Consider the following 55,997-nt stretch of genomic DNA (forward strand, 5'->3'; position numbering starts at 1 on the left):
TCTTCGCCGCCGCCACGACCGGCGCCACCAACCTGGTGGCGATCGTGGTCTGCCGGGACATGGCCGCCTTCTACCGTTACCTGACCGAGCGGGTGAGCGGCCTGGACGGGGTGGACCGGGTCGAGTCGGCGCCGCTGCTCCGGCACGTCAAACAACTCGGCTCGGTGACCGGCGTGTTGTGAATCGGTACCGAGTGTGAACTTCCCGTTACGGTTTCCCGGGACAGGCCACCGATCAGGGCGCGGATACGTCCATGATCTGTGAGGGGCCGGAACGCCGGACGGGCACGGGACGCGGTTCGCGTCCCGCTCGATGACCGCCGGCGAGTCGCCGGGCCTGGTTCGGGTGTGGCGGCGGCACCGGTTCGGGCCGCCGCCCCTCCGCTCCACGCGCTCAGGAACACTCCGGCACGCTCATCGGCGACCACCCCGGCGGGCCGGGACCTCGGCGGTCTTGTAGGTGACCAGTGGGAGCGTGCTGACGACCGGAGTGGCCAGACCGTGTGTGACCAGGTCGCCGATCACCTGCTCGATGCGCTTGTAGGCGGTCGGCGCCTCCTCGAACAGGAGCTGCCGGTCGCCGCAGACCACGAGCGAGCCCACCGCCGTACGCCGCAGCTCCTCGATCGTGTGTTTGGCCTTTCCCCGGCGCAGCGCGTCGGCCCGGGACATCTTGCGGCCGGCGCCGTGGGCGACCGACCAGCCGGCCTCGGGTGCGGCGTGCCCGGCGACCAGGAACGAGGGGGTGCCGCGGGTGCCGGCGATCAGCACGTCCCGGCCGTCGCCCGGTGCCGCGCCCTTGCGGTGCAGGTAGGCGCCGTCGCGGACCTCGACCGAGTTGTGGCAGACGTCGGTGACCGGCTCGCTCAGTTCGGCGCCGAGGGCGTCGGCGACCCGTTCGGCCATCAGGCGCCGGTTGAGGTGGCCCCAGCGGACCGCCTCGTCGTGGGCGGCCAGGTAGGCCGCCGGGTCGGCGGCCGGGCCCGCGCCGTGCACCGAGGTGTGGGCGCGCAGGATCCGCTCGCCGAGGCCGCGGGATCCACTGTGCACGATGAGGACCAGGTCACCGGCGGTCAGGCCGAGCCGTGCGGCGTGGGCGGCGTCGAGTGTCTCGTCGACCTTGGCGAGTTCGACGAAGTGGTTGCCGCGGCCGACGGTGCCGAGCTGGTCGAGGTAGCCGGCCGGGATGTCGAGGCCGTCCAGGTCGGCCGGGTCGAGGGGCTGGTCCAGGTCGGGGAAGCGGGCGGCGAGGCGTTCCGGGACGGCTTTACGGATCCGGATCGGGAAGACGGCGATGCCGCAGCCGATGTCCGAGCCGACCAGGAACGGGTAGAGGACGGTGGAGAGCATGGCGGCGCCGATCGGGGCGCCCTTACCGGGGTGCAGGTCGGGCATTCCGGCGACGCGGATCATGCCGGCGAGGGCGGCGACCTGATGGCACTGGTCGACGGCGCCGGTCTCGATCCAGCTGCCGGGTACGGCGAAGATCGTGACGGTGGCAGAGCTCTGCTGAGACAAGATCAGCTCTTCTTTCGAAAGATCGCATGACGGAGGGCACGCCGGCGGAGTCCGCGGGCGGGTTTGTCGGGGGGATCACCTCAGTACGTCATGCCGATCACCTTCGCCGACGCTCCGCCGGGCCGCAACCGGATTAACGGCAGATGATCAACGGCAACAGCCGCGACATACCACCGAAACAGGGACCGGATCGGGATTACCTCGGTTGTTACTCACGGGTTAACTTATCGACATCCGTGAATGACTAGGAGCCCCACCACCACCAGGGAGTTCCCCATGCCCGTTCCCACTCGCCGCCGCAAAGCCTCACTACTGACAGTGCTGTGCGCCGCGGCCGCCGCCGTCCTGGCGACCCCGGCGGCACCCGCCGTCGCGGCCAACCCGTACGAGCGCGGTCCCGCCCCCACCAACGCCAGCATCGAAGCGTCCCGCGGCACGTTCGCGGTCGCCTCGGTCACCGTCGCCCGGGCCAGCGTGTCCACATTCGGCGGCGGCACCATCTACTACCCGACCGACACCAGCGTCGGCACGTACGGCGCGATCGCCATCTCCCCCGGTTTCACCGCGTCCCAGTCCAGCATCGCCTGGCTCGGCCCGCGCATCGCCTCCCAGGGTTTCGTGGTCATCACCATCGACACCCGGAGCACCCTCGACCAGCCGGACAGCCGCGGCACCCAGCTGCTGGGCGCGCTGGACTACCTGACCGCAACCAGCTCGGTGCGCACCCGCATCGACGCCACCCGCCTCGGCGTGATGGGCCACTCGATGGGCGGCGGCGGCAGCCTCGCCGCGGCCCGCACCCGCCCGGCCCTGCAGGCCGCCGTCCCGATGACACCGTGGCACGGCACCAAGAGCTGGACCACGGTCCGGGTCCCCACCCTGATCATCGGCGCGGAGAACGACACGGTCGCCCCGGTGTCCTCCCACGCCGAACCGTTCTACACCAGCCTGACGGCCGCCCCGGAGAAGGCTTACCTCGAAGTCAACAACGCCACCCACTCGGCCCCGACCGAGGGCGGCAACGTGACCGTCGCCAAGTACGCCCTGTCCTGGCTGAAGCGCTTCATCGACGACGACACCCGGTACGACCAGTTCCTGTGCCCGGCCCCGAGCGGCTCCACCATCCAGGAATACCGGGCCACCTGCCCGCACACCTGATCCACCACACCAGACGGGGCCCGGCAGTCGCCGCCGGGCCCCGTCCCCTACTCCCCCGGAACCCGATAACAGGGCGACGACAGCAGCGAAAGCACGGCTTCCTCCTGGCCACTGGTGATCGCCGCCGAACACTCCTCCCCCGCGGCGGCGCGCAACTCACCGCCACCGCCCCGGGGGCGCCCGGTTCACCAGAGCGTCGGCGGGCCCTCCGGCTCCAGCGACGGCGGTGTGGGCAGCGGCTCCAGGGCCGGCACGAGCGCCCGCACCTCGTCGTGGAACCGCCGGCAGAGTGCGGGGGCGTCGGCGTTGTCCGGGGTGTGCACGAAGAACGTCGGCGACCGGCCTTCGCGCAGCCATCCGGCGACGATCGGCACCCAGCGCTGCCAGCCTTCGACGGTCCGGCCGGTGTCGTCGCGCCCCAGGTAGCGGATGATCGGCCGGTCGGTGAGAGCGGTGGTCCGCAACGGCATCCGGGGCTTCTTCAGCCACGCCTCGCGTTCGGCGTCGCTGGTCGGCGGGGTGCGGAAGAATTCCGTGGTGTCGAACGGAACCCATTCCGCCCGATGCTCGGCAAGCGTTTCGGTCAATGCGTGCGGATCGCGGAAGAAGGCTGGATCGCGGACTTCCACCGCGTACCGGAAAGGGGTCGGCAGGCCGCGCAGGAACCGGGAGAGAACCGGGAGATCGCCGGGTCCGAAGGAGCCCGGCAGTTGAATCCACAGGGCGTGGACGCGATCATCGAGCGGCTCGATCGCCCGAAAGAACTCCGACAGGACCGAAATATCGGACAACTGTCGTACGTGGGTGGCCTCGCGCGGCAGTTTCAGCACGAACCGGAAGTCCGGCGACGTCTGCTCGGCCCAGTTCGACACCGTTTCGCGGGTCGGCGTCGCATAGAACGTCGTATTCCCCTCGACGGCGTCGCACCAGCCGGAATAGGACCTCAGCCGTTCCGACGACCCGATGAACCGGCCCTGCCACGACTTAAGACTCCACATCGCACATCCGACGTGCAGCCGCATCACACTCTCCAGTCCGAATTCGCTCAGCGCCGCACAGTACCCGACGACGCCCGCGCCACCAGCGCCGGCACGAATGTCGCCTGTTCGTGGACGTGTTCCGGATTGGTGGCCTCGTCGAGGACGAGACGGGCCGCCGTACGCCCCAATTCCTGCCTCGGCTGACGCACCGAAGTGAGCGGAACCGCCGCCGCCGCCGCGAAATCGATGTCGTCGAATCCGACGATCGCCAGGTCGTCCGGAACCCGCAGTCCCGCGGTGACCGCGTGCTGCAACAGGCCGAGAGCGAGCAGGTCGTTGGCGCAGAACGCGGCCGTCGGCCGGCGCCGGGTGGGCAGCCCCGCCAGCCGCTCCCCCGCCGATCGCCCCTCACTGACGGTGAGCGCCTCGGTCGGCAGGTGGATCAGGTCCTCCTCGGGCATGCCGAACTCGGCCCACACGGCCCGCGCACCCTGGAGCCGCTCCCGAACCTGCCCGATGCTGGGCGGCCCACCGACAAACGCGACCCGCCGGTGTCCGCGATCGATCAGATGCTCGACGGCGATGCGCCCACCGAGCACGTCGTCGACGGCGACCGAACAGTGCCCGCCGTCCTGGCTGAGCCGGTCGACCATGACAAACGGGATGCCACGCTGACCGATCTCGGCGATGTGCGCGGCGTCCGGGTCGACCGGGGTGATCAGGATGCCCTGAACGCGCTGCTGGACGAGCCGGTCGATGTGCTTGGCCTCGCGGTCCGAACGCCCGCTGCTGTTGCACACGAACAGTGACAGGTCGGCGTCCTCAGCGGCGGTCTCGATGCCTTCGGCGACGTCGTGGAAGAACGGGTTGCCACCGTCGAGCATCACGTACGCCAGCGCCCGGCTGGTGCCCGCCCGCAACTGCCGGGCCGACTCGTTGCGCACGAACCCGAGGTCGGCCATGGCCCGCTCGACCCGTTCCCGGGTGGCGGTGCTGACCACGGCGGGCCGATTGAGGACATTGGAGACGGTGCCGAGCGAGACCCCCGCGGCCGCGGCGACGTCCTTGACCGATGGTGCCCGCCCGTTGCGCGGCTGGAGTCTCAACCTGGGCCTTCCTGACCTCTGGGTCTACGGTTTGCCCCCAGAGTTAAGCACCATCCTTGAAACATTTCAATCCCGCCCGTGTCCACCCGGGCGACTCACCGTGCATCCCACCACATCCCGTCCCCGGCCCGGCTCCCCGGCCCCACGAATCACCCGTTCCACCGACCGAACCAGCACCCCGAAGATCAACCCCTTTCTCTGGTACGACCGGCCCCTCTCCGCCGAATCCACGACATCCCGAATCACAGCGCGAGGCCTCCGGAACTCCGGCCCGACCCGCGACCGCCGGGCCGAATGCGATGGCCACCGGCCCCGGTCATCGCTATCCCCGTAGCCGCCTCCCGGTCATTGTTCCCCGATTCCGACGTTGTGCAGCATCAGCCCGATCACGTCCAGATCAGAGGGAACATCGGCGAGAAGAATCGCGGCGTTCTCCTCAGGCTGAGCGATCTCCGCATCCTGACGTCCACACAACCGCAGCAGTCCCAGCACCCGAACCGCATGCTGCCCGCCACCCCCATGCAGCAGAAGAACGTCGCCACTGAGAATCGGGCCACCCACCACTCTGCCGGTGACGACCACACCACCACCCGGCCCAGTGAACGTGTCCTCGATCCGCATCGCCCCCATCACCCGAACGTAGCGCCCGACCGCGACGGTCAGGCCGTGAGGAACGAGACAACGGTCGCGACCAGGAGAACCACGGCCAGGGCCAGCCCGGCGATCTGCACCGGCGGGAGCGCAGTGGTGGCGTCGATCCGGCGAACAACCGCTCCGTCCGGCTCAGCCAGAACCTCCACAGCCCGCAGCGGAACGAGCCGCCCGGAGTTCTTACGCAGGAGCCCAGCATGACGAGCCGGAATCACTCGAACCAGGTCACCGGCGCGCAGCGAATCTCGGTCAGCATCGGTGCGCACGGAACCCCGAAACATCCGCCCAGAACCAGCACGAACGCTGCGACCGGAATCGCCCCGACCGCTTCGACCAGAATCGTCCCGGTCGCTCCGGCCGGAACCGATACGAACGGTCAGTTCCCAAACCGCGTCATGACCGCCGCCCGGACGAAGCCGCTGAGCCACGAACACCCCCGCGACCAGCACCAACGGCACCATGACCCCGGCGAGCAACAGACCGGTACGCACCTCCCCGAAGAGCCCCCGCCCGAACCAGGCGGCAATGCTGATCAGCGCAGCGACGGAGACAGCCGACAGCCCGGGCGCAGAACGGCCGGAGACCGCGGCAGCCGTGACCAGAACCGGACCAGCAACAACTCCGACATGCGAACCATCACCGGAACCCTCCTCCAGTCCGCTCCCGGTGCCGCCGTGCAAGCCGGTCCCTGAGTCACCGCTTCCTCCAGGTTCCAACGGCTCCGGATAGCGCCCACCAGAAGCCGATCGCCCGGACGAGGACACCCCACCCGAGGTCGACGTCCGATGCCCCGGAGCCCCAGCGTCCGAGGACCCGGATGAACGAAGCCCCGACGACGACTCGCCACCCGGCGCCCCCGACGCACGACGCCCCGAAGACGCGCCCTCATCAGCCGAGCGACGACCACGCGCCGAATCCCCACCACCAGCCCCCGGCTGTCGGCGACCCGAAGACGGTCCACCATCAGCGGACCCGGGTGACCGGCGACTCGGCGGCAACCCGCCATCTGCGGAACCCGGTGCGCGGCGACTCGGCGGCAACCCGCCGTCGGAGGGGTCCGGTGGGCGGCGGGCCCGCGGCGAGTTGCCGTTGATTCGCGGAGGCGGACGGCGGCCCGCTGACGAAGCATCGCCGCCGTCGGCCGAGCCGCCATTGACTGGGCCACCGTTGACACGGCGCCGGGGCGGTGGCGTCTCCGACGGGTCCTGCCGTGGCGGCTGACGCCGAACCGTTCGCCCGGTGAGCAGGCGCTCCTCGTCGTAGCCGAACATCGGCGGGCCCTCAGGAGCCGAAGCCGGCGAGGCCTCCGGCCGAGACCCGGGCCGCGCCACGGAACGAGAGTCGGCAGGCGACCCCGGCCGTTCTCCGGACCGGCGCTCATCTCCGGAGTCCCCTTGCGAGCCGGCCGACCCACCCGGCTCGGCCGACGAGTCACCCGACTCGGCAAAGGAGTCCGGGCCGGGAGTTCCGGGGTGGTGTTCGCCTCGCTGGGGGTCGGAACCAGGGGATGGATCCGGTGGCAGGTCGTCGGTCATGCGATCGGCCTCGGCGTTCATGCGTCGGGAGCGGGAACGGAATCGGGCACGAGCAGGTTGGGGACCGGCTGTTAGTCCGGGACGGCCTCTACCGGAAAGGCTACCCGCAAAGGCACCGGCAAACGCCACCCACGATGGCCACCCGGCAACCCGCCAGCTGCGGCAGAACAAGACAAGGCGAGGCAGAACAGTGCCAGGCCACGCCGGGACAGCGACAGTCCCGAAGCGGCACAGCTATGGTCGGTCCTCATGAGAACGCCCACCGATAACCACCGGTACGGCACCGAATGACCCTGCTGCGCACTGCCGTACCAGCCGATCTCGAAGCCATTCTCGACGTGCAACAGGAAGGTTCGATCCGGTCCCTTTCGCACATCTTCCCGCAGGACCGGCACCCGTTCCCCCGTGCCGAACTGGCCGAACGCTGGTCCGAGGAGATCACCGACCCGGCCGTTCGCGTCCTCGTCATCCTCCGGCACGGCGAAGTCGCCGGATTCGCCGCGCTGAAGGACGATCAACTGCTTCACCTGGGTACGTCGGTGGAAAGCTGGGGTTCCGGCCTGGCCTCCGCCGCACATGCCGAGATCCTGGCACTGCTGCCGGAGAATCCCCGGCTGTGGGTGTTCACCGGCAACCATCGGGCCCGCCGCTTCTATGCCAAGCACGGCTGGGAACCGACCGGCCGAACCCGGCCGACCGCTTTCGAACCGCATCCGGAGCTGCTGGAATACCGATGGGTTCAGTCTTCGCAGGACGCCACGTAGACCACGTCCGGATCGCCGCGGCCCACCGGGACCCGGACCGTGCGTACCGGCCCCACCACTCGGTGGAGGGTGTCCGCGAAGCGGCGCTGGGCACTGGCGCTCCACACCGCCAGCACCCCGCCGGGCAGCAGATGTTCGCGGATCATCGCCAGCCCGGCCGGCCGGTAGAAGCCGGTGTCGTGGTCGACCACCGTCCAGCCGGGACCGTTGTCGACGTCCAGGCAGATCGCGTCGAACCGGTCGCTGGTGCCGGTGAACCAGGCCGCCAGGTCGGCGGTCACCACCCGCACCCGAGGATCGTCCAGGGCTCCTTCGCTGAACGGTTTCAGCACGCCCCGGTGCCAGTTCACCACCGACGGCTCGATCTCCACGACGATGATCTCGGAGGCGTCGGTGCGCACCGCCTCAGCCAGTGAGAACCCGACGCCCAGCCCGCCGATCAGCAGCCGGGGCCGCGGGTTCTCCAGGCCGGCCAGCGCCGCCCGGACCAGCACCCGCTCGGACTCCCCGGAGCGGGTGTCCGTCAAGAAGACGCCGTTGCTGATCAGCTCGAAGTGCCCGGCCCGGCCACGCAGGACCAGCTCACCACGTTCGGTGAGAACCCGCTCACTGAAGACCCGTTCAACCATGGGCGGCAGCGTACGCACCCGATGGAGTCCCGTCGATGCGCTACGGTGACCGGCTGTGACCACCGATGACGGCCTGACGGTTCCCGATCATTGCGCCCGCGCTCTGGCGAAAGCCCAGCGCACCAGCATCGATGTGGCGGGCGCTCTGGCCGTGGCGCACTCCCGGACCGGCGGAGCCGATCTCTACCTGCTGATCTACCCGGACCGTCTGGAGTTGGCCAGCCCCGGCACGATGATGGGCACCGGCGCCGGCCGCGAGCGCATCCCCCTCCCGGAGGTCACGCAGGTGACCGCCCGTGATCGTCTGTTCCGTTCATCACTGGAGATCACCACACCCACCACCACGTTCTCCTTCCCCACCGACCGTCCCACCGCCGCCTACTTGGCCGCACTGATCACGGCCCGCCGAACCGCGTCCCCCGACAACACGGCCTTGCTGGCCAACCTGGCTTCCTTGCACGCCGCGGGCCTTCTCACCGCCGAGGAGTACGCCACCAAACGCGCCGCCCTCCTCGGCGACTAGACAACTGAGCGGTGGGCTGGGGGCAGGTGGCCGGTCAGTGCCGGAAGCTGCCCACGATGGTGGTGAGATCCGAGGCCAGACGGGTCAGTTCGACGGCCGCCTGCTGGGTGGATCGTGCGCCCTCGGCGGTGGCTGTGGCGGAGTCGGCGACCCCGGAGATGGTGCCGGCCACGTCACCGCTGCTCGACGCGGCATCGGCCACCGAACGGCTCATCTCCGCGGTGGTGGCGGTCTGCTCCTCCACCGCCGAGGCGATCGTCGTGGTGTAGTCCCCGATCAGGCTGATCACCTCGGTGATCTCTACGATCGCGTGTGCCGCCGAGGCGCTGGAAGCCTGGATCGCCCCGATCCGGGCAGTGATCTCCTCGGTCGCCTTCGCGGTCTGCTGCGCCAGCTCCTTGACCTCGCCGGCCACCACCGCGAACCCTTTGCCCAGCTCGCCGGCGCGGGCCGCCTCGATGGTGGCGTTGAGGGCGAGCAGGTTCGTCTGCTCCGCGATACTCGTGATCAGGCGCACCACGTCACTGATCTCCGCGCTGGCGGTCCCGAGTTCGGCGACCTGCGCGGTGGTCCGCGCCGCCACCGCCATGCCCTGCTGAGCGACCTGCGCCGCCTGCCCGGCGTTCGACGCGATCTCGCTGATCGACGCGCTCATCTCCTCCGCACCCGCCGCGATCGTCTGCACCCCGGCGTTGACCTCCTGCGAGGAGTGCGACGCCGACTCGGCCCGCGTCGACGCGTCCGCGGCGCCGGCCTGCAACTGCGCGCTGACCGCCGACAGTTCCTCGGCCGCCGCGGACAGACCGACCGCGGTCTGCGACATCTGCCCGCCGATGATGTCCCGCAGCCGGGTCGTGGTGCTGTTGAGCGCGGCACTGAGCTGACCCACCTCGTCGCCGCTGTGCACGTCCGAGACCGCGGTCAGGTCCCCCTGTTCCACCCGGCGCAACACTGCTACGACACGCCCCAGCGGCTTGCTCACCGAGCGGGCCACGTACACCCCGACCGCCAGAGCGAGGCCCAGCCCGAGGACCAGGACGACGATCATCAGGGTCCGAGCGTTCTGATACGTGGCCTCCGCCTCGCCGGCTCCCGCCTCGGCCTGAGCGAGCTCGACGTCGGTCAACGTGTTCAACGCCTTGCTGACCTCGTCGAACGCCGGGTCGAAGCGTTCCGCCTCGGTCTCCGCGGCCTGCGCGTTCCGCTGGTCACGGCTCTGCGGCAGCAGTTCGTCGTCCGCGACCGTGTACATCGCCTCCAGCGCCGTCGCGAACTGCTCCCGAGCGGCCTGTTCCTCGGCACTACCCGCACCCGACGTGTACTGCTCCCACAACCCCTTTAGATGATCACGGAATTCGACGATCTCCGCGTCGCGTTCCCGCATCTCATCCGGATCGGTGCTGATCACATGCCGCAGGATCGTCGCCCGGATCTCGTTGACGTCCCCGTCGATCTGCGCCAGCACGCTTACCGGGAGCAGGTTGTTCTCGTAGATTCCCCCACCGACCTCGTCGACGGCGGCGATCTTCACGATCCCGACTCCGCCGACGATCACAGCGGCCGTCGCGGCGACGAACACCGCACACAACACCTTGCCCAGCACCGGCAGGCTGCCCCACAACCGCCCCCGCCGAGCCGACCCGCCGACGCCACTGGCCATCGGTTCTCCTCACCCACTCACGAGCACCCTGACGGCACCCCCTCGTGGCTCCTGTCGGCGGGAGTAAGCCACCCCTGAGGTGTCCAATCGGTGGGATTGGACACCTCAGCGCCACGTCGGACTGCCTAGACCCTTTCAGGGCCGGGGTCCGGCTGGGGCTGGTGGGATGGACCTGTTCCGGAGTTGCTGATGGACCCGGCCCCGACCTCCGCGCCGAAAGGTGTCCAGCTGCGGAGCGCCTCGATCAGGGCCTCCGGCGGGGTCGAGCGGGGACGGTCGCTGACCTGGCCGTCGCCGATCTCGACGAGGCGCCAGCGGCCGTCCTGGTGACGGGTCAGGTCGGCGGTCACGAACGGCAGGGACAGCTCACGCAGCGGACCCGCCACCGCGGACAGGTCCACGTCGGCGGGCGGCAGGTCGTCCGGAGTGTCCGGGTGGGCGGTCACGAGGCGGCATTCACCGGCGAGCCACCATGTTCGTACCTCAGCGCCCTGAAATTGCTCGTAGGCCCGCAGGACGAAACCGCCGGTGAAGTCGTCGCCCCGCAGCTCACGAAAGCGGGAGGCCACCGTCCACGCCGCCGCGGTGTCCCCGGTGTCCGGGATGTAGGCGGCCTCGTGCCAGTAGTGCTTCATCGACTTCGTCCAGTCACGCAGCACGGCCGGCCCGCCGCCCAGGGCCACGCACGCCTCCCGGAAGCCCGCCAGGTCGTCACCGGTGGTCCATGTCGTGCGCGGGGTGACGGCCGCGGCGGTGTCGTACCAGCCCGGCAGTTCATGGGCCTGCCGGTACTGCGCGGCCCCGGTGCGAAGAGCAGCGCCCCGGTCCGCCAGCGCGCCGGCCAGCTCCGCGTAGCGCTCAGCGGTGAACATCCAGCCCCGGTAGACGACGTCACCGACCCCGTCCGGTACCCGGGCCACGGCCTCCGCGGCATCGGTGAACCCGTGGTCGATCAGGACCACGTCGATCCCGGCTTCCCGGGCGGCACGAGCCTCGTCGGCAAAGTGCTCGTCGGGACGGCGGGGCCGCAGAACGTCAGCGGGAATCAGCAGCATCACCACCCGATGATCCCCGACGATCTTGAAAACCCACGACCGGTTTCCCGTACGTACGGCCACAGCCCCGTCCCGAGGTGCACAGACAAATGTTCCGTAGCACCCAGATGCGACGGGTCAGCCCACGGCGATGCGGGACCGCGGCGGCCGGGAGTGGGCGGCCGGCAGGTGCGGGCGGGCCAGCGGAGCTAGGGCGGCCAGCACGATCAGGGCGGCGAACGGCAGGAAGCTGAGATCGATGATGACCGCGGCGACGCCCGCGCCGAACAGCAGCGGACTCCAGGTGGGGACCTGGCGGGCGGCCACCAGCAGGCCGAGTGCGGTGAGCAGGCCGAGGGCGAACAGCAGTGGGCCGGCCGTCGCCAGGACGGCGGGCAGTGGGCTGATCTCATGGAGCGCGGGAGCCAGGTCTCCGGTGATCATCCAGAGGAAGCAGGCGACACCGGCGATGGTGGACGCGGCGGCCACGGTGGCGACCGGGCGGGTGCCCGGCGGGACCAGCTCGCGGACGGTGACGGAGAGCAGCCCGAACAGGACCATGCCGACGAAGAAGGCCAGGTGGCCGACGTTCCAGACCAGGCTGCCGGGGCTGGGCGAGCCGTTCAGGCCGTCGAACAACCGGATCAGGCCGTAGACCAGCAGGAGGACCGGCGCGTCGACGGCGGCGTGCCGGACGGTGGCGCTGTTCGATGGCATGCGCTGACGGTAGTTCGCGACGCCGGGGTTCCGGATCGGGTGAATCCCCTGCCGTTACCCCTAGAAATCCCGCCCGGTCGCTTACCGGCGACCATAGTCCTATCAGAATGATAGGAATGCTATGGTCTGGCGAAACATGACTACGGACCGGTGGACTCCCGGATCACCGTCGCCGAGCTGGAACGACACATGGCCGGGCTACGGCCGCCGGTGGCCGCTCGCGGGCATCTCGAACTCGACGTCGCCGACTGCCAGCCCGGCGACGGCTGGCGGGTCCCGGCCGCGGTGGCCGCGGTACTGCTGGACGACCCGCACGCAGCCGAGGAGGCCGCCGCGGCCACCGAACGGCTGGCCGGCGAACCCGCGTTGTGGGAGCGGGCGGCTCGGGACGCGCTCACCGACCCGGTGCTGGCGGCAGCCGCGCGCGACTGTTTCCTGACGGCCTACGCGGCGTTGAACCGCCAGGGCGTCTCTCGCGAGTTGCGCGACGCGGTCGCCGAGTTCACCGAGCGGTACGTCTACCGCAACCGCTGCCCCGCCGACGACGTCCTGGACCGAGCCACCGCCCAGTCCTGAGACCCACTCTCCCACCAAGACCGTTTCAGGCCGCGGAGCGCACCACACCCAGCGTGCCGACTTCGGATGTCGGGGTCAGGAACTGAGAGCCGCCGTGTTGGCTGTGGTCAGGGCGCGCGAGGGTTCCCGTACCGGCGGGAAAGGTTTTGTCAGGGTTTGATCTGCCTGGTGGGCGAACCGCTCGGCGACGGCGATGGCGGCCAGCACGGTTTCGTGGCGTTCGCCGGGCTCGACCCGGCGGGCGGCGGAGAGACGGTCGCGGAGCAGCAGCATCCGGGCGATGCAGTCGTCGAAGTGGCTGAGCATCTCGTCGTGCACGGCAAGATCCCTCCGGCGGCGGTACGAGGCGGGTGCCGTTCAGCCTAGAGATGTTCGTGGCCCCGAGGTACACCCTTCGGTAACCATCTGTTTACGGCACGTTTCCGTGAGTCTTTAAACCTTCAGGTTGACAATCTCCCGAAGCCGGGTCTACGTTGAGTTCAACCGATAAGTTGAAACGAGGGCCGATGTCCGCGGACACGATGTCGCAGGTCTTCGCCGCGCTGGCCGACCCGACACGACTCGACATGGTGACCCGGTTGTCCGGCGGCGACGCGACGGTCAACCAGCTCGCCGAGCCGTACCGGATGTCGCTCCAGGCGATCTACAAGCACCTACGAGTGCTGGAGTCGGCGGGTCTGGTGACCCGCCCGCCCGGCCCGCAACCCCGAGCGGTCCACCTGGAGACGGAGGTGTTCGACCAGATGCAGACCTGGATCGAGCGCTACCGCCGCCGGGCCGAGGAGCGTTACGCCAGGCTGGACGCACTCCTGAAAAGCGATGCACTCCGGAAAAGCGACACCCTCCAGAAGAACGACACGCTCCAGAAAAGCAGAAAGACAGCCGCGCAATGGGAGGAAGAGCCATGACCAGCATCGAAGCCGACCCGAACCTACCGCTCATCCGGATGACCAGAGACTTCACCGCCACTCCGGCGCAGGTGCTGCGCGCGCACACCGACCCGGAGCTGTTCGTGCGCTGGGTCGGCCCGGACTCGATCAGCAGCAAGGTCGACTACTGGGACGCCCGCACCGGCGGCAGGTGGCGCTACGTCTCGTCGAGGGACGGTGACGAGTTCGCCTTCCACGGCTCGTTCCACGAGGTGGCGCCGGACCGGATCGTGCAGACGTTCACCTGGGAGGGCCAGCCCGAGGGGGTGTCCCTGGAGACACTGCGGGTGGAGGATCTCGGCGACGGCCGCACCCGGCTGCACGTGCAGTCGCTGGTGGACAGCTTCGAGGGCCGGGACGCCTGGCTTCAGAGCGGCATGGAGGTCGGCGTCAACGAGGGGTACGCGAAACTGGACCGCCTGGTCGCCGACGGCCACGTCTGATCGGTGGTCTCGTAGAGGGCGAGCACCGACCGCACGTCGAGCAGCCGGTCGGCACGGTCCCGGACGGACGAGTCCCGGCCACGCAGACCAGCCAACTCCTCGTCGACAGCCCGCAGGGTCAGCCGCAGCGGGTTGGGTGCCGGGTCGACACGCTGGTTGAGGTAGTTCCGGATCCACCTGATCACAAAACGGTTCATACCCAACGGGCGGACGGCCGGAACCGTCCGCCCGTACCGAATCAGTCGTTCTTGATCGGGAAGAGGTCGTCGAAGACCGCGCCCCGGTCGAACTGCATGGCGTGCTGCCGGGCCCGGACCTCCAGGTCCCGGCGTTCTTCGGCGGTCATGTCGAGGACCACCCGGTCGACCGCCTCGGCCAGGGCGTGGATGTCGCCGGCTTCGACGATGACCGCGGCGTCACCGACCGCCTCGAGGACGCCCCCGGTGGTGGTGGTGATGATCGGGCCACCACCGGCCAGGGCCTTCTCGGCCAGCGCGATGCCGAACGTCTCGACGAAGTCCGGCTCCGGTTTGGTGGGCAGCGCGTACGCGGCACACCCGGCCATCAGCAGCGACTTCTCGTCGTCGTCCACGTCGTCGAGGAAGACGATCCGGTCGTCCTCCTTGGCCATCGCCCGCACGTGTTCCAGGGCCGGCCCGGTCCCGGCGACGACCAGTTTCACGTCGTCCCGGCAGCGCATCTGGCCGTACGCGATCACCAGGTCGTAGATCCCCTTGGCCCGGGCCACCCGGGAGAGGAACAGGATGTACTTGTCCTTCTCCAACCCGCGGCGCGTCAATGCCGCGTCCACCAGAGCCGGATCCAGGTCGAGGAAGGCCGACGCGTCGATCGGCGGGTAACTGACCGTGACACGTTCCCGGCACTGGTCCGCGAACGTGGTGCCGCAGTGGGCGTCCACTTCGAGTGCCGAGGCGATGATCTCGTCCCGGGTGTACTCCGAGACCGCCACCACCTCGTCGCTGGCCAGGAAGGTGGTGAACAGCACCAGGGCCGCCCCGAACCGGCCTTCGCGCAGGCAGGACTTGATGACGTTGGTGACGTCCGAACCGACCGCCTTGGCGATGGTGCGCACGTCGGGGTCGAGCCCGGCGGCCCGGACCGCGGTCACCGCGTCGTTGATCACCTGGGTGTGGGGGACCAGGTACATCGAGAGGCAGACCGTGGGTACCGGCTCGGAGAGCAGCTCCACCAGGCGGCCGGTGAGCCCGGCCAGGTGGCGGCCGTCCGGCACCCGGTAGTCGCCGACCGCCTCAGGGCGTTCGACGGTGATGCCGGGACTGTACGGCAGGAGCCGGTCCAGTGGTTTGAGGGGCAGGCCGGCGGCCTGCAGAGCCGGTACGGGCCAGGTGAGCAACCTGACGTCGTCGAAGCCCCTGGTGAGAGCCACCTCGGCGAGGTTGCGGGCCTCGCCGGAATGGCCGCAGATGACCGGGTCGGCACGGACCGCGATGACGAGTCGGCGGGTCGGTCGGCTCATCTTTGTTCCTTAGGGTGGGGATCGGAGAGGGATGGCGGCCGATTCCCGTGCCCCCAGGTGGAGGGTTCGGGCCCGAGCCGCAGATGCAGCCGCCCGCCGTTATGGACGTCGGCTGCAGTCAGGTGGGTGGCGTGCAGGGGCCTCCCGTTGAGGGTCGCGGACTGAACGTACTGGGGTGCCGGATCGCGGTCGATCCCCTCGACACCGATCGGCGTCTCCCGGTGCCCGGTGGTCTCGATGACGAACTCGCCGCCCTCGACCTTGATCGCGGCCCGCTCGAACGCCGGCGTGTTGACCAGGAACATGTTCTGCCCGGCAACCGGGAACAGGCCCAGCGACGCCCAGACGTACCAGGCGCTCAGGCCCCCGGAGTCGTCGTTGCCCGGCAGGCCACCCGGGCCGGTGCCGAACTGCCAGGTCAAAGCCGAGTTCAACACCTCGGCGGTACGGTCGGGGCGCCCCGCGTAGTGGTAGGCCCAGGGCACTTCCATGTCGGGTTCGTTGTTGAGCCCCTCGAACCGGTTCAGGGCGTAACCGGCGGCCATCTCGGCCGGGTCGGGGGTTCGGCCGGGCTGTTTGACCGGTTCGCAGCCGTACCCGAAGAACCGGTCCAGCATCCGCGCGAACGCCCGGTCCCCACCGGCCAGTTCGATCCGCCCGGCCATGTCGTGGATCAGCCGGAACGAGTAGTTCCACTTGCCGCCCTCGTAGAACTCGGAGTCCTTGAGCAGGCCGGTGGACGGGTCGAAGGCGTTGATCCAGCCCTTGCTGCGGCGTTCCAGGTCGGCGGCGAGCCGGTGGTCGTTGAGCGCGCGCGCCACCTGGGCGGTGCAGTGGTGGGCGTACGCCAGGTCCAGGGTGTGCGTGATCGGGTGCACCACGCCGTGTTCCCAGAAGTCCTCGCCGTAGAGCCGCCGCAGGTCGTCGACCATGTGCACGAGCGCCCAGGTCCAGTCGATGCCGGGCCGTTTCAGCGCGTGCGCGTCCGCCAGGGCGGTGTGCGCGAGGGCGCTGGCCTGCCGGAAGAACCGGTCGGCACCGCGGGCCATCCGGTAGCCGATCGGGAAGTTGCCCTCCTCCTCGCAGACCCGGATCAGGGACTCCAGCATGTCGGTGTAGCGGTCCGGGGCGATCGCCGACAGCAACGGCATCTGGGTCTTGTAGATGTCCCACATGGTGCAGACGTCGAAGGCGTACGGGCCGGGGTCGGGCCAGTTCGGGCTCTCGTCGTCGGCGATGCACGGCTTGATCAGCGAGTGGTACAGCGCGGTGCCCATCACGGTGCGCCGGGCCGGGGTGCCGCCGTCGACCTGGATCCGGCCGAGGTGGTCGCGCCAGCGTTCCCGGGTGGCCGCCTTCACCGTCTCGAAGGCGTCCTGGCCCGTGCCGCATTCGCGTTCCAGGTTGGCCCGCGCCTGGTCGCAGCCGCGCAGCGAGAAGCCCATCCGGACCTCGATGGTCTGCCCGGCCCGGGTGGGGCCCATGAACAGCATGCCGAACGGGCGCAGCGTGGTGTGCCGGATGCTGTCGAAGTCGAGCCGGGTGCCGCCGGGGATGAGCCGCCGGTCGTACCACAGCATCTGCCGCCAGCCGGGGCTCTCCACCTCGATGAAGACCGAGAGCGGGATGCCCTCCATCACCACGGTGCCCTGAGCGCGGCCGTGGCCCATGCTCTCGGCCTGGGCGCGCAGCGGGATGGTCCGGCCCAGGTCGATGCCGAGGCCGCCGCAGGACAGGTCGACGACGACCCGGGCGCTGTGGTGGTCGGGGAAGGTGTAACGGTGGACCGCGACCTTCTCCCCCACGGTGATCTCGCAGCGTACGCCGGTGTCCAGGTTGGCCGCGTAGTAGCCGGCTTCGGCCCGCTCGTCCTCCAGCGGCCACGACTGACCGAGGTCGTCGAGGGGCTGGACCATCGGGGTGACCCGCACGTAGTTGTAGTACTTGCGGATCGCGCCGGTGCCGGACTGCTGGAAGTGCGTGAACCCGGACGCCTGTAGCCGGTCGAACATCTGCTCCGGCACGCCCTCGGTGTTCTTGGCGTACCGTCCGTAACCGGTCGGATACGCCCCCGAGTAGGCGCAGGCGGAGACCATGCCCAGCGGCGAGGTGGCCCCCGGGTGGGTGTTACCCACCTGCGGTTTCGGCCACCACCATGTAGCGGCGAGACCGTGTGCGCGAGGCAGGTCGGTGGCCGCGGTTCCGATGAATGGATCAACGTTGTCAAGGATGGCCGGACTCTAACCGGCGACAGCGGTCCCCATGGTTTCGTCCAGATGAACTCCCTCGAAGGTGCCCCGTTCGATGGACTTCAGGAGCATCGCCTCGAACTCCGGCGAGGGCAGCGGCTTACTGAAGAAGTACCCCTGCACGGCCGGGCACCCGGCGGTCCGCAGCGCCTCCCAGTCGGCCTGTTCCTCGACGCCCTCGGCGATCGTGGACATGCCCAGCGAACGGGCCAGCCACAGCACCGCCTCGATGATCGAGGCCTTGCGGGCGTCCTCGGCCAGGCCGGCCACGAACGAGCGATCCAGTTTGACGATGTCGGCGGGCAGCGACTTGAGCCAGGTCAGCGAGCTGTACCCGGTGCCGAAGTCGTCCAGGGCGATCCGGACACCGAGCCGTTTGAGGGCGTTGAGGCGCTCGCTGACGTCGACCGCCGAGGTGAACAACGCGGTCTCGGTGATCTCCAGGACCAGACGGGACCGGTCGAAACCGGGCAGGGCGGCCAGCACACTCTCGACCATCGGCACGAAGTCCGGTTCGGCGAGCTGCCGGGGGCTGACGTTGACCGAGATGTAACCCAGCCGGTCCGACCACTGCAGCAGATGCTCGACGGCGGTCCGCAGCACGTGTTCGCCGAGCGGCACGATCAGGCCGGTCTCCTCGGCGGCTTCGATGAAGTGGAAGGGACTGAGGATCTCGCCGTCCGGGGTGCGCATCCGGACCAAGGCCTCGGCGCCGACGATCCGCCCGGTCTCGGTGGAGACCACCGGCTGGAACCAGAGCGGGAGCGTCAGCCGCGGGTCACCGGCCAGGGCACGGCGGACCCGGGCCTCGGCAGCGATCTTCTGTTGTACGGGTACCCGCAGCTCGTCGGTGTAGACCTGGACCCGGTTGCCGCCGGCCCGCTTGGCCGCGTACATCGCGGTGTCGGCGGCCAGCACCACGTCGTCGGCCGGGACCGAGCCGGAGGCCGTGGTGACGCCGACGCTGACCGAGACGGGCAGCTCGGCCTTCTCGTTGCCGCCGACGGTCAGCGGTTCGGCCAGCGCGGCGAGGATGCCGTTGCCGACCCGCAGACCACTGCCGGCCGGGCCCTGCACGGCCACGATGAACTCGTCGCCGCCGAGCCGCGCCACCAGAGCCCCGTCCGGCACCACCTGGGAGAGCCGGCCGGCGAGCGCGCGCAGCACGTCGTCGCCGGTGGTGTGCCCGTTGCCGTCGTTGATCGTCTTGAAGCGGTCGATGTCCAGGTAGATGACGCTGACCGGCTCGGCGCCGTCGGCCAGCAGTTCGGTCAAGTCGTGTTCGAAGGCCTTGCGGGAGAGCAACCCGGTGAGCGAGTCGTGCCGCACCTGGTAGCTCAGCTCGGCCTCGTGGTCGCGGACCGCGGTCACGTCGATGCAGTGCACGAAGATCAGGCGCAGGTCGCCGTCCGGGCCGTAGATGCCGGTGCCGTGAGCCTGCACCCAGATCAGCGAACCGTCGTCGAGCCGGCGGAACTGCCGGGTCGCGGTGACCGGCTCGCGGGCCTCGATGAGCAGCTGCAGCATGCCCACCTGGTCCTCGTCGACCGTGCTCAGCGGCAGGTCGTGGATGGTGAAGCCGTCCGGCAGTTCGTCCGGCAGGCGCAGCCACTCCCGGTAGGCGCTGTTGGTGCGCACCAGAAGACCGGCCGGCGTGAACATCGCCATCGGCACCGGCGTCTCGTCGAAGGCGACGCCGAGCTGGGCCTGGCTCTCGTTCAGGTCCTCCCGCGCCCGTTTCTCCTCGATCTCGTTGAAACGCCAGGCGACCAGCTGGAAGGCGGCCGAGGCGAGGACCGCACTGCCATGCACCAGCGCCCAGATCAGCGGATGAGCCTGGGCCGGGCCGTGCCCGAAGGTGTGGTCGCTCTGCAGCGTGCCGAACCCGGCGTGGTGCACCACGGTGGCGACCAGGAAACCGCCGAACGGGACCCAGTCGCGGTACAGCGCGAGCGCCGCCACTGCGATGAAGAAGGTGAAGTGGGCCTCGGTGAGCCCGTCGCAGAGCGCGACGAAGCCCGCACAGGAGACCGCGAAGCCGAGCGCCACCGCGAGCGACCGCGGCCGGCGGCCCCGCATCAGCCGGGCCGCGACCAGCGACGGCAGGACCAGCGCATCGGTGATGAGCAGCTCTTTCACGCTGTCGTCACCCTGCCACAGGCCGAACAGGGTCAGGAACACCATGAAGACGGCGAGCAGCACCGTCAGCAGCCCGTGCCGGCCCGCCCAGTCCTCGTCGTTGAGCCCGCCACCGGTCGGAAACCGGTCACGGAGCCGCGTCATCCATGTCGCCACGAACGAATCATCGGCCACCGGGGATGGCTACGGAAGCGTCTTCGGGTTGTAGGTCAGGAGCGAAGTACCGCTGCCAGAGCGGCCAGCAGGCGATCAACGTCATCGATGTCGCTGCCCAGACCGAAACTGATCCGCAGCAGACCGGTGCCGCCGTCGCTACAGGAACCGGTCTGCTCACTGCCGGTGAGGCGGCGGACCAGCGGGTGCGCGCAGAACTGCCCGGCCCGCACCCCGATGCCGTGGTCCCGGCCCAGCAGCTGGGCGACGGCCGCCGGGTCATGGCCGGGCAGGGCGAGCGAGACGATGCCGACCCGCGGGTGGTCCGGGCCGAAGACGCTCACCTCGACCGCCTCCGGGATGCCGGCCAGGCCGTCGCGCAGCCGGGCGAGCAGGTGCTGTTCCTGCTGGTGCAGGGCGAACCGGTCGGTGGCGGTCAGCGCCTCGCAGACCGCGGCGATGGCGACGGCGCCGAGCAGGTTCGGGGTGCCGCCCTCGTGCCGGGCCGCGCCGGTGGCCCACACCAGGTCGTCGAGGTCGTCCCCGACGGCGGCACTCGCGCCGCCGCCGGCCAGGTACGGGCCGGCGGCGTCCAGCCAATCGGAGCGCCCGGCGAGCACCCCGGCACCGAACGGCGCGTACAGCTTGTGGCCGGAGAAGGCGATCCAGTCGGCGCCCAGGTCCTCCAGGTCGACCGGCCGGTGCGGGGCGAGCTGGGCGGCGTCCACGACCACCCGGACTCCGTACGAGTGCGCCACGTCGGCCAGCTCACGCACCGGCCACACCTCGCCGGTGACGTTGCTCGCCCCGGTCACCGTCAGCACGGCCGGGCCGGTCAGCCCGTCCAGGGCCTGCTTGAGGGCGTGCACCGCCTCGTCCGCCGACGCCGGGGTGGGCAGGCGCAGCGGGTTCGGCCAGGGCAGCAGGTTGGCGTGGTGCTCGCCGTCGAACTGCACGGTGGTGGTGCCCGCCGGCAGGGCGCGGGCCAGCAGGTTGAGGGCGTCGGTGGTGTTGCGGGTGAAGATCACGGTGTCGCCGGGGCGGGCGCCGACGAACTCGGCCACCACGTCGCGGGCCAGCTCGTAGGCGAGGGTGGATGCCTGGGAGCGCACGCCGGTGCCACGGTGCACGCTGCCGTACCGGGGAAGAAGGTCCTGCACCGCGTCAGCGGCGGCCCGCACACAGGGGGCCGACGCCGCGTAGTCGAGGTGAACGAAGTCGCTGTCGTCGCCGATGACTTCGAGAGAGAAAGATGGCATGACCGCGCCTCCACGGGTTCGCCGTTTTGCCGATGTCGGGCGACATCAGCCCGGTCTTCACCCGGGGCACCCCATCGCGAACGCAAGGGTTGCCGGCCAGCAAGCCGGGGCTATCTGCTGGCACTCATGACCTGTCGCCGAAGTTATCAGATCTCACGCACCGGGTCCATATCACATTCAGCGAGTAGGGATTAAGGTCACGGTATGACGATCTCGTTCCAGGAGCAGTGGGACCAGTGGCACGCCGCCCACGAGAAACGGCGCGCCGACCCGCACGGCTTCCTCGCCATCACCGGCCTGCACTGGCTGACGGACACCCCGCAGCGCTTCGACGACGCTCCCGGCGATTGGAGCACCGGGCCGGACGGGGTCACCGTGGCCCTCGCCGAGGGTGAGTCGCTGACCCTTTCCGATCAGGTCATCACCGGCACACACACCTTCGCGCCGATCGCCGAGCGTGCCGACGTCACGGTCACCTTCGGTGATGCCAAGATCGAAATTGCCAAGCGCGGCGGGTTCGACGTGGTCCGCCCCCGGCACCCGTCCAGCCCGGTGCTGGCCGCCTACCCCGGCACTCCGGCCTTCCCCGCCGACGAGAAGTGGCAGGTCACCGGTCGTTACGTGGCGTTCGACGCGCCGCAGTCGACCACCGTCGGTTCGGTCGCCGAGGGCATCGAGCACGTCTACGAGGCGCCCGGCCGGATCGAGTTCGACCTCGGCGGCTCACCCCGGTCGCTGACCGTGTTCAACGGCTACCTCCCCGGCACACTGTCCGTGCTGTTCACCGACGAGACGTCCGGCCTGACGACATACGCCGCGAACCGCTCGCTGCTGATCGACGCGCCCGCCGCCGACGGCACGGTCACGATCGACTTCAACCGGGCGGTGAACCTGCCGTGCGCGTACACCGAGTTCGCGACCTGCCCCCTGCCACCCGCCGGCAACCGCCTCGGTGTGGCCGTCGAAGCCGGCGAGAAGAAGCCCGACTAGATTCCGTCGGTATGGACGACCTGATCGAGCTGCTGGCGATCCCCTCCACCGCCGACCGCCCGGACGACCTGCGGCGAGCCCTCGATCTGGTGCTCGCCCTGGTCGGCCCGGGTTTCGAGGTGCGCCGCTTCACCTCCGGCGGCAAGCCCAGCGCCCTCGTCAGCACCCCCGGCCACCCCAGGGTCATCCTCAACGCCCACCTCGACGTGGTCCCCGGATCGCCGGCCCAGTTCAAACCCGAGATCAACGGCCATCGCCTGTACGGCCGGGGAGCCCACGACATGAAGGCCGCCGCCGTGGCGATGGCGACGGTCTTCCGTGACGTCGCGCCGCTGCTCCCCTACCCGATCGCCCTGCAATTGGTGACCGACGAGGAGGTCGGCGGCTTCGACGGCACCGGCCACCAGGTCGCGCAGGGTGTCCGCGGCGACTTCGTGATCATCGGCGAGCAGAGCGACCTGCGGATCGTGGCCGAGTCGAAGGGCATCGCCCGGGTCCGCCTGACCGCCACCGGCCGGACCGCGCACGCCGCCTACCCGTGGCTGGGTTCCAACGCCCTGCTCACCGTGATGTCAGCGGTGCAGCGCCTGGTCGACCGCTATCCGGTACCGGCGTCCGAACAGTGGGTGACCACGGTGAACGTGGCCCGCGTCGACACCCCGAACACCACCGCCAACGTGGTGCCGCACGCGGCCGGGGCCCTGCTCGACATCCGCTTCCCGCCGTCCGACCGCGACTTCGCCGGCCGCACCCACCAGCAGATCGCCGACCACCTGCGCTCGGTGACCGGCCTCGGGGTGCGGGTCCGGCTCGACGCGCTGGGCGCCCCGCACTGGGCCGACCCGGGATGCGCCGAGGTCCGCCTGCTGCAGACCGCCGCACAGGACGCCGGCTACACCGGCGCCCTGCTGCGCAAACACGGCGCCGCCGACGGCCGTTTCTACTCCGCGGCAGGCGTGAACGCGGTCATCTTCGGCCCCGGCGGCGACGGCCAGCACGGCCCGGAGGAGTACGTCGACCTCCGCACGCTGCCCCCGTACCGCGAGGCCCTGACCAGTTTCCTGCTCAGCCTCGCCGGTTAGCGCATCGTCGCCCGGCAGGCGAAAAGGCCGGAAGGGTCAGGCGGCCAGCGAGTGGCCGGTCCAGGCCGCTAGCGAGTGCTCCACGCGGGCGGTGATGGAACGCAGGTGAGGGCGGCGTTCCGGGTCGACGCGGGCGTTCCAGGAGCACGGGCCCTGGCGCAGCAGCATCTCGGTGTAGCGCGCTTCGGTGTCCACCCGCAGGCCGCTCGGGCCGGTCGTCTGGTCGGCGTAGGTGAGGGCGTCAGCCATCAGGCTGCGCTCGTCGGGGAACGCCGACAGTTCGGCGGCCAGGCCGCGGGCGGCGCCGACGAAACGGGCGCCGGAGTGGTAGGCGACCAGGCCGGTGATGCGGGCCGGCCAGCCTTCGGCGCTCAGGTGCACGGCGCCGTCGAGCGGGTGGAAACCGGTCAGCGCGATCGTCTCGGCGTAACCGACGTCGTGCAGCCAGGCCGCTGTCACCAGGATGTCCGGGTCCAGGCCCAGCCGGGCGGCCAGTTCGGCGGCCCGGGCGGCCACTCCGGCGGTGTGCTTCCAGCGGTTACCGCTGTCGCCGATCAATTCCTCGGCGACGCTCCGGGCCAGGTCGGCGCGGGTGAACAGAACGGCTGTCATGGCCGGATGCTACGTCTCCGCAGGTTAACAACGGGCCAACTGGCGATGGCCGCTGTCCGAAACTGATGACGGCTCAGGACAATCGCACCCGCTGCGACGGAACTCCGGCGGCATGCAACTGGGCGGCCACGGTGCGGTTCGGATTGTGGACGAAGACGGCCACCTGATTGTCGTCACCGAGGTAGCAGGCGGCGACCACCGAACCCAGGTTGATCGGGTCCAGGTCGCGGACGTCGGCCAGGTCGACGATCAGGCGGAGCGGGCGGACACGGCGGACCGTGTGTACCAGGAGTTGCCGGAGTTCCACGGCCTCGTCGGGACCGACCGAACCGTGTGGCTGGATGACCACGCTGCCGTCGGGACTGGTGTTGACATCGAGTACCGCGCTACGCATCGGACTGCCTCTCGTTACCGAGCGTTCAGCTGTCCGCCCACCATAGGTGCGGTGCGGGAGCGCTCCGGCATAACGATCGGTGTCCATCAGGTGAACTGTCGGGAGTGAGTCCGCCCGGCCCGTACCCCGCCCCGGTCGAGATGGGGAACCAGCCGCGCGATCGACCCCGCGAGCACATGCCGGCCAGACCATCGGTGGCTGTTCGGGTGTTGTCGAATGGCCGAACGGCCGTGGTCGATCGGGAGATCATCTGGTTTCCTCGGTAGGCCCTGGAATCCGACGAAGCGGGACCCATGCTCCGAAAGCTCGCCGCGGTCGCCGTCATGCTCGCGGTCGTCCCGCTCGCCCTGATCAACGGCAACGCCACCGCCGCCACCACCCTCGCCCCGCAACCGGGCAACTTCACCGGGTACGGGTTCGACGCCTGCACCGCCCCGTCCAGCGACAGCATGGCGGCGTGGCTCAAGTCGTCACCGTACCGGGCGTCCGGCATCTACTTCGGCGGCGTGAACCGTGGCTGCACCCAGAAGAACCTCACCGCGTCCTGGGTGCGCGAGCAGGTCACCCGCGGCTGGCGGCTGATCCCGCTCTACGTCGGGCCGCAGGCCAGCTGCACCACGCTGACCAGCAAGAAGACTCGGATCGACAACACCAGGGCGGCCGCGCAGGGCCGGGCCACCGCCGACGACGCGATCACCCAGGCCACCGCGCTGGGGCTGTCGAAGGAGAGCGTGCTCATCTACGACATGGAGGCGTACCGGACCGACGACGCCGCCTGTCGTACCGGGGTGCTGAACTTCATGAGCGCGTGGACCGCCCGGCTGCACGACGCCGGTTACTTCTCCGGGTACTACAGCAGCACCTCGTCCGGTATCAAGGACCAGGTCGCGGTCTACAACCAGCCGGGGTACGTCCGTCCCGACTACGTCGACTTCGCCCGCTGGGACCAGGTGGTGACCGTCTCCGACACGGTCATCCCGGCCACCTACTGGCAGCCGAAACGGCGGATGAAGCAGTACCGCGGCGACCACAAGGAGACGTGGGGCGGCGTCACCATCAACATCGACAACGACTATCTCGACGTCGCCCGGCTGCCCGCCGCGAAACTCTCCGACTGGAACCGCAACGGCTGGTCCGACGTGCTGGCCCGGACCTCGTCGACCGGCAACCTGTACGCGTACCCCGGCAACGGCACCGTCGTCACCGAGGGCGCCCGGCTCAAGGTCGGCGTCTACGCCGCGGCGAACGCGCTGCTGCGGATGGACCTGAACCGGGACGGGTACGCCGACATGATCGCCCGCACCAAGGCCGGCGCGGTGTACTTCTACCCCGGCCTGAGCAGTGGGAAGTTCGGCAAGCGCAAACAGCTCTACAAGAACTTCAAGCACATGCGGGAACTGACCGCGATCGGCGACTTCAACAAGGACGGCTACCCGGACCTGCTGGCCGCCCAGACCAGCAACGGCAACGTCTATCTCTACCCGGGGCGCAAGGGCGCCACGTTCGGCAAGCGCAAGGCGATCGCGTACGGCGACTGGAACACCCGCAGCGAGTTCACCGGCGTCGGCGACTTCGACCGCGACGGCTTCCAGGATCTCGTCGGGAGACTGAACAGCACCGGCGCCCTGTACCTCTACCGCGGTAAGTCCGGCGGCCTCCACCCGGGCGCGCAGATCGGGACGGCCAAGGGCCTGCGTGACCTGCTCGGGGTCGGCGACTTCGACCGGGACGGCTTCACCGACCTGGCAGCGGTGCAGACGGCCACCGGGAACCTGATGCTCTACCGGGGCACCGGCAAGACCTTGACCGCGGGCGTACGGCTGGCGGTCGGCTATAAAGGCCGGTCACCGCTGTTCTGACCGGGCAACGTGAAGGCGACTGTCGTACCGCCGCCCGGGGTCTCCTCCATCTCGATGGCGCCACCGTGCCGTTCCACGATCCGCCAGCAGGTCGACAGGCCGATGCCGTGCCCGCCGGCGCTGCCGTTGCCGAGCCGGGTGAACATCTCGAAGACGCGCTGCCGCTGCTCGGGAGGGATACCGAGGCCGTTGTCGGCGACCCGGACGGTCCAGCCGCCGGCCGCACCGGCGACCGCGGTGACGACCACCCGGCAGGGCCGTTCCGGGTCCCGGTACTTGATCGCGTTCCCGACCAGGTTCTGCAGCAGCTGCCGGATCAGTACCGGGTCACCGGCGAGGGTCGGCAGCCCACCGGACGTCTCGACACTCGCCCCGGCGGCCTGCGCGGCCGGGCGCAGATCGGTGCGCACCTGCTCGAAGATGTCGGCCAGATCGGTCGCCACCCGGTGCACCGGGGCACTCCCGGCCTGGGCGTAGTCGAGCAGCGACCCGATCAGATCCCGCATCCGGGTGACCGCACGCCCGGCCGCCTCCACCCACTGCGCGGGCCGGCCCTGCACCTCGTCACCGATCAGTTCCAGGTAGCCGCCGACCGCGGTGAGCGGGGCGACCAGATCGTGACTGACCGCCCCGGCGAAGTTGTTCAGGTCGGTGTTCGAGCGGCGCAGGTCGGTGTTGGCGGCGGCCAGTTCCCGCCGGGCCGCCTCGATCACCCGCTGCTGGGCGCGGGCACTCGTCACGTCGTGCATCGCCACGACCGCGCCCTGCGGCTTCCCGCCCGGCCCGATCAGGGCCCGGCCACTGCTGCTGACCTGTATCGGCTCCCGGCCCGGCCGCTTGATGATGATCTCGGCGTCCTTGACGCTGCCGTCGTGCAGCGCCCGCAACAGCGGGATCCGGGCCGGTTCCAGCGGTGTGCAACCGTCGGTCTCGAAGAGCTGATACCGCCCGGACAGGTCGTTCGGGTCGATGTCCGGGTCGGCGTCCACCCCGTGCCACTCCCGCGCGGCCCGGTTGAACAGGGTCAGCCGGCCGGACTGGTCGGCGGCCACCACCGCCACGTCGATGGTCTCCAGCAGCGTGTCGGTCCAGCGCTGCCGTTCCTCGGCCAGCGCCGCCAACTCGGCGTTGATCCGGGCCTGCCGGCGCCGCTCGAACAGCGCCAGGATGATCCGGGCCAGATCCTGCAGCCGGGCGATCTGCTCCTCGTCCAGCTCAGCCGGTACAGAATCGAAGACACAGAGCGAACCGAGCGCGTGCCCTTCCGGCGTGACCAGCGGAAACGACGCGTAGAAGCGGACATCGGCCAGCACCCCGGTCACCCACGGGTTGGTCCGGAACCTCGGATCGGTGCTGGCATCCTTGAGGTACGTGAACTGCCCGCTCTCGAACCGCACCGCACACATCGAGTCGGACCGGGCCGAGTCGCCGCCCTCGAAACCGACCGTGGTGAGCTGGCACTGCCGGTTCTCGTCGATCAGGTTCAGCGTCGAGTGCGGCACCCCGGCCACGGTGGCGGCGACCCGGACCACCGCCTCCAGCTCGTCCCCGGCCGGGGAGTCGAGGAGCCGGTACTCATGCAGCGCGGTGAGGCGCAGTCGCTCCCGCTCCGACACACGCTCCGCCAGATCCACCTTCAGAAGTTCGGCAGCGCTACCCATGATCTGACGGTTTCCCGGGCAGCGTGACCACCACCGTCGTACCACCGCCCGGGGTCTCGCCGATCGTGATCGTCCCACCGTGCCGTTCGGCGATCCGCAGGCAGCTGGACAACCCGATGCCGTGCCCCGGTACCGGGAGACCGTCGACCCGGGTGAACATGTCGAAGACCTCCTCGCGCCGCCCCGGCGGGATACCGATCCCGTTGTCGGCGATCAGCACCGAGTCCGGCCCGGCGCTGATGTCGATCTGGCACGACCGCGACGGATCCCGGTATTTGACCGCGTTGCCGATCAGATTCTGCAGCAACTGCCGGATCAGCACCGGATCGCCGGTCAGCGTCGGCAGCACGGCCGGCACCGCGACCCGGGCTCCGGCCTCCACGATGTCCCCGGCCAGGTCCTGCAGGACCTGATCAAGAAGATCACCGAGCGGAACCGGCCTGGTACGTACCGGCGCGCTCCCGGCGGCCGCGTAACCGAGCAGGGCGTCGATCAGGTCCCGCATCCGCACGACCGCCTGGGCCGCGGCCCGCACCCATTCGTCGCCGCGCCCGCCCTCCTGCGGTTCCAGATCACTCAGCAGCTCCAGGTAGCCGCCGACCGCGGCCAGCGGCGCGACCAGGTCGTGGCTGACCGCCCCGGCGAAGTCGGTCAGGTCCGAGTTCGACCGGCGCAGTTCGGCGTTCGCGGTGGCGAGACGGCCGTGCGCCTCCTCGATGATGCGGCGGCGGGTGTGCTCGGCGGAGACGTCGTGAATGGCCACCACCGCACCGGTCACCTCGCCGGCGGCGGACTTCAGCGGAGCCGCGTTCGCCCGCACCGACCGGGTCCCGCGTACCGAACTCTGGAACACCAGCTCCCGGCCCAGGACCGGCTCGCCGGTGCGCATCGCCACCCGCAGTGGCAGATCGTCGTCGGCGACCAGGGTCCGGCCGTCCGGCTCGTAGAGCTGGAAACGCTCCGCCGCGCCGGTCAGGCCGCCGGTCATGTCGACGTCCGGCGGGTGGATCTCCCGGGCCGCCCGGTTGACCATGCTGACCCGGCCGTCCGCGTCGACCGCGACGACCGCCTCGTCGATGCTGTCCAGCACCGTCCGGGTCCACTGCTCCCGGGCCTGAATGGTCTCCTTGAGCTGCGCGGTCAGCCGGGCGTTGCGGCGCCGTTCGAAGAACGCCACCACGATCCCGGCCAGGTCGGTGAGCCGCTCGATCTGCTCCGTGCTGAGGTGCCCCGGCTTGTCGTCGAAGACGCAGAGCGTGCCCATCACGTTGCCGGCCGGGCTGATCAGCGGCGCCGACGCGTAGAAGACGATCCGCCCCAGCACCCCGGTCACCCACGGGTTGTCCCGGTAGTCCGGCTCGGCACGGGCGTCCGGCAGATGCACGAACACGCCCTGCGCCAGGCGGACCGCACACATCGAATCGTCCCGATCACACTGCCGGCTGGGGAAGCCGACGGTGGTCAACATGTATTGACTGCGGTCGTCGAGCAGGTTCAGGGTGGCGGCCGGCACCTTGGCGACCGCGGCGGCCACCCGGACGACCGCCTCCAGCTCGGCGGCCGGCGGCATGTCGAGCAGGTGGTAATCCCGCAGCTCCCGAACCCGCCGCAGCTCCCGCTCGATGCCCAGTTCAACCTCGATGCCCACGTGCTACCTATCGGCACCCGAACCGCACCCCTGACACCGCTGGTCCGGGTGATGCTCAGAACCAGCGGCGACGGCGATAGTGGCCGTGGTGCCGGTAATGGCCGTGATGACGGTAGTGACCGTGGTGGCCGTAGGCGCCCGGATGCCCGTAGGCGCCCGGGTGGTGACCGTGACCGCGCTGCCCGTACATCCGGTAGTTCACCTCACGGAGGAGGCCGTCGACTGCCGGGTTGTGCTTGCCGTGGGACATCCGTTGCAGCCTCGACGCGACCATCCCGAGCACGAACCGCTTGACAAAGCCCACCGCACGTCTCCTCTGTTGCCGGGTGCCTGGACTCCAGGGTAGGTGGTCTCCTCCACCCCTGACCTGTACGAATCCTGTCTGTTGGCTGTGTCAGAGTCGTTCGAGCTGTTCCTCCAGATGGAAGACCTGATCCAGGACGAGCATGCCCTCGTCCGGCCGGGCCTGCCCCAGAGCGGGGAAGAACTCGGCCATCGCGGCCTGCCAGCGCCCGTTCACCTCGGTCCGGGCCATCGCCTCCTGCACGGCCGCGAAGTCGTCGGTGACCAGGGTGCCGACGAGCAGCCCGTCGCCACGCAGAAAGAGCCGGTAGTCCCGCCAGCCGGTCTCGTGCAGCGCCTTGAGCATGTCCGGCCAGACGGCGGCATGGACCTCCCGATAGGCGTCGAGACGGGCCGGGTCGACCTGCAGGGTGAAACACACATGCGTCATGCCGCCATCCTGCCGCTCCACCCCCACGTTCGAAAAGAACGTTTCAATCCCCGGAAGTCAGCAGGTCGAGTGGAACAGCCCGCCGACCGCCTCGCCGACCGCCAGTTCGTTGTAGATCCGTACCGCCTCGGTGGTCTCCGCCTCGTGCACGGTGACACCGTGTGCCCGCAGCAGTTCCCGGGTGGCCGGGTCCACACCGAGCCGGAGTTCCATCCCCCTCGACAGCACCACCGTCGTGGCCCCGTTGTCGAGCAGTTCCTGGACGTCGCCGGGCAGGATGCCGGGCTCATGCTGGGTGCCGGCTTCCCGCCAGTCCCACGGCCGCCCGCCGCCGGGCCACAACTTGAAGTCCTTGCCCGGGGCAAGACCCTCGACCTCCATCCGCCCCCACGAGATCGAGTCGATCGCCGGTGACTTCGCCATTCGCACTTCCCTAGGTGTCGTAGAGACCGCAGTCCCATGGGGTGGAGAACGCCATGTAGTCGCCGGGCTCGGCGGTCACCCACCAGATGTCGCCGTCTGCCTCCGGCGCTTCGCTGATCAGGCCGAACGTGATGCCGAAACGCTCCACCTCGAACGGCGCGACGGAGATCCGCCCGTACTTCACGTTCCCGAGTTCCGCGAGGCGGCTCCGAAAGACCCCGGCGTCGTACGGGTCGATCCGGGCCTCGTCGAACTTACCGTCCGCGGTGAAAAGGTACAGCGCCACGAACTCCCGGCCGCCCGGCTCGAACGGCCGGGTCAGGAAGAACTGCCGGCCGTCGGCGGCCCGCCCGACGTGTTCGGCCAGGTAGTCGTCGTGATCGATCGCGACCCGCTCCGGCTCCACACCCTGCGGCGGAAGACTCGGCTCGACCGCGCAGGGATCATCGAACGCGGACGCCTCGGACGGGCCGAAGCTCACGCACCCGGCCGATCCTGCGGCGAGCAGAACAGTGACGGTGACCAGGGCGGCCGTTCGCCGCCATCGCAGGATCATGGCCGCAGACCGTAGCAGTGGCCGCCCGGCGATCGGGAAGACGCTGCGAGGACTGGCCCGGATGGCGGGCGTCGCCTAGTTTATGTCGCATGCGAAATAGTCTGGTCGAGGTCGGCGGGATCGTGGGGACGTTGTTCGAACCGGACGAGGAGCCGGTCGCCGTGCTGGTGATGCATCCGGCGACGGCCACCCCGGCCGGGTTCTACGCCGGGTTCGCGGAGTTCCTGGCGGAGAATCGGATCGCCGCGGTCACCTACGACTACCGGGGCACCGGACGGTCCGGGTCGCCGAAAGCGCATCGGGACCTGGGCATGAAGGACTGGATCGAGCAGGACGTGCCGGCCGTGACCCGATGGGCGGCCGGGCGGTTTCCGGGGCTGCCGCAGCTCGCGGTCGGGCACAGTCTCGGCGGGCACGCTCTCACCCTCGGTCATGGCGGGCCGGAGCTGACGGCGTTCGCGCTGGTGGCGTCGCATGTGGCGTCGATCGCGTCGATTCCGGACCGGGTCGAGCGCCTTCGGGTCCGGTTGGTGCTCCAGGGGCTGGGCCCGGTGCTCGCCGGAGTGTTCGGTTACGTCCCGGCCCGCCGTCTGGGGCTCGGTGAGGACATTCCGGTGGCGGCGATCCGGCAGTGGGGCGGCTGGGGTGCCCGGCGGAACTACCTGTTCGACGATCCGGCGATGGACGGTGCCGGGCGGGCCGCCGCGGTGACCCAGCCGGTGCTGGCGATCGGGATGAGTGACGACCCGTGGGGCACCCCGGCGCAGGTCGACCGACTCGCCGGCTACCTGACCGGTGCCGATGTCGAGCGGCGTACCTACACCCCGGCGGGTGCGGGGGTGGCACGCATCGGTCATCACGGATTCATGCGGCGCACCATGCGTGGCACCCTGTGGACCGATCTGCTGACCTGGTTCCATAAGCAGCTATGAGTCAGCGCCGCCTCGTCTTCGAGATGATGATCGCCGAGCGGAGCATGCGCCGGTGGATCGACGCGCGTTCCGGTGACAGCGGCATCGGCGCGGCCGGGGCGGGTGTGCTGTTCCACCTGGCGGGTCACGACAACGCCCTGGTCGGTGACGTGAGCGCGGCCATGTGCGCGTCGCCGTCCGGGATGAGTGGTCTGGTCAGCCGGCTGGAGAAGGGTGGTCTGGTGGCCAAGACCCCGGACGCGGCGGACGCCCGGGCGGTGCGGCTGTCCTTGACGCCGGCCGGGCGGGCGGCGGTCGAGGCCGCGAAGTCGGTGGTGCGGGAGCTGAACGCGGAGATGTCCGACGGCTTCACCGACGGGGAACTGGCCGTGGTGGCCCGCTGGTTGGGACACATCACACACCGATTGACCTGAGTACGGGTACTTCCGATCCAGCACTGGGCATACCAGAGTGAACCCAGACGAGGGAGTACTGATGACGCATCGAGTGGTAGTCGTCGGGGCCGGTTTCGGCGGTCTCTTCGCGATCAAGGCACTGCGCCGGGCAGACGTCGAGATCACTCTGATCAACGGAACCGCCTACCACCTCTTCCAGCCGCTGCTCTACCAGGTGGCGACGGGGATCCTGTCCGAGGGCGAGGTGGCTCCGCCGATCCGTGAGGTGCTGCGCCGGCAGGACAACGTCGACGTCCGTCTCGGCTGGGTGCAGGACATCGACGTGGAGTCGAAGGTCGTGTCGGTGGCGGGTCCGGGGATCGACTACACCGTGCCGTACGACACGCTGATCGTCGCGGCGGGCGCCTCCCAGTCGTACTTCGGCAATGATGGTTTCGCCGATCATGCGCCCGGCATGAAGAGCATCGACGACGCCTTGGAGCTGCGGGCCCGGATCTTCGGCGCGTTCGAGGTCGCCGACCTGCACACCGACCCGGAGACGATCGAGCGCTGGATGACGTTCGTGGTCGTCGGCGCGGGACCGACCGGTACCGAGATGGCCGGGCAGATCGCCGAGCTGGCCCATCGCACGCTGCGCGGGCAGTACAAGCACATCGACTCCCGGAAAGCGCGGATCCTGCTGGTGGACGCGGTCGGGGCGGTGCTGAACACGTTCGGTGACCACCTGTCCGCCAAGGCCGAGATCGAACTGGGCAAGCTTGGTGTCGAGGTGCGGACCGACACGAAGGTGGTGGCGGTCGACGCGACCGGCATCGAGGTGGAGTCGAACGGGCAGCGCGAGCGGATCCCGGCGATGACGAAGGTGTGGGCGGCCGGGGTGTCGGCGCCGCCGCTGGGCGGGAAGCTGGCCGCGGCGACCGGGGCGAAGACCGACCGGGCCGGCCGGATCCTGGTCGAACCGGACACCAGCCTGCCGGGGCATCCGGAGATCTTCGTGCTCGGCGACATGATGAACCTGGCCGGCGAGGACGGTAAGCCGCTGCCGGGCGTGGCGCAGGTCGCCATTCAGAGCGGCCGGCACGCCGCCGACCAGATCAAACGGCGCTTGACCGGCAAGGAGACGGGTCAGCCGTTCCGCTATTTCGACAAGGGCAGCCTGGCGACGATCTCCCGCTTCTCGGCGGTGGCGAGTATCGGGAAGGTGCGCCTGTCCGGCTTCCCGGCCTGGGTGGTGTGGGTGGCGGTGCACCTGTTCTACCTGGTCGGATTCAAGAACCGGGTGACCGCGGTGCTGCACTGGGCGGTCAGCTTCCTGGGCCGTGGCCGTTCGGAGCGCGTGTCGACCGAGCAGCAGGCGTTCGCCCGCCAGGCGATCCGGGCGTACGGAGATCCGTTCCGGCGGACGGACGACAGGTCAACAGCCACCGGAACGGCGGATGAACAAGCCAGGTAGCGTGTACCGGCCCGCGTAAGTCCTGAGGAAGGCTCACCATTGGTTCCGGTCGCTGTTTCCACACCCGTGGTGTCCCGAGCCAGGACCCTCGCTCCGGTCTTCCACGAGTTGACGCTGTTCCACGGCAGCATGGGGGCGGGCAAGTCTACGCTCGCGCTGCAGAACGCGTACAACCGCCGCGAAGCGGGCCGTCCCGGTGTTCTGCTGACCAGCATGGACCGGGCCGGCGCCGGGGTGATGTCGTCGCGCCTCGGGGTGGAGGCCGACGCGATCGAGGTGAACGACGGCACCGAGCTGACGGTGCTGATCGCGGGTGAGGTGCCGTCCGGCGGGTTCGTGATCGTCGACGAGGCGCAGTTCCTGCGGCCGGAGCAGGTGGAGCAGCTGGCCTGGTCGGTCGACGAACTGTGTGTGGACGTCGACTGCTACGCGATCTCCACGGACTTCCAGTCGCACCTGTTCCCGGGCGCGCAGCGGCTCCTCGAACTGGCCGACAACATCGTGTCGCTGCAGGTCGAGGTGGTGTGCTGGTGCGGGCGCCCGGGTCGGCAGAACGCCCGGATCGAGGACGGCCGGGTGGCCCGTTCGGGCGCGCAGGTGGCGGTCGGTGACACCAACGACGCGGCCGAGGTGACCTATCGGGTGCTGTGCCGCCGGCACTGGCGCAGCGGCGAAGCCGGGCCGGTGTAAAACCTAGGGGTAGATCATCCAGCCCCGCGTGTCGCCGTGGATGTCGAACAGGTAGCCGCCGTCGCCGACGCTGTGGTTGGCCGGATCGACGTTCGAGAAGATCGGCTTGGTCAGGCCCCAGTATTTGTGGGTGGCGGTGTCCCGGCCCGCGCCGACGTGCACGAAGACGTCACCGCCAGCCGGGACGACGGTACCGGCCGGGAACGTGTAACGCCGAAGCCCGGAGTCGCGCACCCACCAGCCGCCGACCGGCACGGCCGCCGCCGACGGGTTGTGCAGCTGGAACCATTCGCCGTTGAGGTTCTCCGCGTCGACACCCTCGGCGTCCGGGTTGACGGTCAGGGTCAGGCCGCTGTTCTGCGCCGGGCCGGATCGGCAGGCGTCGGTGTCGTAGAGTTCGCGACCCGCGGCGGCGGCCTGTTTGGCGGCGGCGTGGTAGACCTCGTCCATCGCCCATTCCCCGGGAAACGGTAACCACAGGGCGTGACCGCCGCGGACCAGTTCCGCGCCGACGTCCGTCCACTTCCCGGCGATCTTGACGGCCACCGAGCGCAGCGGCCGGCCCTCGCTGGCGCTGGCGGACTTCAGCGACGTCATCCGAACCTGGCCGCCGCCCGCTTTGACCAGCTGTTCCAGGCGCACGGTCGCGGCGAGCGCGTGACAGTCGCCCCGGCGTCGTTCCGGTTTCGGGGAGTAGACCTTCTGCTCCATCGCCTGGATGCCCAGGACCCGCACCGACACCAGGTCCTTGGTGCCGTCGCCGGCCAGGTCGACGCGCAGCGTGTCACCGTCGGCGACCCAGTCGACAGTTCCGGTCCACACCTGGCAGCGAGGGCTGCCTGCGGTCGCGGTGCAGGCGACGGTCGCGGCCTGCGCCGGGACGGCGGTGCCCGCGACGGCCGTGCCCGCGGCGGTCAGTGCTGCGGCGGCAAGGACTGCCAGGCGACGAAACATGACAACTCCATCGTCTGTCTCAGAGGGCGCTTGAGGCATTCTCCTTCGCTAGATCGTTAGCTAGGCTAAACACCACCACGTACGAGGAGCCTTGTTTGAGCGACGCCCCCCGCCGGGCACCCCGCGCCGGCATTCATCCGGACCCCTCGAAGAGCTGGCTGCGGCGCGCCTGGCCGATCGTTCGCGCGCATCGGATCCTGCTGGCCGTCTCGTTGACGTTGTCGTTCATCGGACTCGTCGTTCAGGTGCAGATCCCCGACCTGGTCCGAGTCGCCATCGACCGGGCACTGGTGGATCGTAACGACGATTTGGGGTTTTATGTCTGGTCCATCTGCGGGCTAGCCGTAGCTCAGGGAGGTATCAACTTTCTGGCCCGCCTCTACCTGCTCCGCACGGCCTTTGAGATGGAGTACGACCTCCGCAACATCGTCTTCACCCACATGATGCGAATGTCGTACGCGTTCTACGACCGGGTCCAATCCGGCGAACTCATCTCCCGGGCCACCAGCGACATCCGGGCCGTCCAGATGTACCTGGCGTTCGGCCCGTCGATCCTGGTCCAGTGCACGATCGCGGGCATCGCCTTCGCCCTGATGCTGTCGATCAACGCACCCCTGGCCGTGGTGGCGATGCTGACCATGCCGATCATCGCGATCCTGGGCGTCCGGATGCGCAAGGCGATCTTCCCGGTGTCGTGGCTGATCCAGTCCCGGCTGGCCGGGGTCGCCACCGTGGTCGACGAGAACATCCAGGGCGTCCGGATCGTGAAGGCGTTCGCCGCCGAGAAACAGCAGGTAGATCTGTTGAGCGAACAGGCCGACCGGGTCCGCTGGGCGTACACCACCGACGCCGGGATCCGCAGCCGGTGGATGCCGGTGATGGACAACCTGCCCCGGCTCGGGCTGGCGATGGTGCTGCTGGTCGGCGGCCTGATGGTGCTCGACGGCGACGCGACGGTCGGCACCATCGTGGCGTTCAACTCCTACGTGCTGATGCTGCAGCCACCGTTCCGGATGCTCGGCATGATCATCATGATGGGTCAGCGGGCGGCCGCGTCCGCACAGCGCATCTACGACATCCTGGACACCCCGGCGGAGATCGTCGACCCGGCCACCCCGGTCACACCGCAGCCTCGGGGAGAGGTCCGGTTCGACGGGGTGCGTTTCGCGTACCCGGACGGGACCCTCGCCCTTGATGGTCTTGATCTCCATGTACGTCCCGGCGAGACGATCGCGCTGGTCGGGGCCACCGGAAGCGGCAAGAGCACGGTCGCGCGGCTGGCAGCGCGCTTCTACGACACCGGCGGCGGGCGGGTGCTGATCGACGGCGTCGACGTCCGCGACTACCCGCTCACCACGCTGCGGGACCGGGTCGGCATCGTGCCCGACGAGCCGTTCCTCTTCTCGGTGTCGCTGCACGACAACATCGCTTTCGGACATCCCACGGCGACCCGCGACGAGGTGATCGAGGCGGCCCGGGCCGCCGGTGCGCACGGTTTCATTCACGATCTTCCAGCTGGGTACGACACCGTAGTCGGTGAACGTGGCTACACCCTCTCCGGCGGGCAGCGCCAGCGGGTGGCCATCGCCCGCGCGCTCCTGGTCAACCCGCCCGTGCTGATCCTCGACGACGCCACCAGTGCCGTCGACGTCCGGGTCGAGCACGAGATCCACGAGGCGTTACGCGACCTGATGCGGGACCGCACCACCATCGTGGTCGCCCACCGGCTGGCCACCATCGGCCTCGCCGACCGGGTCGTGCTGATCGAGAACGGTCGCGCGGTCGCCTCCGGCACCCACGCCTCGCTACTGGCCGACGAGCCCCGCTATTCCCGAGTCCTGGCATCGGAGGTGACCGCGTGAGCATGTTCGGAGGCGGATTCGGCGGACCCGGCGGTGGACCCGGCTCCGGGGCGATCGCGGGCATGGGCGGCACCGGCGCCCGCCGTAACAGCGGCTCCCCGTTCGCCGGCATCCCACCCGAACTCGCCGCCGGGGTCGCCGCCCTGGAAGCCCGCGAACCCGTGCACCCCGTGCCCGACGTGCCGTTTCGTCAGACCCCGGACTCCGGCCGGCTCACCCTGTGGTCGCTGCTGTCCGGCCGGCCCGGGCTGCTGGTCACCGCCGCGTTCGCGGTGCTGCTGGAAGCGCTGCTGCTGCAGTCCGGCCCGTACCTGGTGCAGATCGGCATCGACCACGGCATCGGGGCCGGCAACGTGCCGTGGCTGGTCTTCGCCGCGGTCGCCTTCCTCGCATCGGTGGTGCTCACCGCCCTCGCCTCCGGGATCCGGATCCGGGCCAGCGGGCGGCTCAGCGCCTACGCCACCCGGGACCTACGGGTCCGGATCTTCGCCCACCTGCAGCGGCTGAGCCTCGACTTCTACACGAAGGAGAAGGCCGGCGTCACGATGACCAGGATGACCTCGGACGTGGAGGCGCTGCAGCATCTGCTGTCCGAGGGGTTCGCCCAGTTCCTCATCCACGGGCTGACGATGGTCGTGGTCACCGCGGTACTCGTGCACTACGACGTGTCACTGGCGGTGATCACGCTGCTGATGGTCGTACCGCCGCTGGTGATCTTGTCGTTGTGGTTCCGGAAAGCCGCCGATGTCGGCTATAACCGCCAGCGGGACGCCATCGCCGGCCTCTTCTCGCACCTCACCGAGAGCCTGTACGGCGTCCGCGTCATCACCGCCCACAACCAGCGCGACCGCAACGTGATCGCGCACCGCGAGGTGGTCGGCGCCTACCGCGACGCCAACGACAACACCGGCCGCATCAACGCCGTCTACGGCCCCGGCACGTCGGTGATCGGACTGCTCGGCCTGGCCGCGCTGCTGCTGATCGGCGGCCGGATGGTGCTGCGCGGCACCCTCACGATCGGTGAACTGACCGCGTTCGTGCTCTACCTGAACGCGTTCTTCCAGCCGGTGCAGCAGCTCGTCCAGCTCTACACCAACTACCAGCAGGCCCGTGCCGCCCTCGGCAAACTCCGCGGCCTGCTGCGCACCATCCCCGCGGTCCAGGAGAAACCCGGCGCGATCCCGCTGCCACCCGCTGACGGTGGTCTTCTGATCAAGGACATGACTTTCGGGTACGACCCGGCAAGGCCGGTGCTGCGCGACGTCACCCTGCGGATCGCGCCCGGAGAGACGATCGCCTGCGTCGGCCCGACCGGCGCCGGCAAGTCCACCCTGGCCAAACTGGTCGCCCGCCTCTACGACCCGGACTCCGGCTCGATCCTCATCGACGGCCACGACCTGCGCGACGTCACCCTCGACAGCCTGCACCGGCAGGTCGGCGTGGTCCCGCAGGAACCGTTCCTGTTCGCCGGCACGCTGCGCGACAACATCGCCTTCGCCCGCCCCGACGCCCCCGAGTCGGCGATCCGGGCGGCAGTGGACGCGGTCGGCCTGCGGGACCTGGTCGACCGTTCCCCCGACGGCCTCGACACGGTCCTGCACGAACGCGGCCAGTCGGTGTCGTCCGGCGAACGCCAGCTGATCGCCCTGGCCCGCGTCTTCGTCGCCGAACCCCGGGTGGTGGTGCTCGACGAGGCCACCTCCAGCCTGGACCTGCGCTCCGAACTGCGGGTGGAGGCCGCGATCCAGCGCCTGCTCGAAGGCCGCACCGCGATCCTGGTCGCCCACCGCCTGTCCACGGCCCGCCGAGCCGACCGGGTGATCGTGGTCGACGCCGGCGGCATCCGCGAACAGGGCACCCACGACGACCTGCTAGCCGCCGGAGGCCACTACGCCACCATGTACGCCACGTGGCAGTCCCACACGACCCGCTGAGGCTGATAGCGTCGGAAACGGGGTGGCCCACGCCAAACCTCCAGCGACCGTCCCCGCAGCGCGGTCCTCGACGGAGGCAAAGGGATTCCCTTCTCGGGCCGCCTCTACACCAGCTATCAGGCCCCCGACCGACCCCCGGAGCCTGAACCGAGCCCACGCCTGACCCACCGGCCCGGCCTGGGCTCCCAGCACGGGGGGTCAGGCCGGGAGTTCGGACTCCAGGGTCGCGCTGATCTCCTTCACCTGGGCCTCGGTCAAGGCCGTGACGATGCCGTCGGTGGTCACCCGCCAGGTGCCGAAGTTGCGGGCCTTGACCTCCGCCGTGCACACCGCCACCTTGGCGGCGCCGGGAGCCAGGGTCAGGACCACCGGGCAGGTCTTGGCCGTCTTGCCGTTGCGGGTGAGGGCGACCGTGACCGTGACCGGGTTCGCCGGGGTCACGTGGTTCGCGGTCGCGGCGACCCGGTTGATGAACGCGATCTTGCCGGTGCAGGAGTCGGAGTCGCACTCGCGCAGGACCGTCCGGCCCTTCTGCACGATGCGGGAGCCCAGGTCGGCGGCGGTGGCCAGTTCGGCGGCGGTCCGGCGCAGCTGGGCGAAGAACGCGACCCGGTCGTTGTCGTCCAGGGCGGCCGGTTTGAGCTGGTAACCGGCGGCGGCGACGCCGAGCAGACGGGTGGGCTGGTCGGTGCTGAGCTGGAAGGTACGGTCGCCGGCCGTGACGAGCTGCACGACGGTGCCGTCGACGGTGGTGCGGGCGCCCGCCACGGGGGTGGTGATCCCGGCGCTGAGGGTCGCCGGGCCGAAGGTGGCGTTCAGATCAAGACCGAGGAACGTCGGCGGTACGAGTACCCAACGGTCGGCGAACACAGCGCGGCGTTCGTCGGTGATGCCGGCGCGGAGCCAGAAGCCGTCGGCGGCCCGCAGGAACGTGCGGTCGCCGATCTCCAGGACCTCACCGATCGTGCCGGCCGTCTGGATCGTGCCGAGCAGGGTGCCGCCGGCGGTGATCCGGGCGTCCAAGGTGTAGACGTCGCTGCTCCCGGCGGCCTGGAAGGTACCGGTGTAGCGGTGCGCGGGCGTGATCGCCAGGGCCGTGGCCAGGGCCGGCAGGTCGGCGACCGCTTTCCGGGCCGCGACGACGGCCGGGGCCGGCTGTTCGGCACCGAAGACGCGGGGGACCACAAAGATGTTGAGCGCGACGACGGCCAGCAGGCCGACACCGATACCGACGGCGCGCAGCCGGCGTCCGATGGTGCTCAATTGTCGTCTCCTCGTGAGTTCGGCAGGAGCGATCAATCTAGTTGATCAACAATGGCTGAGGGGAGCGCGATGACCTTAACGGTATGGTGAATCAACCACATCGATCGTTGCGTATCCGTCGGGACCCGGAGAGGGTCGGGGTCATCCCAACGGAGGTGCTTTGTGGACTTGTCCCGCACGCTGGCCGGATTCGGCTCCCGCACGCTGGCCGGATTCGGCGCCGCGTTGCTCGTGACCGCCCTGATCGCCGATCCGGCGACCGGCGCGCCTGGAGAGAACCCGTCGACTCGTGACTTCGGCAACGGGGCCGAGCGCAACGAGATCGCCGCCGTCGAGAGCGCCCTGGCCGCGCGGTTCCTGCCCGGAGCGGCACCGGCCGCCACCTGGACGATCAAGGGCGGGAAGGGCTACCCGCGGCAGTCGGTGCTCCCGGTCTGGCCGGAGAACCCCGCCGACCGGTCGATCAAGCTGGGCCTGGTGCCGTACCACGCCATTGCCCCGAAATTGAACGCCCTGCAGAAGGCCTCGGACCGCGTCTCCGCGGAGATCGCCGGAAGATCGGCCGGAGGCCGGGACCTGTATCTGGTGACGGTGACCGCGCCCGAGTCGGTGACCGAGGCCGCCCGGCAGGACCGGTGGCGCAGGCTGATCGAGGACGATCCGGGCGCCGCCAAACGCGACAGATCACTCAAGGCGGGCTACAAGACCCCGGTCTGGATCAACGCGAACATCCACGGCAACGAGTGGGAGGGCACCGACGGCGCGCTGCGTGTCATCGAGCGCCTGGCCACCGCCACCGACACCGCCACCAGGGACTTCCTCAAACGCAGCCGGGTCTACGTGACGGTCACCAACAACCCGGACGGGCGCGTCGCCGGGACCCGGGCCAACGGCGCCGGATTCGACATCAACCGGGACCACGCGACCAGTTCCCAGCCGGAGTCGCGGGCGGTGCGGGACGTGGTCATCGCGACGCAGCCGTTCGTGATGCTCGACGAGCACGGATACACCGGGACGACACTGATCGAACCGGCCACCCCGCCGCACGGGCAGAACTACGAGTACGACCTCTACATCAAGCACGCCCTGCCGAACGCGCTCGGCATGGAGAAGGCCATCCAGCAGCTCGGGTACGAGGAGACGACCCGCGCCGACATCCCGTTCCGGGATTACGCGCCCGGTGACTGGGACGACTGGCCGCCGATCTTCACCCCGATGTACGCGATCTACCAGGGCGCCGTCGGCCACACCGTGGAGATCCCACTGAGTGTCAACGGTTCGAACTACGACAACCTGCCCGTCGCCGAGCTGCAGCGCCGGTCCCGGATCAACACCGATGTGGCGGCCGCGACGATCGAGGCCACGCTCACCTACGCCGACACCAACAAGGCGTCGCTGCTCGCCGGCCAGATCGAACAGTTCCGCCGCGGCTGGGCCGGTGAGCCGTCGCCGGTGATCCCGGACGGTTTCGTCGACGGTTTCGGCCCCGAGGACCGCTACACCGCCACGTTCCCGCGCGCCTACGTCATCCCGGCCGGCACTCCAGCCGCCGCGCGCCTGGTCGATCACCTGATCGCCCACGACGTGCGGGTCAAGCGTGCCGTCTCCGGTTTCTCGGTCAACGGCCGCCGCTACGGCGCGGGCACCTACCTGGTCGACATGCACCAGCCCAAACGGGGCCTCGCCAACGTGCTCCTGGAAGCCGGCCGCGACATCTCCGCCTTGGTGCCGCAGATGTACGACATCTCCGGCTGGAGTCACGGCCTGCTCTGGGGCGCCACCGTCGACACCAGCCGCACCGCCTTTCCGCGCGTCGTCACCAAACCGGTGACCAAGGCTGCCGCCACCGGATCGGTCGACGCGCCGCGCGGCCGGGACCTGAGCCTGTCGCTGCGCGACGGCAACGACTTGCGAGCGGTCAACGAGCTGCTCACGCTGGGGATCAAACTGCGGCGTACGGACGCGAGCACCGTCGTGGTCCCGGCCGAGGCGCGGTCCGAGGCGGTCACGATCGCCGAGACCACTGGCGTACGGTTCACCGCGGCCCCGCGCAACGCCAAGGGCGACGTCTTCGACCAGCCGGTGATCGCGGCCGCTGTCTCCGCCGACGAACTGTTCGCCCTGAAGGAGATGGGCTTCGCCGTACGAACGGTGTCGACAGCCGTCCTCAACAGCGGCTTCGACCTGTCGACGGCCGACACGCTGATCGTCTCGTCCGGCCTGTCGTATCCGGCGCTGAACGCGACCGCCAAAGCCTCCGTCGACGCCTTCCTGGCCCGCGGCGGCGGAGTCCTGACCAGGGGAAACACCGGCGCCGCCTTCAACACGTCGGCGAAGATCCTCCCGTCGGCCACCGCGGTGGCCGGCCGTGGCGACGCCAACGGAGTAGTGAACGTCCAGAACACCGGCCCGATCGTCGGTGCCGGCTCCCTGCCGCACTCGTTCGTCTACTCGCCGCTCTGGTTCACCGGAACCGGCTTCACCGTCGAACAGCGGTACGGCACCACCCCACTGGTGGCCGGCCACTGGCTACCCACCGCGGCCGGCACGAACGGCCCCACCCAGGCCGCCGGCCAGCCCGCAGTGATCTCCGGCACCACGGCGGGCGGCGGCAACGCAGTCCTGTTCGGCACCGAGCCGTTGTTCCGAACCCACCCGAAGGGCCTGTACGCCCAGTACGCCCGAGCCCTCCTCTGGACAGCCGCGTAAAGCCGACCCCCGCGCAAACCCGGACCGCCCCGCGCAAACCCGGACCGCTCGTAAAGCCCAACTCTCGAATCCTCGCTAGCGCCCCACCCACCCCCGGAGCCTCAACCACCGCTAACTCTCTAACCGTCACCGCGAAAGTGCCCTGACATTCACGCCGACCCAAGGTTTTGGGCGGGGCAGTGCCCACGGAGGGATCAAGCCTGACCGCCCGGAGTGGGCACTGCCCCGCCCAAAACCGCCCCACACTCAAGGCCGAAGCAGCACCTTGACGGCCCGCCGCTCGTCCATAGCGGCATAAGCCTCCGCCGCCCCCGACAAAGGCAGCTCGAGGTCGAAAACCTTGCCCGGCTGGATCCGCCCATCGAGAACCTCCGGAAGCAGCTCCTCGATGTAGCCACGGACCGGGGCGACACCACCGCGCACCCCGACGTTGCTGCTGAACATCTGACCGACCGGCAACTCCGGACCGCCCGCCGGGACACCGACGAACCCGACCTGCCCACCCGGCCGGGCCGACCGCAACGCCTGATCCATCGACTCCTTCGTGCCGACACACTCCAGCACGATGTCCGGGCCGATGCCGTCGAACATCTCCTTCAGCTTCGCGATGCCCTCCTCGCCGCGCTCCGGCACGACGTCGGTGGCGCCGAACTCGACGGCCAGCTTCTGCCGGGACTCGTGGCGGGACATGGCGACGATCCGGGCCGCGCCGAGACGCTTGGCGGCGATCACCGCCGACAGCCCGACCGCACCGTCACCGACGACCGCGACCGTGGAACCCGCTGTCACCCCGGCCGACAGGGCCGCGTGATGGCCGGTGCACATCACGTCGGACAGCGTGAGCAGGCCCGGGATCAGCGCCGGATCGGGCTCCCCGCCCGGGACGACGACCAGCGTGCCGTCGGCGAGCGGCACCCGCACCCGCTCGCTCTGCCCGGCGTCGGCCCGGCCCTCACCCTTGACCTCGCCGCCCCACCAGCCGCCGTTCAGACAGGACGTGCTGAAGCCGTTTCGACAGTTCAGACAGGTGTTGCAGCAGACGTAGAACGGGGCGATCACAAAATCGCCCACCTTGACCGTGGCGACCGCGTCACCGATCGCCTCGACGACACCGACGAACTCGTGCCCCATCGGCCGGGCACCGTCGGCCTGCCGGACCCCGCGATAACCCCACAGGTCGGAGCCACAGACGCAGGAGGCGACCACCCGGACGATCGCGTCGCGCCCACTGGCCTCCGGACCCGTCGCCAGAACCGGGTCGGGCGTCTCCTCGACTCGGATGTCCTTCTCGCCGTGCATGAAAACCGCGCGCACTGCTCATCTCCTTGCTTGTCGTACCGCTCGGGTCCCAGCTTAGGAACCCCGGCAGTCCCGGAAGAAGGCCCTGTCATTACCAGTAGCGGCGGCATCGGCTATAGATGTGCGGTGACTGACGATCTTCTGGCCGACTTCGTCCGGGCCGATCAAGAACAGGACCTGGGGGCGTACGGCATTCACGTCCACCAGGAGGGCAAGCCGCCGATCGAGCACCGTTTCCGCTCCGACGACCGGGTCAACCTGTACTCGGTGGCGAAGACCTTCACCGCGGTCGCCCTGGGACTGGCCGAAGCCGAGGGCCGCCTCACCCTCGACGACCGCCTGCTCGACCACCTGCCCGAACTGCGCCCACTGGCCGCCGACGGCTTCGAAGACGTGACGTTGCGTCATCTGACCCTGATGACCAGCGGTTCCGGCCTGCGCTGGCACGCGCACGAACGCATCGACGCGGCCGACCTGCTGCACGACATCGTCGCCGCGCCGCTGGTAGCCGCGCCTGGGACGCGTTACGCGTACACCGGCACCGGCCCTTATGCGGTAGGCCGGGTGATCGCCCGGGCAACCGGCGCGAACCTCCGCGATTACCTCCTGCCTCGCCTCTTCCAGCCGCTCGACCTGCACAATCCCGCCTGGCACTGCTGCCCGCTGGGTTTCCCGTTCGCGGAGAGCAGCCTGTTCCTGACGACATCCGAGCTGGCGCGTTTCGCCCGCCTGCTGCTCCAGGACGGCGAGTGGGAGGGTCGTCAGATCATTCCCGCCGATTTCGTACGCGGGATGGTCGCCGATCCGGTAGCCACCGGTTACCGCGGCCACCTCTCGTACGGCTACGGCTTCGGCGTCTGGATCGGCCGCGACGACACTTACCGGATGGACGGCGCTTACGGCCAGTTCGCGGTGATCGCCCCGGCCCACCGCGCCGCGATCACGGTGACCGCCCACTCGACGCGAGACGCCGACCTGCTGACCGCCGTCCACGACTTGGTCCTGTCCCGCCTGGCCCCCTGACCATTAGGGTGCAGCCATCATGAGCCACCGATCGCATCAGTACCTTCTGCCGCGCCGACAGGTGCTGTCCACCGGAATCACCGCGTTCGCCCTGCTGATCACCGGTGCGGCCTGCACCGGGGACACCACTGAGCCCGAGGCCGGGGATCCCGGAGCGGTCGCGGCCGAACTGCTGCGGGCGGCGACAGCGGATCTCACCGGTGCCGCCGCCGTCCACTGGACCGGATCGTTCCCCTCCGCCGCGGAACTCCGCACCGGCGTCTACCAGGTCGACGTGCGGACAGCCGGCAACGGAGCCCTGCTCGGCACGGTGACGATCGGCGGATGGACAGCCGAGGTCATGGCCGTCAGCGGTCACACGCTGCTACGCGCCGGTGAAAGGTTCTGGCGCCAGGGCGGGGTACTCGACGGCCGGCTGACACACTTCCGGAACCGCTGGGTGGTCATGTACGACGGCTTCTTCGGCTTCGACCTCGGCGCCCGCCTGAACCCGGGCGCACTGCTGGGCGGGGCGGCACCGGGTGCCGTGGTGACCCCGGCCACCACCACACCCGAGGGCACCGAGATCCGCTGGACCGACGTGACCTACCTGATCGCCGACCCGACCACCCCTGGCGCGACCGGAACCGGGTTGATGCGGCTCACCACGACCGGGACTGCCGAGTCCCCGGCCCGGCTCGATCTGCGACCTGTCGTGCTCGACGGTGACGAGTGTGCTGAGTTGTTCAGCCGGTTACGGGTGGAGGCGATCCAGCTGATCCAGGCCCGCGATCACGGCAGTCAGCCGGATCAGGCGGGGCAGACGCCACCGGCGTTCGACGTGGGGGAGGTCGGCCGGATCGTGTCGGACCTGGACCGGGACATCGAGGCCTTGCGCCGGTCGGCGACGATGTGGGCATGACGGGGACGATCACACGGCACTGGAGGTCCGCGCTGGTCACACTGGTGATCGCAGCGGTCGTCGGCGGCGGCCTGTGGTACTGGTTCACCCCCGCGACGTCGCCACCCGTCGACCCGGCGGTGGCGGCGGAACTGGAAGCGCGCGTGACACCACTGATCGAAGGCGCGGAGTCGGAGTTCCTGCCGGCCGGGCAGCGGTCCGTGTGCGGGGTGCGGGTCCTCGGAACGGAACCGGCCGTGACCACCGCCGCCGAGGCGGCCACGGCATATGCCTGGGCCTCCTGCGCCACGCTCGGCTCCGAGATCCGCAGCGAGTCGGTCATCCCGGTCCGGGTCCTGCTCAGTCCGGCTGTGCAGGTCGATCGGGCGCAGCCCTGGGACTACAGCGACGGCCGGATCACCACGATGTTCCCGGAACGCCTGCACGACGCCTTCCTGAACAACGGCCCGCCCGGCGGCTTGGAAGCCGGCCTGGCGGCCCGGATCCGCGAGGTTGCCTGATCGGAGATCCGTCTCAGACCAGCGACCCGCCGTCGAGACCGGCCGTGGCCTGTGTCGGCTGGACCGGGCGCAGTGGCTGGCCGTCGAGTTCGGTGCGGTCGGCGAGATCCCACCACAGGTCACCGGCGACAGTCAGGTAGGGGTGCCATTCGCCGATCGGGGTACCGGTCTCCAGGGATTCGACGACCGCGTGAAGATAGTCGCTGAGAGACGGCCAACCATCGGCGAAGTCCGCCGGGTTGCTGGTCGGCGCCAACCCGACCCGGCCGTCACGCCCGTCGACGATCTGCAGCCCCATCCCGGCGTCGGCGAACGGGATCCAGCGTTCGTGCCACCACGGTTCGGCGCCCGGCTGATGGGCGGTGAACCCGTCGACGTCCTCGGCGATCTCCATCCGGATCTCGTAATGTTCGACGATCTCGGCGACCGCCAGCGGGGCACCCCAGGGCAGCAGGTTGTTCCACCTGGTCAGGCCGTCGTGCCGCCGCAGCGACTCGGCCAGTTCGGCCGGAAGTTCGACTCCGGCGGCGGCGATCCGCGCCTCGTCGGCCGGAAACGCCAGCGCCGCCAGCCCGCCCGGCGAATGTTGCCGCAGCCAGTTCTCGATACGGATCCAGGCTGCTGTCACGTCACCCATGGTGTGAATCTAGGCCCTGTGTAAGGGATCGCGTGGGAGCAAGGCGTGGCCCAGGACTAGGGGGCGGGCGGGCCGACGTGGTGGTCGAGCCAGTCTTTGAGGGGCCGGCTCGCGCGGAAGAAGGTGACGATGCGGTCGCGGGCGGCGGCCGTACCCATCCACTCGGCCGGTTCCCACTCCTGCCAGGTGGTCAAGCCCTTGTGCCGGAGCAGCTCGACCCGGGGATGATCTTTGGGGAAACCGCGGGGTGCCGTCTTCAGGCTGTCGTGGCCGTGGATCTCCAGGCCGGCCTTCTCCAGGTCGGCGAGCAGTTCCGGCAACGACGGGCCGAGGCGAGGATCGGTCAGCGTACGGCGGTAGCGGTCCAGTTGGTCCGGGGCCATCCGGTACATACCGCATCCGGCCGCCAGTCCGTCGCCGGAGAGTTGAACATAGAACCCGGCCGCCATCCAGATCCCCAGATGCGTCTTGTACGGGCTCTTGTCACGGCTGAACCGGACATCCCGGTGCGGCCGGAAGATCTTGCCGGGCCCGAACTCCGGCTCCAGTTCGGCGAGCAGTTCCCGCCCGGGCTCCCGCACCTGCTCCTCGTAGAATGCCTGACGTTCAGTCCAGTAGGTCTTCGAATTGTCGGCGGCGAGACCCTCGTAGAACTCGAGCGCCTCACTCGGCCAGCCGCGGAACGTCACCCGGCCAGCATGCCACCGGCCGCCGTGCCGCCCTACCACCGGCCGCCGTGCCGCCCTGCCGTCGGTAGCCGAGCCTCACTCCCGGCGGTAGCCGAGCTGGGCGGAGATCCGGCCCGCCGCCTCCCGGAGGCCGGTGCTCGCGGACGTGTCGGCGTCGGGCCGGAACCGCGACGCCGGACCGGCCAGGCTGAGCACGGCCACCACCCGGCCGTCGTGGTCGAAGATCGGCGCGGCCACCGACGCGGCTCCGGCCTGACGTTCGCCGAGCGATGTCGCGTAGCCACGCTTACGGATGGCGGCCAGGTCCTTGCGAAGTTTCGCCGGGTCGGTGACGGTCCGGTCGGTGATCGCCGGTAACGGACGCCGTTCCAGGTAGGTCTCCACCTCGAAGTCCGGCAGGAACGCCAGGAACGCTTTGGCCGAGGCCCCGGCGTGCAGCGCGGACGGGATGCCGAGGCTCAATTCGAGACGCAGCTCCTGGTCGGGCACCACCTGGTCGACGTAGAGACGGGCGTCGCCGCGCCGCAGCGAAAGGGTGGCGGTCTCGCCGGCCTGGGCGGAGAGCTGCCGAAGCTCGGGGGCGGCCATCGCGCGCACGTCGGTGCGGGCCAGGTAGGCGCGGCCGAGGGCGACGGCGGCGGGCCCGAGCGCGTAGCGGCGGGTGGCCGGGTCGACGGTGATCAGCTCGCGGCTGCGCAGGGCGGTGAGGATCCGGTGCACTGCCGCTTTGGTCAGGCCCAGGGCGGTGGCGATCTCGGTGACGCCGAGGTCGGGCTGGTCGGTGCGGCCGAAGTGGAGGAGCACGTCCATGGCGCGCTCGACGGCGGCGATGGATCGGGACTGACCCTCGTCCTCTTTCAGCACTGAGACCCCCAAACCTGCCTTTTCTGCACTCTAGCCCGCGATTTCGCGGTGCGAAACGCCGTATTGACAGCGGCGACCGAGCACAGCGGGCACCATCGGACCTCTGTCTTTCCTCGCTCACCCGAGGCTGAGTGGCGTGGCGGGCGATTTCGGGGTACACAGCCGATCATGCATGTCTCCGCACTGCGAGCACTCCTCGCCGCCGACCGGGTCACCCACGTCCCCGGTGTCTACGACCCGGTCACCGCGGCGCTCGCCGTGCGGGCCGGTCACCGGGCCGTGCACCTGGGCGGGTCGGCCGTGTCGGCGACTCTGCTGGGCCGGCCCGTACCCGACGCCCAGATCGCCGACCGCGCGTCCACACTGGCCCCGGCACTCGACGGGGTCCCGCTGCTGGCCGACGCCGAGACCGGCTTCGCCGAGCCACGGCAAGCGGTGTGGACCGCCCTGGCATATTCCCGCGCCGGAGTCTCGGGCCTCCAACTGAACGACCGGGCCAGTACCTCCGGCCCCCACCCACGGGACAGAGGCAGCGTCTCCGGCACCCGCCTGCAGGACCAGCCCGGCGTCTCCGGTTCCCGCCTGCAGGACCGGGACGGCCGGAGACGGCTCGGGAAACTGATCGGGATCGGTCAGGCGACCGCGACGATCGCCGCCTTGGCCGAACAGGTGCCGGAGATGGTGGTGATCGCGCGGACCTGCGCTTTCCCGGAGCTAGGGCTGGACGAGACGATCGTGCGATGCCGCGCCTACGCCGAGGCGGGAGCCGACGCGGTGCTTCCCGAGGGCGTGGACACCGTGGAGGATTGGGCCCGGTTGCGGGCGGCGCTTCCTGGCGTACCGCTGGTGATCGATCGCAGTGAGGCCGCGCCGGGGAAGACCGTGCTGCCGGACGCCGACCTCGCCCTCGCCGGTGTCCGCCTGGTTCTGCATCCGGTGACCGCGCTGCTCGCCGCCGTGCGGGCCGTCTCGCTCACCTACCGGGCGATCGCCGACACCGGCAGCGCCGAACCGGTCGACCGGATGCCGTGGGCCGCGATCACCGAGCTCACCGTTCAGGAGGAGACCCGCGACGCCCGGCCCGCTCCCGCTCCCACATCGACGCCCGCGCCTGGGCCCGTTCCCGATTTCGGAAATCTACAGACCTGACGGGCCGCTGGCGCGCCCGCTTGCGCATGTCCCGCCGATGAAACGCCGTGCACAGGCCCGGATGGATACCGGGCCTGTGCACGTCTGGGACTCCGCGCACGTGACCAGCCGAACTGTGTGACCTGGGCCACTGCACTTCACGACCGGTGGGTCGGTGACCGTCCCCTTCCCGTCATCAGAAACCCGGGAACGAGGGGAACCAGCGATGCACGAGATAGTCGTTCTGGGAGCCGGCTACGCGGGGCTGACCACGGCGACCAGCCTGATCGGCCGACTCGGCGGGCCAGGCGAACGGGCCGGATCCGAATTCAGAGTTCGGTCAGCATGCCCGACTCGACCAGTGTGATCAGGTCGAAGACGTCGTCCTCGCCCGGCGCGGTGAGGTTCGGGACGGGGACGCCGACCTCGGTGATCGTGCCGGACTCGCCGCGGCGGGACCAGCCGACCGGGTAGGGCTCGCCGGTCGCCGCCACCGACACCTCGGCGCCTCCGCCGTCGGTCAGCGTGATCATCCCGGCCTTCGGTTCCTTGCGTAGCGGACCCTCGGTGGCGAACGTCGTGTCGAGCAGCTCGCCGACCGTGAAGTCCTTACTGATCGCCCGGCTGTCGAGTGTCGGCGGGACCAGCATCCACCGGTCCCCGACGATCTCCCGGCCGGCCGCCGCCTCCCGCTCACTGAACCTGGCGGACCAGAACCGCTCGTCACCCTTCAGGTATCGCTGACCGTCCACCACCAGCCACTCGGTGCGTTCGTCATCCAGCACGACGGTGCCCCGTGCGGCGTTCCCGGCGATCCGCAGATCGACCGTGCGGCCGGCGGCACTGCTGGTGAATCGGAACGACGGCGCTTTCCGTAGCGACTGCCCGGCCCGTTCCAGGATCGCCGCCGCTTCGAGCGCCTCGATCCCGTTGGCCGAGGCGGTCACCGCCGGTGACGGCGACGGCACCGGCTCAGGAGACGGCGGTGCCTGGCATCCGGCGACCAGCAGTAGTGCCGCCATCCCGAAGCTGAATCGCATCCGACATCCCCACCATCACTCGAAATCGAAGCGTCGAGGAGCCTATCGGGGTACCGGACGGGCCTACCGGCTGGTTCTCCGGCACCCGGTGGGATGTGGGATTAACCTCAGGCGCGGAAGCACCGATGTTGATCGTTTCGTTGCCGGGCACGGATAGGTTCACGCGGCTCAACTGATACGAAACGAGCCGCGCGGGGGACATTCGTGCGGCAAGAAATGAGAGTTCCTGATGAGGAAGTTTGCGTTCCGGGTCGGCTTCGCCGCCGTCGCCGCCACCGCGATGCTGCTGTCCGGATGCGGCAGCAGCGACAGTGACGGCACCGGTAACACCGCGACGGTGGACACGGCCGCCGACAACGGGGTGGCCGCGCTCGGTGCCGACGAGATCCTGACGAAGGCCAAGGACGCCCTCAAGAAGGCCGGTTCCTACCGGATGAAGGGCAGTGCCACCGAGAGCGGCACGACCATGAACCTCGACTTCAGGATCTCCGGCACCGATCTGCAGGGCACCCTGTCGCTCGGCGAGAGCGCCGACATCGAGCTGCTGTCGGTCGGCGGCCAGCAGTACATGAAGCCGAGCGAGGGCTTCTGGACCATGCTCGGGATGGGCGCGCAGGCCAAGACCATGACCGAGAAGCTGGCCGGCAAGTGGGTGCTGGTCCCGACCACCGACGAGTCGCTGACCGGCATCTTCGGCGCCGCGAACGTCGACGAGGTCCTGAAGCCGACCGGCACGCTGGCGAAGGGCGAGGCGACCGAGATCGCCGGCACGCCGGTCATCACCCTGACCGACAGCGGCGACGCCGAGAACCAGATGTTCGTCGCCACGAAAGGCGAGCCCTACCCGGTCAAGCTGGGCACCGCGACCGGCGACGGCGTGGCGTTCAGCGACTTCGGCGCGAGCTTCACCGACATCAAGGCGCCCGCCGAGGGCGAGTACATCAAGAAGGAAGACCTGAGCTGACGCCCCCGGGCGGGAGCGTCCGCGGTGAGGGGACGCTCCCGCCCGGCGGTCGCGGTGCGGCCGGGACGGGCCGCCGGCCTCGCGTGGGTGGCACGGGGCAGGCCGGTTGGCGGTGAGGTGTTACACGTACCGGAAAGCGGTTTTGAAGGTTACTCGCGGGTAATATGGGTTGCATGATCAACGGAGTCACCGCATCTCTCACCGCAGTGCTCGACGGGCGCTGGGCGCACATCCGGCAGGCCGTGCGGGACGGGCTCGGCGCCGAGTTCGTCAGTGTGGCCGGTGAGGGTGGCGACGAGGCCCGGGCGCGGGTCACCCGGTTGATCAGGTCGCTGCCGACCGATGTCGGGGTGGCGGCCGCGTTCCCGGTGGCCTATGGCGGCTCCGCTGATCCCGGAGGCTCGACCGTCGCCGCGGAGATGCTCGGGCAGGTCGACCTGTCACTGATGGTGAAGGCCGGCGTGCAGTGGGGCCTGTTCGGCGGGGCGGTGGTCGCGCTGGGCACCGCCTATCATCACGATCGGTACCTGCGGGACATCATCTCGGCTGATCTGATGGGCTGTTTCGCGATGACCGAGACCGGTCACGGGTCGGACGTGCAGCAGTTACGCACCACCTGCACCTACGACCCGGCGTCCGGGACTTTCGTGCTGCACACCCCGCATGAGGCGGCCCGTAAGGATTACATCGGCAACGCCGCGAAGGACGGCCGGATGGCTGTCGTGTTCGCCCAGCTGATCACCGGCGGTAAGCGGTACGGCGTGCACGCCTGGATGGTGCCGATCCGTGCCGAGGACGGCACCCCGATGCCGGGTGTCACCATCGGTGACGCCGGGCCCAAAGCGGGTCTGCTCGGTGTCGACAACGGGCGGCTCAGTTTCGACCACGTGACGGTTCCCCGGGAGATGCTGCTCGACCGGTACGGGCAGGTCGCCCCGGACGGCACCTACCACAGCAGCATCGAGAACGACACGCGCCGCTTCTTCACCATGCTCGGCACCCTGGTCCGCGGCCGGGTCACCGTCGGTGCGGCGGCGTCCGCGGCCACCCGCAACGCCCTCACCATCGCGGTCCGTTACGGCGACACCCGCCGCCAGTTCACCCGGCCCGGTGACGACCGCGAGGTGGTCCTCAACGACTACCTGGCGCACCAGCGCAAACTTCTGCCGGCGCTGGCCCGGACTTACGCTTACGTCTTCGCCCAAGAAGAACTCGCCGTCACCATGGGTGAAGTGCAGAGCGGCACCGGCCCGGTCGACGAACACCGCCAGCGCGAACTGGAATCCCGTGCCGCCGGCCTGAAAGCCGTCCAGACCTGGCACGCCACCAGCACCATCCAGATGTGCCGGGAAGCGTGCGGCGGCGCCGGCTACCTCGCCGAGAACCGCCTGCCCGGCCTCAAAGCCGACACCGACGTCTTCACCACGTTCGAAGGCGACAACACCGTCCTGCTCCAGCTGGTCGCGAAAGGTCTGCTCACCGGCTACCGCGACGCTTTCGGATCACTCGACGGGTGGGGCCGCGCCACGTTCGTCGCCGAACAGGTCCGCGAGATGGTCCTGGAGCGCACCGCCGCCCGCTCCCTGATCCAGCGCCTGGTCAGCACGGTCCCCGGCCGTGACGAGGAGGTCGCGGTCACCGACCGGGGCTGGCACCTGGCGGTCTTCGAAGACCGCGAGAAGCACCTCCTCGAGAGCGTCATCCGCCGCCTCCGCAAGGGCGCCGCCACCAAGAAGGACAGTCCCTTCGACATCTTCAACGACGTCCAGGACCACGTGCTGTCCACCGCGCTCGCGCACATCGACCGGATCACGCTGGAAGCGTTCGTGGCCGGAATCGATCGCACCACCGACCCGGCCGCCCGCGAGCTGCTCGCCAAACTCTGCGACCTGTACGCCCTGAGCACCATCGAAGCCGGCAAAGCCTGGTTCCTGGAACACGGCCGCCTGACCCCGGCCCGCTCCAAAGCGATCACCGCCGTCATCAACGACCTGCTCCGCGAACTGCGCCCGCACATGCGCACGCTCGTCGACGCCTTCGCCATCCCGGAGGAGTGGCTGAACGCCGCGATCCTCCGCGAGGAACCGTCCCGCCAGGACACGATGGCCAAGGAGGACGACGCGGTCCGGGCCACCTGAAAGATCAACCCCATGCGCGGGTACGCCCACCACTCCCGCCCGACTCACCCGCCTCGTGCCGGTCCCCGCGAGGAGGGCGGCCCCTGACGGCCGCCCCGCGCCCGCCGGGCGTGAGCGGCCCGCCCGGGTTCAGGAGAGCAGCACCAGACCGGGAAAGCTCTCGAAGTGCCGGCGATTGAGCGTGAGCAGAGGCGCATTGTGGTAAATCGCTGTGGCGCAGATCCACAGGTCGTTGGTCTCAGTGTTCTGACCGAGTGGATGCGCTGACTGCTGGGCCTGACTCTTCAACCGTCCCCAAAGCCGGGCCAGATCGTGGTGGTAGGGAGCGACGACATACCGCCGGATCGCCTCCTCGAGCTGATCGACGCGGCGTTGCCCCCATCCCCGCTTCGCCGCCCCGAAATGTACCTCGGCTACGGTCGTGGAGCTGATCACCGGAATCGTGCCGACCAGTTGGGATGCCAGTGCGGTCGCCGGAGCCGTATTCCGCCAGAGGTGTGAGAACGCGTCGGTATCGACGATCACGTGCTTCACTCGTCACCCGTCCTGGTGGACCGGACTGCGGCAAGGAACTCGTCGAAATCCTCGATCGGGGGCCCACTCAACTCGCCGGCGACGGTGACCGGCCGGATCCCCTGCTCACGTGCGAGATCGTCCAGAGAACGTGGCCGGGCGCTGTCCAGCGCTTCCAGCCGGGCAAGGTGCAGGACATGAACCGAGGTGCCGTTGGGATCGAACTCGCCCATGCCCTCGGCCATGACCATCTGGTCCATGGCGTCCAGAACAGCATCGCGAAGGTCCAAGTCGAAATCGCACAGAACGCTGCCCGCGTAAGTGTCGACACGGCACCGCAAACCAGCTGGTGAGAAGTCGCCCATATGTAACCGGCCGACAACTGTCACCGCCTGCTGGACCGATTCCGGCTGGACGGAGCGCACTGCCCTCTGCAACGCCTCGTCGAGGGTGAACAGCACCGTATCGCCCCGGCGGAACTCGATGCGTGTCACGTTGCTCATACTGATCCCACCGGTCAGGTCGCGAATCCCATTGATCACCTGAGGCGTGAAATGTGTTGGGAGGACCGTCGGGTCGCGATGAAGGCTGTTGACACCCGCCTCGAGCGCGTCCAGTGAGCTACCCAGAA

Annotated in this window: 55 protein-coding genes and 1 riboswitch (2 of these 56 running past the window's edge); of the genes, 23 read left to right on the forward strand and 32 right to left on the reverse strand. The window is 69.7% G+C overall.

The annotated features are described in order from the left end of the window. Nucleotides 1-182, forward strand: partial view of an Lrp/AsnC family transcriptional regulator gene (locus tag BLU81_RS19735; protein WP_092546031.1) — the end only. It extends 853 nt beyond the left edge of the window; only the last 182 of its 1,035 coding nucleotides appear in the window; its start codon lies beyond the left edge, outside the window; it ends in the stop codon at nt 180-182. A gap of 231 nt (nt 183-413) precedes the next feature. On the opposite strand, the gene BLU81_RS19740 is transcribed toward BLU81_RS19735, so the two are convergent. Continuing rightward, nucleotides 414-1,523, reverse strand: coding sequence for an RNA ligase RtcB family protein (locus BLU81_RS19740; RefSeq protein WP_092546032.1), 1,110 nt, complete (start codon nt 1,521-1,523; stop codon nt 414-416). A 270-nt stretch (nt 1,524-1,793) separates the two neighbouring features. Here BLU81_RS19740 and BLU81_RS19745 point away from each other — a divergent pair, with 270 nt between their 5' ends. Further along, nucleotides 1,794-2,675: a poly(ethylene terephthalate) hydrolase family protein gene (locus BLU81_RS19745; protein ID WP_092546033.1), complete on the forward strand. Its 882-nt coding sequence runs from the start codon at nt 1,794-1,796 to the stop codon at nt 2,673-2,675. A gap of 185 nt (nt 2,676-2,860) precedes the next feature. On the opposite strand, the gene BLU81_RS19750 is transcribed toward BLU81_RS19745, so the two are convergent. From BLU81_RS19750 to BLU81_RS48415, 4 genes are all read right to left on the reverse strand, one after another. After that, a complete protein-coding gene (locus BLU81_RS19750; protein ID WP_197686443.1) occupies nt 2,861-3,673 on the reverse strand; it encodes a DUF72 domain-containing protein in 813 nt (270 codons plus the stop codon). Nucleotides 3,674-3,720: 47 nt separating this feature from the next. After that, nucleotides 3,721-4,761, reverse strand: a complete 1,041-nt coding sequence (locus tag BLU81_RS19755; RefSeq protein WP_092546035.1) for a LacI family DNA-binding transcriptional regulator — start codon at nt 4,759-4,761, stop codon at nt 3,721-3,723. 345 nt (nt 4,762-5,106) lie between these two features. Then, nucleotides 5,107-5,382 (reverse strand): hypothetical protein, encoded by a 276-nt coding sequence (locus BLU81_RS19760; RefSeq protein WP_092546036.1) that lies wholly within the window; start codon nt 5,380-5,382, stop codon nt 5,107-5,109. Between the two features lie 38 nt (nt 5,383-5,420). Continuing rightward, nucleotides 5,421-5,678 (reverse strand): hypothetical protein, encoded by a 258-nt coding sequence (locus BLU81_RS48415; RefSeq protein ID WP_157751689.1) that lies wholly within the window; start codon nt 5,676-5,678, stop codon nt 5,421-5,423. Between the two features lie 1,556 nt (nt 5,679-7,234). Here BLU81_RS48415 and BLU81_RS19770 point away from each other — a divergent pair. Then, nucleotides 7,235-7,711 carry a GNAT family N-acetyltransferase gene (locus BLU81_RS19770; protein WP_197686299.1) on the forward strand — a complete coding sequence of 159 codons (477 nt, stop codon included), beginning with the start codon at nt 7,235-7,237 and terminating at the stop codon, nt 7,709-7,711. Here BLU81_RS19770 and BLU81_RS19775 read toward each other — a convergent pair. Then, nucleotides 7,687-8,340 carry a spermine/spermidine synthase domain-containing protein gene (locus tag BLU81_RS19775; RefSeq protein WP_092546038.1) on the reverse strand — a complete coding sequence of 218 codons (654 nt, stop codon included), beginning with the start codon at nt 8,338-8,340 and terminating at the stop codon, nt 7,687-7,689. The genes BLU81_RS19770 and BLU81_RS19775 overlap by 25 nt on opposite strands. 55 nt (nt 8,341-8,395) lie before the next feature. Here BLU81_RS19775 and BLU81_RS19780 point away from each other — a divergent pair, with 55 nt between their 5' ends. Further along, nucleotides 8,396-8,863: an SHOCT domain-containing protein gene (locus BLU81_RS19780; RefSeq protein WP_092546039.1), complete on the forward strand. Its 468-nt coding sequence runs from the start codon at nt 8,396-8,398 to the stop codon at nt 8,861-8,863. 34 nt (nt 8,864-8,897) lie between these two features. On the opposite strand, the gene BLU81_RS19785 is transcribed toward BLU81_RS19780, so the two are convergent. From BLU81_RS19785 to BLU81_RS19795, 3 genes are all read right to left on the reverse strand, one after another. Then, nucleotides 8,898-10,523, reverse strand: a complete 1,626-nt coding sequence (locus BLU81_RS19785; RefSeq protein ID WP_092546040.1) for a HAMP domain-containing methyl-accepting chemotaxis protein — start codon at nt 10,521-10,523, stop codon at nt 8,898-8,900. 125 nt (nt 10,524-10,648) lie between these two features. Next, a complete protein-coding gene (locus BLU81_RS19790; protein WP_172890810.1) occupies nt 10,649-11,578 on the reverse strand; it encodes an ATP-grasp domain-containing protein in 930 nt (309 codons plus the stop codon). A gap of 117 nt (nt 11,579-11,695) precedes the next feature. Further along, nucleotides 11,696-12,274, reverse strand: a complete 579-nt coding sequence (locus tag BLU81_RS19795; protein WP_092546041.1) for a hypothetical protein — start codon at nt 12,272-12,274, stop codon at nt 11,696-11,698. A 150-nt stretch (nt 12,275-12,424) separates the two neighbouring features. Here BLU81_RS19795 and BLU81_RS19800 point away from each other — a divergent pair, with 150 nt between their 5' ends. Continuing rightward, nucleotides 12,425-12,850 (forward strand): glutamate--cysteine ligase family protein, encoded by a 426-nt coding sequence (locus tag BLU81_RS19800; RefSeq protein WP_197686303.1) that lies wholly within the window; start codon nt 12,425-12,427, stop codon nt 12,848-12,850. A 75-nt stretch (nt 12,851-12,925) separates the two neighbouring features. On the opposite strand, the gene BLU81_RS19805 is transcribed toward BLU81_RS19800, so the two are convergent. Beyond that, complete coding sequence (locus BLU81_RS19805; RefSeq protein ID WP_092546042.1) at nt 12,926-13,168, reverse strand: hypothetical protein; 243 nt, start codon at nt 13,166-13,168, stop codon at nt 12,926-12,928. Nucleotides 13,169-13,356: 188 nt separating this feature from the next. Between BLU81_RS19805 and BLU81_RS19810 the strand changes: the two genes are divergently transcribed. Beyond that, nucleotides 13,357-13,758 carry an ArsR/SmtB family transcription factor gene (locus BLU81_RS19810; protein WP_092546043.1) on the forward strand — a complete coding sequence of 134 codons (402 nt, stop codon included), beginning with the start codon at nt 13,357-13,359 and terminating at the stop codon, nt 13,756-13,758. Beyond that, complete coding sequence (locus BLU81_RS19815) at nt 13,755-14,222, forward strand: SRPBCC family protein (protein WP_197686305.1); 468 nt, start codon at nt 13,755-13,757, stop codon at nt 14,220-14,222. Before BLU81_RS19810 ends, BLU81_RS19815 begins: the two co-directional genes overlap by 4 nt. On the opposite strand, the gene BLU81_RS48420 is transcribed toward BLU81_RS19815, so the two are convergent. The 5 genes from BLU81_RS48420 to BLU81_RS19835 all read right to left on the reverse strand — a co-directional run bounded on the left by BLU81_RS48420 (nt 14,147) and on the right by BLU81_RS19835 (nt 21,520). Then, nucleotides 14,147-14,407, reverse strand: a complete 261-nt coding sequence (locus BLU81_RS48420; protein ID WP_157751690.1) for a hypothetical protein — start codon at nt 14,405-14,407, stop codon at nt 14,147-14,149. The two genes, BLU81_RS19815 and BLU81_RS48420, sit on opposite strands and share 76 nt — an antisense overlap. Nucleotides 14,408-14,460: 53 nt before the next feature. Next, nucleotides 14,461-15,720: a glycosyltransferase gene (locus tag BLU81_RS19820; protein WP_092546045.1), complete on the reverse strand. Its 1,260-nt coding sequence runs from the start codon at nt 15,718-15,720 to the stop codon at nt 14,461-14,463. Then, entirely contained in the window at nt 15,717-17,951 is a 2,235-nt protein-coding gene (locus BLU81_RS19825; RefSeq protein WP_092546046.1) for a GH92 family glycosyl hydrolase, read from the reverse strand. Before BLU81_RS19825 ends, BLU81_RS19820 begins: the two co-directional genes overlap by 4 nt. Before the next feature lie 9 nt (nt 17,952-17,960). Next, the gene (locus BLU81_RS19830; protein ID WP_092546047.1) at nt 17,961-20,252 is read right to left on the reverse strand and encodes a putative bifunctional diguanylate cyclase/phosphodiesterase; all 2,292 of its coding nucleotides are present in this window, start codon (nt 20,250-20,252) and stop codon (nt 17,961-17,963) included. Nucleotides 20,253-20,317: 65 nt separating this feature from the next. Beyond that, on the reverse strand, nt 20,318-21,520 hold the full coding sequence (locus BLU81_RS19835; RefSeq protein WP_092546048.1) for an aminotransferase class V-fold PLP-dependent enzyme: 1,203 nt from the start codon (nt 21,518-21,520) through the stop codon (nt 20,318-20,320). Between the two features lie 17 nt (nt 21,521-21,537). Then, a riboswitch (SAM riboswitch) is annotated at nt 21,538-21,652 on the reverse strand. A gap of 72 nt (nt 21,653-21,724) precedes the next feature. Between BLU81_RS19835 and BLU81_RS19840 the strand changes: the two genes are divergently transcribed. Further along, the gene (locus tag BLU81_RS19840) at nt 21,725-22,510 is read left to right on the forward strand and encodes a DUF1684 domain-containing protein (protein WP_092546049.1); all 786 of its coding nucleotides are present in this window, start codon (nt 21,725-21,727) and stop codon (nt 22,508-22,510) included. 11 nt (nt 22,511-22,521) lie between these two features. Beyond that, nucleotides 22,522-23,592 carry a M20 family metallopeptidase gene (locus BLU81_RS19845; protein WP_092546050.1) on the forward strand — a complete coding sequence of 357 codons (1,071 nt, stop codon included), beginning with the start codon at nt 22,522-22,524 and terminating at the stop codon, nt 23,590-23,592. A gap of 36 nt (nt 23,593-23,628) precedes the next feature. On the opposite strand, the gene BLU81_RS19850 is transcribed toward BLU81_RS19845, so the two are convergent. Beyond that, nucleotides 23,629-24,204, reverse strand: a complete 576-nt coding sequence (locus tag BLU81_RS19850) for an HDIG domain-containing metalloprotein (RefSeq protein WP_092546051.1) — start codon at nt 24,202-24,204, stop codon at nt 23,629-23,631. A 73-nt stretch (nt 24,205-24,277) separates the two neighbouring features. Then, nucleotides 24,278-24,598 carry an STAS domain-containing protein gene (locus BLU81_RS19855; protein WP_092546052.1) on the reverse strand — a complete coding sequence of 107 codons (321 nt, stop codon included), beginning with the start codon at nt 24,596-24,598 and terminating at the stop codon, nt 24,278-24,280. 293 nt (nt 24,599-24,891) lie between these two features. Here BLU81_RS19855 and BLU81_RS19860 point away from each other — a divergent pair, with 293 nt between their 5' ends. Continuing rightward, nucleotides 24,892-26,457, forward strand: coding sequence for a glycoside hydrolase domain-containing protein (locus BLU81_RS19860; protein WP_092546053.1), 1,566 nt, complete (start codon nt 24,892-24,894; stop codon nt 26,455-26,457). Here BLU81_RS19860 and BLU81_RS19865 read toward each other — a convergent pair. The 6 genes from BLU81_RS19865 to BLU81_RS19890 form a co-directional block, all read right to left on the reverse strand. Continuing rightward, nucleotides 26,430-28,118: a sensor histidine kinase gene (locus BLU81_RS19865; protein WP_092546054.1), complete on the reverse strand. Its 1,689-nt coding sequence runs from the start codon at nt 28,116-28,118 to the stop codon at nt 26,430-26,432. The genes BLU81_RS19860 and BLU81_RS19865 overlap by 28 nt on opposite strands. Continuing rightward, nucleotides 28,111-29,766 carry a GAF domain-containing sensor histidine kinase gene (locus BLU81_RS19870; RefSeq protein ID WP_231954658.1) on the reverse strand — a complete coding sequence of 552 codons (1,656 nt, stop codon included), beginning with the start codon at nt 29,764-29,766 and terminating at the stop codon, nt 28,111-28,113. Before BLU81_RS19870 ends, BLU81_RS19865 begins: the two co-directional genes overlap by 8 nt. A 55-nt stretch (nt 29,767-29,821) precedes the next feature. Continuing rightward, on the reverse strand, nt 29,822-30,070 hold the full coding sequence (locus BLU81_RS19875; protein ID WP_092546055.1) for a hypothetical protein: 249 nt from the start codon (nt 30,068-30,070) through the stop codon (nt 29,822-29,824). Nucleotides 30,071-30,160: 90 nt separating this feature from the next. Further along, entirely contained in the window at nt 30,161-30,499 is a 339-nt protein-coding gene (locus BLU81_RS19880; protein ID WP_092557338.1) for an L-rhamnose mutarotase, read from the reverse strand. A 57-nt stretch (nt 30,500-30,556) separates the two neighbouring features. Next, nucleotides 30,557-30,922, reverse strand: a complete 366-nt coding sequence (locus BLU81_RS19885) for an Mth938-like domain-containing protein (protein WP_092546056.1) — start codon at nt 30,920-30,922, stop codon at nt 30,557-30,559. Between the two features lie 10 nt (nt 30,923-30,932). Then, nucleotides 30,933-31,478 (reverse strand): hypothetical protein, encoded by a 546-nt coding sequence (locus BLU81_RS19890; protein WP_197686306.1) that lies wholly within the window; start codon nt 31,476-31,478, stop codon nt 30,933-30,935. An 89-nt stretch (nt 31,479-31,567) separates the two neighbouring features. Here BLU81_RS19890 and BLU81_RS19895 point away from each other — a divergent pair, with 89 nt between their 5' ends. The 4 genes from BLU81_RS19895 (at nt 31,568) to BLU81_RS19910 (ending at nt 34,948) form a co-directional block, all read left to right on the forward strand. Beyond that, a complete protein-coding gene (locus BLU81_RS19895; RefSeq protein WP_092546057.1) occupies nt 31,568-32,410 on the forward strand; it encodes an alpha/beta hydrolase family protein in 843 nt (280 codons plus the stop codon). After that, nucleotides 32,407-32,823: a MarR family winged helix-turn-helix transcriptional regulator gene (locus BLU81_RS19900; RefSeq protein WP_197686307.1), complete on the forward strand. Its 417-nt coding sequence runs from the start codon at nt 32,407-32,409 to the stop codon at nt 32,821-32,823. The genes BLU81_RS19895 and BLU81_RS19900 overlap by 4 nt, the downstream gene beginning before the upstream one ends. A gap of 61 nt (nt 32,824-32,884) precedes the next feature. After that, nucleotides 32,885-34,258, forward strand: a complete 1,374-nt coding sequence (locus BLU81_RS19905) for an NAD(P)/FAD-dependent oxidoreductase (RefSeq protein ID WP_092557344.1) — start codon at nt 32,885-32,887, stop codon at nt 34,256-34,258. A 69-nt stretch (nt 34,259-34,327) separates the two neighbouring features. Continuing rightward, nucleotides 34,328-34,948, forward strand: coding sequence for a thymidine kinase (locus BLU81_RS19910; RefSeq protein WP_231954659.1), 621 nt, complete (start codon nt 34,328-34,330; stop codon nt 34,946-34,948). Between the two features lie 3 nt (nt 34,949-34,951). Here BLU81_RS19910 and BLU81_RS19915 read toward each other — a convergent pair whose 3' ends face one another. After that, the gene (locus tag BLU81_RS19915) at nt 34,952-35,902 is read right to left on the reverse strand and encodes a lamin tail domain-containing protein (RefSeq protein WP_092546059.1); all 951 of its coding nucleotides are present in this window, start codon (nt 35,900-35,902) and stop codon (nt 34,952-34,954) included. A gap of 95 nt (nt 35,903-35,997) precedes the next feature. Between BLU81_RS19915 and BLU81_RS19920 the strand changes: the two genes are divergently transcribed. Together BLU81_RS19920 and BLU81_RS19925 are read left to right on the forward strand one after the other, a co-directional pair. Beyond that, nucleotides 35,998-37,764, forward strand: a complete 1,767-nt coding sequence (locus tag BLU81_RS19920; protein WP_092546060.1) for an ABC transporter ATP-binding protein — start codon at nt 35,998-36,000, stop codon at nt 37,762-37,764. Between the two features lie 2 nt (nt 37,765-37,766). Next, the gene (locus BLU81_RS19925; RefSeq protein WP_231954796.1) at nt 37,767-39,698 is read left to right on the forward strand and encodes an ABC transporter ATP-binding protein; all 1,932 of its coding nucleotides are present in this window, start codon (nt 37,767-37,769) and stop codon (nt 39,696-39,698) included. 198 nt (nt 39,699-39,896) lie between these two features. On the opposite strand, the gene BLU81_RS19930 is transcribed toward BLU81_RS19925, so the two are convergent. After that, nucleotides 39,897-40,961 (reverse strand): hypothetical protein, encoded by a 1,065-nt coding sequence (locus tag BLU81_RS19930; RefSeq protein ID WP_092546062.1) that lies wholly within the window; start codon nt 40,959-40,961, stop codon nt 39,897-39,899. 162 nt (nt 40,962-41,123) lie between these two features. On the opposite strand from BLU81_RS19930, the gene BLU81_RS19935 reads away from it, so the two are divergent. Then, nucleotides 41,124-43,670 (forward strand): M14 family zinc carboxypeptidase, encoded by a 2,547-nt coding sequence (locus tag BLU81_RS19935; RefSeq protein ID WP_092546063.1) that lies wholly within the window; start codon nt 41,124-41,126, stop codon nt 43,668-43,670. 246 nt (nt 43,671-43,916) lie between these two features. Here the strand turns inward: BLU81_RS19935 and BLU81_RS19940 are convergent, their stop codons facing one another. Continuing rightward, nucleotides 43,917-44,984, reverse strand: a complete 1,068-nt coding sequence (locus BLU81_RS19940; protein WP_092546064.1) for a zinc-dependent alcohol dehydrogenase family protein — start codon at nt 44,982-44,984, stop codon at nt 43,917-43,919. 111 nt (nt 44,985-45,095) lie between these two features. On the opposite strand from BLU81_RS19940, the gene BLU81_RS19945 reads away from it, so the two are divergent. The 3 genes from BLU81_RS19945 to BLU81_RS19955 are packed head-to-tail and all read left to right on the forward strand — an operon-like array spanning nt 45,096 to nt 47,393. After that, on the forward strand, nt 45,096-45,992 hold the full coding sequence (locus tag BLU81_RS19945) for a serine hydrolase domain-containing protein (protein ID WP_092546065.1): 897 nt from the start codon (nt 45,096-45,098) through the stop codon (nt 45,990-45,992). Nucleotides 45,993-46,011: 19 nt separating this feature from the next. Further along, on the forward strand, nt 46,012-46,893 hold the full coding sequence (locus BLU81_RS19950) for a hypothetical protein (protein ID WP_157751691.1): 882 nt from the start codon (nt 46,012-46,014) through the stop codon (nt 46,891-46,893). Next, a complete protein-coding gene (locus BLU81_RS19955; RefSeq protein WP_157751692.1) occupies nt 46,890-47,393 on the forward strand; it encodes a hypothetical protein in 504 nt (167 codons plus the stop codon). Before BLU81_RS19950 ends, BLU81_RS19955 begins: the two co-directional genes overlap by 4 nt. Before the next feature lie 13 nt (nt 47,394-47,406). Here BLU81_RS19955 and BLU81_RS19960 read toward each other — a convergent pair whose 3' ends face one another. From BLU81_RS19960 to BLU81_RS19970, 3 genes are all read right to left on the reverse strand, one after another. Further along, a complete protein-coding gene (locus BLU81_RS19960; RefSeq protein ID WP_092546068.1) occupies nt 47,407-48,030 on the reverse strand; it encodes an SMI1/KNR4 family protein in 624 nt (207 codons plus the stop codon). 56 nt (nt 48,031-48,086) lie between these two features. Beyond that, a complete protein-coding gene (locus BLU81_RS19965) occupies nt 48,087-48,719 on the reverse strand; it encodes a DUF2461 domain-containing protein (RefSeq protein ID WP_092546069.1) in 633 nt (210 codons plus the stop codon). A gap of 75 nt (nt 48,720-48,794) precedes the next feature. Continuing rightward, nucleotides 48,795-49,583, reverse strand: a complete 789-nt coding sequence (locus BLU81_RS19970) for an IclR family transcriptional regulator (protein WP_231954660.1) — start codon at nt 49,581-49,583, stop codon at nt 48,795-48,797. 168 nt (nt 49,584-49,751) lie between these two features. On the opposite strand from BLU81_RS19970, the gene BLU81_RS19975 reads away from it, so the two are divergent. Beyond that, nucleotides 49,752-50,732: an isocitrate lyase/PEP mutase family protein gene (locus BLU81_RS19975; RefSeq protein ID WP_092546070.1), complete on the forward strand. Its 981-nt coding sequence runs from the start codon at nt 49,752-49,754 to the stop codon at nt 50,730-50,732. Nucleotides 50,733-51,040: 308 nt separating this feature from the next. On the opposite strand, the gene BLU81_RS19980 is transcribed toward BLU81_RS19975, so the two are convergent. Next, nucleotides 51,041-51,751, reverse strand: coding sequence for a hypothetical protein (locus BLU81_RS19980; protein ID WP_092546071.1), 711 nt, complete (start codon nt 51,749-51,751; stop codon nt 51,041-51,043). A gap of 229 nt (nt 51,752-51,980) precedes the next feature. On the opposite strand from BLU81_RS19980, the gene BLU81_RS19985 reads away from it, so the two are divergent. Beyond that, on the forward strand, nt 51,981-52,715 hold the full coding sequence (locus BLU81_RS19985) for a hypothetical protein (protein WP_092546072.1): 735 nt from the start codon (nt 51,981-51,983) through the stop codon (nt 52,713-52,715). A gap of 173 nt (nt 52,716-52,888) precedes the next feature. Next, a complete protein-coding gene (locus tag BLU81_RS19990) occupies nt 52,889-54,853 on the forward strand; it encodes an acyl-CoA dehydrogenase family protein (RefSeq protein WP_092546073.1) in 1,965 nt (654 codons plus the stop codon). A 129-nt stretch (nt 54,854-54,982) separates the two neighbouring features. On the opposite strand, the gene BLU81_RS19995 is transcribed toward BLU81_RS19990, so the two are convergent. Further along, nucleotides 54,983-55,378 (reverse strand): type II toxin-antitoxin system VapC family toxin, encoded by a 396-nt coding sequence (locus BLU81_RS19995; protein WP_231954661.1) that lies wholly within the window; start codon nt 55,376-55,378, stop codon nt 54,983-54,985. 5 nt (nt 55,379-55,383) lie between these two features. Then, a protein-coding gene (locus tag BLU81_RS20000) for a hypothetical protein (RefSeq protein ID WP_157751693.1) crosses the window boundary here: on the reverse strand, nt 55,384-55,997 show its 3' portion. The gene runs 376 nt beyond the window's last position; only the last 614 of its 990 coding nucleotides appear in the window; the start codon falls outside the window, past its right edge — the gene reads right to left on this strand; it ends in the stop codon at nt 55,384-55,386.

The organism is Actinoplanes derwentensis, assembly GCF_900104725.1.
GTDB classification, from domain to species: Bacteria; Actinomycetota; Actinomycetes; order Mycobacteriales; family Micromonosporaceae; genus Actinoplanes; species Actinoplanes derwentensis.

Excerpts from the sequence above, each read along its gene's own strand:
- BLU81_RS19745 (WP_092546033.1), top strand. The coding sequence starts at position 1,794 with ATGCCCGTTCCCACTCGCCGCCGCAAAGCCTCACTACTGACAGTGCTG.
- BLU81_RS19750 (WP_197686443.1), bottom strand. The coding sequence starts at position 3,673 with ATGTGGAGTCTTAAGTCGTGGCAGGGCCGGTTCATCGGGTCGTCGGAA.
- BLU81_RS19760 (WP_092546036.1), bottom strand. The coding sequence starts at position 5,382 with ATGCGGATCGAGGACACGTTCACTGGGCCGGGTGGTGGTGTGGTCGTC.
- BLU81_RS19770 (WP_197686299.1), top strand. The coding sequence starts at position 7,235 with ATGACCCTGCTGCGCACTGCCGTACCAGCCGATCTCGAAGCCATTCTC.
- BLU81_RS19775 (WP_092546038.1), bottom strand. The coding sequence starts at position 8,340 with ATGGTTGAACGGGTCTTCAGTGAGCGGGTTCTCACCGAACGTGGTGAG.
- BLU81_RS19785 (WP_092546040.1), bottom strand. The coding sequence starts at position 10,523 with ATGGCCAGTGGCGTCGGCGGGTCGGCTCGGCGGGGGCGGTTGTGGGGC.
- BLU81_RS19790 (WP_172890810.1), bottom strand. The coding sequence starts at position 11,578 with ATGCTGCTGATTCCCGCTGACGTTCTGCGGCCCCGCCGTCCCGACGAG.
- BLU81_RS19795 (WP_092546041.1), bottom strand. The coding sequence starts at position 12,274 with ATGCCATCGAACAGCGCCACCGTCCGGCACGCCGCCGTCGACGCGCCG.
- BLU81_RS19810 (WP_092546043.1), top strand. The coding sequence starts at position 13,357 with ATGTCCGCGGACACGATGTCGCAGGTCTTCGCCGCGCTGGCCGACCCG.
- BLU81_RS19815 (WP_197686305.1), top strand. The coding sequence starts at position 13,755 with ATGACCAGCATCGAAGCCGACCCGAACCTACCGCTCATCCGGATGACC.
- BLU81_RS19820 (WP_092546045.1), bottom strand. The coding sequence starts at position 15,720 with ATGAGCCGACCGACCCGCCGACTCGTCATCGCGGTCCGTGCCGACCCG.
- BLU81_RS19830 (WP_092546047.1), bottom strand. The coding sequence starts at position 20,252 with ATGACGCGGCTCCGTGACCGGTTTCCGACCGGTGGCGGGCTCAACGAC.
- BLU81_RS19835 (WP_092546048.1), bottom strand. The coding sequence starts at position 21,520 with ATGCCATCTTTCTCTCTCGAAGTCATCGGCGACGACAGCGACTTCGTT.
- BLU81_RS19840 (WP_092546049.1), top strand. The coding sequence starts at position 21,725 with ATGACGATCTCGTTCCAGGAGCAGTGGGACCAGTGGCACGCCGCCCAC.
- BLU81_RS19845 (WP_092546050.1), top strand. The coding sequence starts at position 22,522 with ATGGACGACCTGATCGAGCTGCTGGCGATCCCCTCCACCGCCGACCGC.
- BLU81_RS19850 (WP_092546051.1), bottom strand. The coding sequence starts at position 24,204 with ATGACAGCCGTTCTGTTCACCCGCGCCGACCTGGCCCGGAGCGTCGCC.
- BLU81_RS19855 (WP_092546052.1), bottom strand. The coding sequence starts at position 24,598 with ATGCGTAGCGCGGTACTCGATGTCAACACCAGTCCCGACGGCAGCGTG.
- BLU81_RS19860 (WP_092546053.1), top strand. The coding sequence starts at position 24,892 with ATGCTCCGAAAGCTCGCCGCGGTCGCCGTCATGCTCGCGGTCGTCCCG.
- BLU81_RS19865 (WP_092546054.1), bottom strand. The coding sequence starts at position 28,118 with ATGGGTAGCGCTGCCGAACTTCTGAAGGTGGATCTGGCGGAGCGTGTG.
- BLU81_RS19880 (WP_092557338.1), bottom strand. The coding sequence starts at position 30,499 with ATGACGCATGTGTGTTTCACCCTGCAGGTCGACCCGGCCCGTCTCGAC.
- BLU81_RS19885 (WP_092546056.1), bottom strand. The coding sequence starts at position 30,922 with ATGGCGAAGTCACCGGCGATCGACTCGATCTCGTGGGGGCGGATGGAG.
- BLU81_RS19890 (WP_197686306.1), bottom strand. The coding sequence starts at position 31,478 with ATGATCCTGCGATGGCGGCGAACGGCCGCCCTGGTCACCGTCACTGTT.
- BLU81_RS19895 (WP_092546057.1), top strand. The coding sequence starts at position 31,568 with ATGCGAAATAGTCTGGTCGAGGTCGGCGGGATCGTGGGGACGTTGTTC.
- BLU81_RS19900 (WP_197686307.1), top strand. The coding sequence starts at position 32,407 with ATGAGTCAGCGCCGCCTCGTCTTCGAGATGATGATCGCCGAGCGGAGC.
- BLU81_RS19905 (WP_092557344.1), top strand. The coding sequence starts at position 32,885 with ATGACGCATCGAGTGGTAGTCGTCGGGGCCGGTTTCGGCGGTCTCTTC.
- BLU81_RS19915 (WP_092546059.1), bottom strand. The coding sequence starts at position 35,902 with ATGTTTCGTCGCCTGGCAGTCCTTGCCGCCGCAGCACTGACCGCCGCG.
- BLU81_RS19925 (WP_231954796.1), top strand. The coding sequence starts at position 37,767 with ATGTTCGGAGGCGGATTCGGCGGACCCGGCGGTGGACCCGGCTCCGGG.
- BLU81_RS19950 (WP_157751691.1), top strand. The coding sequence starts at position 46,012 with ATGAGCCACCGATCGCATCAGTACCTTCTGCCGCGCCGACAGGTGCTG.
- BLU81_RS19955 (WP_157751692.1), top strand. The coding sequence starts at position 46,890 with ATGACGGGGACGATCACACGGCACTGGAGGTCCGCGCTGGTCACACTG.
- BLU81_RS19960 (WP_092546068.1), bottom strand. The coding sequence starts at position 48,030 with ATGGGTGACGTGACAGCAGCCTGGATCCGTATCGAGAACTGGCTGCGG.
- BLU81_RS19975 (WP_092546070.1), top strand. The coding sequence starts at position 49,752 with ATGCATGTCTCCGCACTGCGAGCACTCCTCGCCGCCGACCGGGTCACC.
- BLU81_RS19980 (WP_092546071.1), bottom strand. The coding sequence starts at position 51,751 with ATGCGATTCAGCTTCGGGATGGCGGCACTACTGCTGGTCGCCGGATGC.
- BLU81_RS19985 (WP_092546072.1), top strand. The coding sequence starts at position 51,981 with ATGAGGAAGTTTGCGTTCCGGGTCGGCTTCGCCGCCGTCGCCGCCACC.
- BLU81_RS19990 (WP_092546073.1), top strand. The coding sequence starts at position 52,889 with ATGATCAACGGAGTCACCGCATCTCTCACCGCAGTGCTCGACGGGCGC.